The organism is Pseudomonas sp. B6002 (genome assembly GCF_013385985.1).
Lineage (GTDB): Bacteria > Pseudomonadota > Gammaproteobacteria > Pseudomonadales > Pseudomonadaceae > Aquipseudomonas.
Window position 1 is genome coordinate 72,062 of the sequence record NZ_JACAOY010000015.1, and the last position, 51,485, is coordinate 123,546.

Below are 51,485 nucleotides of genomic sequence, written 5' to 3' on the forward strand. Positions count from 1 at the left end.
GATTCAAGCCTTCGTTCGGGCATGCCGAGCCTAAGCGAGGCACCGAGTGTTGGGGCAAGAGCCTTTTGCTTACTTTTGGGCTTTTCAAAAGTGAGTCGCCGTAAGGGCGAAACCATAAGCAGCCATTCCCCAAATAACGGATATGCCCCCCCCAAAAAAGCCCTCACAAATTCTCATACCGATTCATATCCAACACCCCCTCCTCCACCGGCGTAGTCTCACGAATGTACTGCGACAAATCATGAAAATACTGCCAAAACAACGGATGGCTACGACGCACGCCCCAACGATCAACGATCTTTTCAAACCGGTTGGCATCCTTGGCCCGCTCCATCTGCGCCACAAACTCGGGCACTTCCTGCGCCGGAATGTTGAACATGAAATTCGGATAGCTACTCAACACCCCCGGGTAAATGGTCACCGTATCCAGCCCCGGCTGATAGCGATAAGCCTCACCCAACAGGAACGCCACGTTACTGTGGGCACGGTTGCGCAGCATGCTGTAAACCACACGCTTGCCACTGGCGGTCTCGATACGCAACATCGTCGCTTCAGGCAATTGGTCAATGACCTTAAGCCCCGCTGCCGGGCGCGAGGTCAGGCGGCTCAAGGCTTGCTCGGCGTCTTGCAACGCCGGGTCGATACCGTCGCGGGAGCAATAGGCTCCATCACAGCGATTAATCGGGTCCGGGCTGGCGTTCAGGTCGCCGTAACGACTGAGCAACTGGTTGGCAAAATCACGTTTGGGGTCTTTCTCATTCAGGTGCAGACCGGTCGGCTTATCGTCGTCAATGGCCTCATAGTCCAGCCACATCTTGAGTTTGCCGCTGTTCTGGTACCAGTCATCAAGGAACCCGTCACGAGAATCGGCCGGCATCAGGCGCAGGAAGTTCTGCTCGGCACCGTTGCGGATCAGGTCGAAGTACAAACGAGTCTGGGCCTGGTGCGACACGTTGCCAAACACGTCGAAGTTCACCGCCAACTGGTAATAGGTGCGCTCCAGCAACGGGTAGTCGAACAGCCACATCGTCTGTGGCACTTCGCCGATCAGGCCCTTGGTCACCGACGCACTGTCAAAGTGGCGGAAGATGGTCAGCAAGGCATTGTCATTGCCCGCCCACAGGGTCGACCAGCTGGGTGGCGGCACATCGGCGTAACTGTCGCGGCGCAGGGCTTCGTATTGATTGCGCTTGTCGCGATACGACAGCCACAGACTCAGCACGCTGCCCACGTCGTCATTCTGACCGGGCATGGCCAGCAACGGCGTGGCCTGGCCACGATAGCGCGCATCGGTGATGTACAGGTCGTGGTCCGGGTCCTGAAACAGCGTCCAGAAGTTGTCGCGGATCACGTCGGTGGCGATCTGCCCACGGCACACCGGCCCGCGGATAAAGGTGCGTACAAAGTATTCGGCGTTATCCAGCATGAACTGGTAGCGCGCCTTGGCCGGGATGGCCTCGAAGGTTTCGAACGGATTGGCCCGGCGCCCTGGCCCATAGCCCGGCAGCGCATTGACCTGCCAGTTACCGGCGTAGAACAGCTCTTTGATCCGCGCCATTTTCTGCGCACTGAACGGGTACGTGATGTGGGTCTTGTGCACGATCACGCCCTGCACCGGCCACAGGCGGTAATACACCTGGGTGCCCGGGTCATCGTTGGGGCGACGGGTGGCGATCAGGTCAATCGGCTGGCCGCTGGGCGTGCGCGAGCGCACCCACTGGAAGAAGTGCCCCGGCTCGCCATTCTCGAAATAGATATGCGCCAGGAATAAATGCTCGAACAACCAGCGCGCCACCAGGCTTTCCCGGGCGCCGGGCTGGTTGAACAGGTTTTCCCACTGTTGCACTTGCAGCGCTTCCTTGGCGCTGGGGGCCAGGCCTTGCTCATCGATCGGCGCACCGGAAGCGAGCCAGCGTTGCAACGTCTGGTATTGCTGGTCCGTCAGGCCGGTGACCGCCAGCGGCATGCCTTCCTTGGGATGAGCCCCCGCGTAGGCATTGAACTCGCCGGGCATGGCGCACATGTTTTCGCGATTCAGGCCCAATACGATGTCTTCCGGCAGTTTGGCGTTGGGCTGCAGCGGTGCGTTGTGCCCCAACTCCAGCATGCGCGCCATCAGCGCCGTCTGGCTGCCCTGGGCATCCAGCACCGAATAGAAGCCCTTTTGCTGCCAGGCTTGCTTGCCGAAGGCGTCATAGAACAACCGCGTTGTCGGCGTGGCCTGGCTGCGCTCACCGTCGTACACCGGCACTTTGCTCGCGCCTCGGGCCGCGCCCTCGGCACTGCCCAGGTTAAGTTGGCAGGCGGAGTCGTAGCAGGCATGGCAGGCCACGCATTTCTCGGTGAAGATCGGCTGGATATCGCGGGTATAGGAAATCGCCGGAGCGGGACTTTGTGCCTGGGTGCTGCTGGCAATCAGCAACAGCACGGCGCTGACGATAAGACGAAGTGACATGTATCCGGTCCCGATTCAATGCGTGCGCTTAAAATTTGCCGGTGATTCTACCGGGCCACATCCCCCAACAACATGAACGATATTCATGCAAATACTGTGCATGCTCTAAATCGGCACAGGTTTGCTATGATTCACGCCCTCCGAAATGCCTGACCAGAGTAGTCCCATGTCCGATCGTAGCGTTCGTCTGCAAGCCCTTCATCAAGCCCTCAAGGAACGTATCCTGATCCTCGACGGCGGTATGGGCACGATGATCCAGAGCTACAAGCTTGAGGAAAATGACTACCGTGGCAAACGCTTCGCCGACTGGCCGAGTGACGTCAAGGGTAACAACGACCTGCTGGTGATCACCCGGCCGGACGTGATCGGTGGCATCGAGAAAGCCTACCTGGATGCCGGCGCCGACATCCTCGAAACCAACACCTTCAACGCCACGCGCATTTCCATGGCCGACTACGGCATGGAAGAGCTGGCCTATGAGCTAAACGTAGAAGGCGCGCGCCTGGCGCGCAAGATCGCCGACGCGAAGACCGCAGAAAACCCGGCCAAGCCGCGTTTCGTTGCCGGCGTGCTCGGCCCGACCAGCCGCACCTGCTCGCTGTCGCCGGATGTGAACAACCCCGGCTACCGCAACGTGACCTTCGATGAACTGGTGGAGAACTACACCGAGGCCACCAAAGGCCTGATCGAAGGCGGCGCCGACCTGATCCTGATCGAGACCATTTTCGACACCCTCAACGCCAAGGCTGCGATCTTCGCCGTGCAGGGCGTGTTCGAAGAGCTGAATATCGAACTGCCGATCATGATCAGCGGCACCATCACCGACGCCTCCGGCCGCACCCTGTCGGGCCAGACCACCGAAGCGTTCTGGAACTCGGTGGCCCACGCCAAGCCGATTTCCGTGGGCCTGAACTGCGCCTTGGGCGCCAGCGAGCTGCGTCCGTACCTGGAAGAGTTGTCGAACAAGGCCAACACCCACGTCTCCGCGCACCCGAACGCCGGCCTGCCCAACGAATTCGGCGAGTACGACGAACTGCCGTCGCAAACCGCCAAGGTCATCGAAGAATTTGCCCAGAGCGGCTTCCTCAACATCGTCGGCGGCTGCTGCGGCACCACGCCGGGCCATATCGAAGCCATCGCCAAGGCCGTGGCCGGCTACGCGCCGCGTGTGATCCCGGACATTCCAAAGGCCTGCCGCCTGTCGGGCCTGGAGCCGTTCACCATTGATCGCAGCTCGTTGTTCGTCAACGTCGGCGAGCGCACCAACATCACCGGCTCGGCCAAGTTCGCCCGCCTGATCCGTGAAGACAACTACACCGAAGCCCTCGAAGTCGCCCTGCAGCAGGTGGAAGCCGGCGCCCAGGTGATCGACATCAACATGGACGAAGGCATGCTGGATTCGAAGAAGGCCATGGTGACCTTCCTCAATCTGATCGCCGGCGAACCGGACATCTCCCGCGTGCCGATCATGATCGACTCCTCCAAGTGGGACGTGATCGAAGCCGGCCTCAAGTGCATCCAGGGCAAGGGCATCGTCAACTCCATCAGCATGAAGGAAGGCGTGGAGCAGTTCATTCACCACGCCAAGCTGTGCAAGCGCTACGGCGCCGCCGTGGTGGTGATGGCGTTCGACGAAGCCGGCCAGGCCGACACCGAAGCGCGCAAGAAAGAGATCTGCAAACGCTCCTACGACATCCTGGTCAATGAAGTGGGCTTCCCACCGGAAGACATCATCTTCGACCCGAACATCTTCGCGGTCGCCACCGGTATCGAAGAGCACAACAACTACGCCGTCGACTTCATCAACGCGTGCGCCTACATCCGTGACGAACTGCCCTACGCACTGAGTTCCGGTGGCGTGTCCAACGTGTCGTTCTCGTTCCGTGGCAACAACCCGGTGCGTGAGGCGATCCACTCGGTGTTCCTGCTGTATGCGATCCGCAACGGCTTGACCATGGGTATCGTCAACGCCGGCCAACTGGAGATCTACGACCAGATCCCGGCCGAGCTGCGTGACGCCGTGGAAGACGTGGTGCTCAACCGCACGCCGGAAGGCACCGACGCCCTGCTCGCCATCGCCGACAAGTACAAGGGCGACGGCAGCGTCAAGGAAGCCGAGACCGAGGAATGGCGTGGCTGGGACGTGAACAAGCGCCTGGAGCACGCACTGGTCAAGGGCATCACCACCCACATCGTCGAAGACACCGAGGAATCGCGGCTGTCGTTCGTGCGCCCGATCGAAGTGATCGAAGGCCCGCTGATGTCTGGCATGAACATCGTCGGCGACCTGTTTGGCGCCGGCAAAATGTTCCTGCCCCAGGTGGTGAAGTCCGCCCGCGTAATGAAACAGGCCGTGGCCCACTTGATCCCGTTCATCGAGCTGGAAAAAGGCGACAAGCCGGAAGCCAAGGGCAAGATCCTGATGGCTACGGTCAAAGGCGACGTGCACGACATCGGCAAGAATATTGTCGGCGTGGTGCTCGGTTGCAACGGTTATGACATCGTCGACCTGGGCGTGATGGTGCCGGCGGAGAAGATCCTGCAGGTGGCCAAGGAGCAGAAGTGCGACATTATCGGGCTGTCCGGCCTGATCACGCCGTCCCTGGACGAAATGGTGCACGTGGCCCGCGAGATGCAGCGCCAGGACTTCCACCTGCCACTGATGATCGGTGGCGCCACCACCTCCAAGGCGCACACGGCGGTGAAGATCGAACCCAAGTACAGCAATGATGCGGTGGTCTACGTCACCGACGCCTCCCGCGCGGTGGGCGTGGCCACGCAGTTGCTGTCCAAGGAGCTGAAAGCCGGTTTTGTCGAACGCACCCGCGAGGAATACGTGGAAGTGCGCGAGCGCACCGCCAACCGCAGCGCCCGTACCGAGCGCCTGAGCTACGCGGCGGCCATCGCCAAGAAGCCGCAGTTCGACTGGAACACCTACACCCCGGTGGTGCCGACCTTTACCGGTTCCAAGGTGCTGGACAATATCGACCTCAAGGTGCTGGCCGAATACATCGACTGGACGCCGTTCTTCATTTCCTGGGACCTGGCGGGCAAGTTCCCACGCATCCTCGACGACGAAGTGGTCGGTGAGGCGGCCCGTGCGCTGTATACCGACGCCCAGGAAATGCTTGCCAAGCTGATCGATGAAAAGCTCATCAGCGCCCGCGCAGTGTTCGGCTTCTGGCCGGCCAACCAGGTGCAGGACGACGACCTGGAAGTCTACGGCGAAGACGGCAAGCCCCTGGCGACCCTGCATCACCTGCGCCAGCAGATCATCAAGACCGACGGCAAGCCAAACTTCTCCCTGGCCGACTTCGTGGCCCCCAAGGACAGCGGCGTGACCGACTACGTGGGTGGGTTCATCACCACCGCCGGCATCGGCGCCGAAGAAGTGGCCAAGGCCTACCAGGACGCGGGCGACGACTACAACTCGATCATGGTCAAGGCCCTGGCCGACCGCCTGGCCGAGGCCTGCGCCGAGTGGCTGCACCAGCAAGTGCGTAAAGACTACTGGGGTTATGCCAAGGACGAAGCACTGGACAACGAAGCGCTGATCAAGGAGCAGTACAGCGGCATCCGCCCTGCCCCGGGTTACCCGGCGTGCCCGGACCACACTGAGAAAGGCACCTTGTTCCAGTTGCTCGATCCACAAGCACGGGAGATGGAAGCTGGCCGCAGCGGTGTGTTCCTCACCGAGCACTACGCCATGTTCCCGGCCGCCGCCGTCAGCGGTTGGTACTTCGCCCATCCGCAGGCGCAATACTTCGCCGTGGGCAAGATCGACAAGGACCAAGTGGCCAGCTACACCGCGCGCAAAGGCCAGGACCTGGCCGTGACCGAGCGCTGGCTGGCGCCGAACCTGGGCTACGACAACTGATCTGACATACACCAACCCTGTAGGAGCCGGCTTGCCGGCGATAGCGATCCGCCAGTTGAGAATGTATCGACTGACACATCGCCATCGCCGGCAAGCCGGCTCCTACAGGTCATGTGTGGGGTTGAGCTATGCTTTCCTTCAGGCTCCGTCTTGCGAGGGATGTATGGACGATCCAGTCAACAACAAGCCGCCTACCTTCTGGCAGATGCTCCACAGCGTCATGGCCGCCGCCTTTGGCGTGCAGAGCGGCAAGAATCGCGCCCGCGATTTCACCCACGGCAAGCCCAGCCACTTCGTGATCCTGGGCATCCTGTTCACGGTGGTGTTCGCGCTGACACTGTTTGGCATCGTCAAACTGGTGCTGCACCTGGCCGGGGTGTAAACCCAACCTGACTGTAGGAGCTGGCTTGCCAGCGATAGCATCACTGCGGTGTGGCTGACAACCGAGGTGAGGCTATCGCTGGCAAGCCAGCGCCTACAGGGGGCCGTCTCTATGGCTACTGGTGGCTGACCCAGAACACCGCGGTGCCCACCACCAGGATGATCAGGAACAGAATGGCCCAGGCATCAACGGTACTGTCGGGTTTACGGGCTTTTGTAGAATTGCTCATCGCATCGCCTCTTGTCGGTTTTGTAGGTGATTGCACTAAGACTCGACGACAGTAAAGTTGATGATTGCCCGCATGACAAATGTGGGTAATGCGATAACCGTTCTCAATAGGCGATTTGGTTATTTGCATATACTCAAACATCACTTTTGCGCATAAACGCAAACTGGTATCGTGCGCCGGCTCCGTTGGGAGTGCGCGGCCGTGCGCGCAGATTTGCCGAGAACAGGACCTATATGTACGTATACGACGAATACGATCAGCGCATCATCGAGGACCGCGTCAAGCAGTTCCGTGATCAGACCCGACGCTATCTGGCAGGTGAACTGAGCGAAGAAGAGTTCCGCCCTCTGCGCCTGCAAAATGGCCTTTATGTTCAGCGCTTTGCGCCGATGCTGCGAGTGGCCGTGCCCTATGGCCAGCTGACTTCGCGCCAGATGCGCATGATGGCCAAGATTGCCCGCGACTACGACAAAGGCTATGCCCACATCAGTACCCGCCAGAACGTACAGTTCAACTGGCCGGCGCTGGAAGATGTGCCGGACATCCTGGCTGAACTGGCCACCGTGCAGATGCACGCCATTCAGACCAGCGGTAACTGCCTGCGTAACGTGACCACCGACCAATTCGCTGGCGTTGCTGCCGACGAGCTGATCGACCCACGCCCCTGGTGCGAAATCGTCCGTCAATGGACCACCTTCCACCCAGAATTCGCCTACCTGCCGCGCAAGTTCAAGATCGCCATCAATGGTTCGACCTCTGACCGTGCGGCCATCGAAGTCCACGATATCGGCCTGGAGCCGGTGTACAACGCAGCCGGTGAACTGGGCTTCCGCGTACTGGTCGGTGGCGGCCTCGGTCGTACCCCGGTGGTGGGCGCTTTCATCAACGAGTTCCTGCCGTGGCAGGACCTGTTGAGCTACCTCGACGCGATCCTGCGGGTCTACAACCGCTATGGCCGTCGTGACAACAAGTACAAGGCCCGGATCAAGATCCTGGTCAAGGCGCTGACCCCTGAGGTGTTTGCCCAGAAAGTCGACGCTGAAATGGAACACCTGCGCGGCGGCCAGACCACCCTGACCGAAGCCGAAGTCCATCGCGTGGCCAAGCACTTCGTCGACCCTGAGTACAAGGCCCTGGCCAATCAGGACGCCGAGTTTGCAGCCCTCGATAAAGAGCACCCGGGTTTCGCCCGCTGGCGTGGCCGCAACACCCTGGCGCACAAGAAGCCGGGCTACGTGGCTGTGACCCTGTCGTTGAAGCCTACCGGTGTTGCACCGGGCGATATCACCGACAAGCAGCTGGACGCCGTCGCCGACCTGGCCGACCGCTACAGCTACGGCCAACTGCGCACCTCCCACGAGCAGAACATCATCCTCGCGGACGTTGAACAGAGCCAACTGTTCACCCTGTGGGGCGAGCTGCGCGAAGGCGGTTTTGCCACGCCGAACATCGGCCTGCTGACCGACATCATCTGCTGCCCGGGCGGCGACTTCTGCTCCCTGGCCAACGCCAAGTCGATCCCGATTGCCGAATCGATCCAGCGCCGTTTCGACGACCTGGACTACCTGTTCGACATCGGCGAGCTGGACCTGAACATCTCCGGTTGCATGAACGCCTGTGGTCACCACCACGTCGGCCACATCGGCATCCTGGGTGTGGACAAGAAAGGCGAAGAATTCTACCAAGTGTCCCTGGGTGGCAGCGCCAGCCGCGATGCGAGCCTGGGCAAGATCCTCGGCCCATCCTTCGCCCAGGAAGCCATGCCTGAGGTGATCGGCAAGCTGATCGACGTGTACATCGAACAGCGCACCGAAGATGAGCGTTTCATCGACACCTACCAGCGCATCGGCATCGACCTGTTCAAGGAGCGCGTCTATGCAGCGAATCATTAAGAACAACGAAGTCCTCGACGAAACCTGGCACCTGCTGCCCAAGGACGCGAGCTTCGACGGCATCTCCAACTGCGACGACCTGATCGTACCGTTGGCGTTGTGGCGCGAACACGGTCACGCCCTCAAGGCCCGCGACGGCGGCCTGGGTGTGTGGCTGGACGCCGATGAAGAAGCCGAAGAGATCGGCGCCGACGTGGAACACTTCCAGGTCATCGCCTTGAACTTCCCGGCCTTCACCGACGGGCGCAACTACTCCAACGCCCGCCTGCTGCGTGACCGCTACGGTTACAAGGGCGAGCTGCGGGCGATTGGCGACGTGCTGCGCGACCAGCTGTTCTACCTGCGCCGCTGCGGGTTCGATGCCTTCGCCTTGCGCGCCGACAAAGACCCGTACGAAGCGCTGGAAAGCCTCAAGGACTTCTCGGTGACGTACCAGGCCGCAACGGATGAACCGTTGCCGCTGTTCCGCCGCCGCTGAACCCTGGCGCACAAAAAAGCCCTGGCAATGCCGGGGCTTTTTTTATGCGTCGTTTTTGATGGCGGCCAGCACACGCTGCTGGCCCATGGAACAGGGGACGCCTTCGGGGTGCGCCCGTACGGTTTCGATCACGCCCAGCAATTGCGCCTTGCTGTGGGCCAATTGCGCTTGCATCTGTTCGATCTGCTGCACCTTGCGCTCCAGCGCGTCGATCAGTTCGTCGCGCTTGTGCTCGCCCGGGGCCGGCATCAAGGCCTTGAGTTCCTGCAAGGTGAACCCGGCCTTTTGCGCGCTCTGGATCAGTTGCAGGGTCTGTAACGCCTCGACAGCGTAGCGCCTGTAGCCATTGGCTTGGCGCCCCACCTGGCTGATCAGGCCTTCGGCTTCGTAAAAACGGATTCGCGATGCCGCCAAGCCACTCTGTTTTGCCAGCTCACCAATATTCATCGCCACGCCCTGCTTGACATTAAAGTTAACTTTAAGCTTAGCCTGAGGCCTCCCCCGCTCAGGAGTCAACCCATGTCACCCTTTGAAGCCTTGCAACTGCCCAACGGCCAAGTCCTCGCCAACCGCATCGCCAAGGCGGCGATGGAAGAGAACATGGCGGATGCCCGGCAGGCGCCCTCCCGCGAATTGAAGCAGCTGTACAAGGCCTGGGCCGACGGCGAACCGGGCTTGCTGCTGACCGGCAACGTGATGATCGACCGCCGCGCCATGACCGGCCCCGGCGGCGTCGCCCTGGAAGATGAACAGCACCTGGACAGCTTTCGCGAATGGGCCAACATCGCCCGCGCCAAGGGCGTGCACTTCTGGGTACAGCTCAACCACCCCGGCCGCCAGACCATGGCCAACCTGGGCCAGCAAGCCCTGGCGCCGTCGGCGGTGGCACTGGACCTGGGCGGATTCTCCAAGATGTTCGCCAAGCCCAAGGCCATGAGCGAAGACGATATCAACGACGTGATCCAGCGCTTCGCCACCAGTGCCCGCCTGGCTGAGAAAGCCGGCTTCACCGGCGTGCAGATCCATGCAGCCCACGGCTACCTGCTCAGCCAGTTCCTGTCGCCCTTGAGCAACCAGCGCAACGATCGCTGGGGTGGCAGCCTGGAGAATCGCGCACGCTTGCTGGTGGAGGTGATCACGGCCGTGCGTGCCAGCGTCAGCCCCGGGTTTTGCGTAGCCGTGAAGCTCAATTCGGCAGACTTCCAGCGCGGCGGTTTCGACGCAGCGGATGCGCGGGCGGTGGTCGAGCGGCTCAACACCTTGCCGGTCGACCTGCTGGAGTTGTCTGGTGGCAGTTACGAGGCCCCGGCCATGCAAGGCGAAGCGCGGGACGGCCGGACCCTGGCCCGGGAGGCGTACTTTCTGGAAATGGCCAGTGAGCTGGCCGCCATTGCCCATATGCCGGTGATGGTCACCGGCGGCATTCGCCGCTTGCCGGTGGTACAGCAAGTGCTCGACAGCGGCATCGCCATGGCCGGTATTGCCACGGCACTGACCCTGGAACCCCAGTTGATCAAACACTGGCGTGAGGGCCGCGATCTCAACCCGCAATTGCAGCCGATCCGCTGGAAGCGCAAGCCACTGGCCTCCCTCGCCACCATGGCCGTGGTGCGCGAGCAACTGCGCCGCCTGAGCCGCGGGCGCCTGCCCAACCCGACCGTCGCGCCCCTGCTGGCCCTGGTCCGTGACCAGTGGTTTATCGCACGACGCACTCGCCAATACCGTGCGGCCATGACGCAATCTTCACAATAAGGGCGGAGCATTCACCGTGATCGAACTGTCCTCTACTGATCAGCAGTTTTTAACCTCACTGACGATTGGAGTGCTTCATGGCGAAAATCAACTTGGCCCAGCAATTGGCAACCACCCTTGAACAGGCGGGCATCAAGCGCATCTGGGGCCTGACCGGCGACAGCCTGAACGGCCTGACCGACGCCCTGCGCACCATGGACAGCATCGAGTGGATGCACGTGCGCCACGAAGAAGTCGCGGCGTTCGCGGCCGGCGCCGAGGCGGCAGCCACCGGCGAACTGACGGTGTGCGCCGGCAGTTGCGGGCCGGGCAACCTGCACCTGATCAATGGCCTGTTCGACTGCCATCGCAACCACGTGCCGGTGCTGGCCATTGCGGCGCAGATCCCCTCCTCCGAGATCGGCCTGAATTACTTCCAGGAAACCCATCCCCAGGAACTGTTCAAGGAGTGCAGCCACTTCATCGAGTTGGTGACCAACCCCGCGCAGATGCCCCAGGTACTGCACCGCGCCATGCGCTCGGCGATCCTCAACCGGGGCGTGGCCGTGGTGGTGATCCCCGGGGATATTTCGCTGCTGGAGGTCGAGGACACGCTCAAGCCCTGGCCTGCGCTGCACGCACCGCGCACCTTGCCGGCCGAACAGGACCTGCACCGGCTCACCGAGCTGCTCGACGGCAGCCAGAAAGTCACCCTGCTGTGTGGCAGTGGCTGTGCCGGCGCCCATGACCAGGTGGTGGCCTTGGCCGATGCCCTGGGCGCACCGGTGGTGCACGCCTTGCGCGGCAAGGAGCATGTGGAATGGGACAACCCGTTTGACGTGGGCATGACCGGCCTGATCGGCTTCAGCTCGGGTTATCACGCCATGCTCAACTGCGACACCTTGATCATGCTCGGCACCGACTTCCCCTACCGCCAGTTCTACCCAACCGACGCGAAGATCATCCAGGTCGACCGCAACCCGCAGGCACTGGGGCGCCGTGCCACCCTGGACCTGGGCATCGCCGCCGATGTCGGAGAAACCATTGACGCGCTGTTGCCGCGCCTGACCCGCAAGACCGATCGCAGCTTCCTCGACACGTCGTTGAAGCACTACGAGAAAGCCCGCCAAGGCCTGGATGACCTGGCCCAGCCATCGAAAGCCAACCGCCCGATCCACCCGCAATACGTCGCGCGCTTGCTCAGCGAGCTGGCCAGCGATGATGCGATTTTCACCGCTGACGTCGGCTCGCCCACTGTATGGGCCGCGCGCTATTTGAAGATGAACGGCAAGCGTCGCCTGATCGGCTCGTTCAACCATGGTTCCATGGCCAACGCCATGCCCCAGGCGATTGGCGCCCAAGCGGCGTTCCCCGGGCGGCAGGTGATTTCCCTGTCCGGTGACGGCGGGTTCGCTATGTTGATGGGGGATTTCATTTCGCTGGCGCAGTTGAAACTGCCGGTCAAAGTCATCGTGTTCGATAACTCATCCCTGGGGTTTGTCGCCATGGAGATGAAAGCCGCCGGCTACCTGGACACCGGCACCGAGCTGAAAAACCCGGACTTTGCGGCCATGTCCAACGCCATGGGGATCCTGGGCATTCGCGTGGAGCAATCCGAAGACCTGGAACCGGCCCTGCGCCGCGCCCTGGCCCATGATGGCCCGGTGCTGGTGGATGTGGTGACGGCGACTCAGGAACTGGTGATGCCGCCGAGCATCAAGCTGGAGCAGGCCAAGGGTTTCAGCCTGTACATGCTCAAGGCGGTGATGAGTGGCCGGGGCGATGAAGTGATCGAACTGGCGCGTACCAACTGGTTGCGCTGAGCGAGGACACTTTGTAGGAGCCGGCTTGCCGGCGATGGCGGCTTTATTAATACCGCACGGCTTAAGGGCCTCATCGCCGGCAAGCCGGCTCCTACGGGGTGCGGGGTGTCAGGCGGATTGTTTTTCTACCCATTTGCTGTAGGCGTCGATGAACGCCTGCAGGAAGGGTTTGGTTTTTTCCGACAGTTTGCCGGCCTCATCGAACAGGCTGCCTGCGCCGCCGAGGTAGGCTTCCGGCTGCTGCATGCATGGCACGTCGAGGAATACCAGGGACTGGCGCAGATGGTGGTTGGCACCAAACCCGCCGATGGCGCCGGGCGACACACTGATGATCGCCCCCGGTTTGCCGCTCCAGGCACTTTTGCCGTACGGGCGCGAACCGACGTCGATCGCATTCTTCAGTGGAGCAGGCACGGAACGGTTGTATTCCGGGGTCACGAACAACACCGCGTCGGATGAACTCACCTGTTGACGGAAAGTACTGTAGGCTGCCGGCGGCGTATCTTGGTCGATGTCCTCGTTGTAGAGCGGCAGATCGCCAATTTCCACAATGTTCAACTTCAGGTTGGCAGGGGCCAGTTCGGCCAAGGCCAGGGCGACCTTGCGGTTGATCGACTCTCTTCTCAAGCTGCCAACCAGGACGGCAATCGTGTAGACCTTGCTCATTGAGGTTTTCCCGACGTCTGACTAAAGGAGCTTTTAGTTATAGAGTCTTCACGGCGTGTTCACCAGCAGGTTTTGATATTCCTCCTGAACGTTACTGCGCGCTCATATGCGTAGGAAGCGTCTGAAATTTTCAACGAATAGTATTTTTTTACTATAGGTAAACTACCCCGCTCCATGACGGTCTACAGAACCGCAAATCGAGTGTTTATCTCCAGAGGTTCTAAACAGATGGCTGCAGTACTTGTCGGACAGTTCCATGCCAGAGACGCGGAAGGACGCGTGTATTCGGTGCATGAGTTCCAGGAATCCAACCCGGCGCAGGACAGCCAGGCTGGCTCGATGCCTACCACCACCTACAAATTGGCCATTGGCGACCGCGTAGAAAAGCTGGAAGGGGATGAGTTCAAACTGATTCAGTCGGGCACCATTATTGTCCGTGAATCGGAAACCACCCTCGCGTCATAAGATCTCGCCTCACTAGGCCTGCTCAGTCCTGGCCATCCGCGCCATTGACTGGGCCGGCGATCACTGCCGGCTTATCTGCGTCACCTCCACCCCCTGCTCCCCCTCCACTTGCTTGAGTGTCACCAGCACCCGCCCCTTTTCGCCTTCGACGGCAAACATCGAGCGCGTATAGCCCTGCGTATTACCTGTGGCGCCATAGCCCGGGTGCGCAACCACTTCCCTGACCAGAGCAATATCCAGCACCGCGCCCACCTGCTCGGCGACCTGTTCCTGGGAACGGATAAACGCCTCGAGCGCGTGTTTTTGAGGGGTGTTGTCGTCGGGATTACTGAAGAGGTAAGCGGCCACGCAGCCGACGGTCACCAGGACCAGCAGTTGCTTGACGGTTACCCCGAGAACATTCGAGGGTAGAGGCATTTGAGACCAGACCTGTTTTTGTTGTAAGTGCCGGTAACCGGCTTTGGTCGTTGATGATCAGACGCGTCATTCTAATCAGGTCTATGGGTATTGCCAGATGATTCAGTTGTCGCCGTAGGTAATATCCTTGTTGACCCCGACACCGCCCAGCGTCCGGTCTTTGCCGAACGAGAACAGATCAAACGGCGTCTGGCCCTGGGTCGCAGGGTAATGGTACTGGTAGGCAATGCCCCACGGGTCGCTCAGCAGTTCGTCCTTGATATAAGGACCTTTCCACTGCGCCACGTCGACAGGGGCTGCAGTCAAGGCTTCCAGCCCTTCCTCGTCGGTGGGATAGCGACCCGTGTCTTGATGAAAACGCTCGAGTGCCTTGCCCAACTCGGCCACCTGCGTTTTTGCCGTGGCGATCTCGGCCAGGGTCACATCGCCAAACAGCCTTGGCCCCACCGCCAGGGTCAATAACCCAACGATGACCAACACCACCAGCACCGCCCAACGGGTAAACCCTCGTTGGCGGTGCAGGCTGTCAATTGCTGCGGTTTTGCCGGACATCGCGACGCTCCCTCATTGTTCGTCGGTTATTACACGCTTTACATGAACCGCAGGTTGCAACGATAGGCGAAGCCCACGCTGTTTTTTGCCCAGCCATTGAAACCCCATCGCACTGAACATAGACTCCGGCGATGCGTTTACGTCATATCGAAGTGATTCAGGCCATCTTGCAGACCGGACACCTCGGCACGGCCGCCGAATGGTTGCAACTCCCCGTGGGCGACGTGGACGCCACGCTCAAGGATGCCGAGCATCTGTTGGGCTTCATGCTGTTTGCCAGTGTGCGCGGGCGTTTGCAAGCAACGCGTGAGACCCTGGAGCTGCAAACCCAGATCGCCCACCTCTACGAAGCCCTGGAACCGGTACAACGCCTGGCCAGCCGACTGAAACACCATCACGCCCCAACCTTGCGCGCCCTGTGCACGCCGCCCCTGGCCAACCAGTTGCTGCCGCAGAGTATCGCCGTGCTGCGCCGACGCTTCCAGGACACCCCGTGCAACCTGTCCAGCCAACCGACCCGGGAGATCGTGCGCAGCCTGCTGCTGCACGAGGCTGACGTGGGCTTGAGCCTGCATGACCCGGAACACCCGCAGATCCAGAGCACCGTGCTCGCCCAGGGCAAACTGCAACTGCTGGCCCCCCATGGCTGGCTCAAACCCAAGCAGAAGTACATTGCGCTGCAGGACCTGGCCGGCCAGTCGATGATCGGCCTCGAAGGGCATGACCCTCTGAGCCGCCTGCTGGATGCCAAGCTGCAAGCCCTGCGCCCGCTGCCGGTGGTGCAGACGCGGGTGCAGACCTACCAGATGATGCGCAGCATGGTGGAGGCCGGGGAAGGCCTGGCGATTGTCGACCCGTTCACCGCCTACGGCGCCCGCGAAGCCGGGCTGGATGCGTGCCCGGTGTCGCCACCGATCCCGGTCAGCCTGTATGCGCTGACCCTCAAGGACGGCGCGGCATCGCCGGCCTTGAATGCACTGCTGGAGATCGTCACCCAGAAGGCCGAAAGCCTGCTGCCGGGTTAGACCTGTTCGACTTCACTCTTGAACAACCGGTACCAGAAAATCGCCACTTCGCGGGTCTGCGGGTCGATGCCGCGATAGCGCAGGTGGTCGATCCCGCCCATCACGTAGCCGCAACGCTCATACAAACGGCAGGCGCCGAGGTTGTTGTTCTGGGTTTCCAGCATCATCCCCGGCAGGTTCTTCTTGCGGCTCCAGAACTGCGCCACATCCAGCAATGCCTTGGCCACGCCATGACGCCGCGCCGGCAAAGCCACCGCCAACTCGTCGACATGAGCAAAACCGTTCCAGTTGGTGCTGACCACGATATGCCCCACCGCCCGGTCATCCAGGTAGGCCATGAAGATCGCGCTGTCCGGCGCGTCACGGAAACTGGCGAACTCTTCGGGGTCGATGCCGTAGCACTTGCGGTACGGCACGATGCGCTCAACGGGCCACTGATCGACGCGCTTGCCCATCTGCGGCTCGCCGTAAGTGCTCACCTCAAAACTGAAGTCATTGCCCCACACGTAGGCGTCAAAGCCCTCGTCGGCGACCCTTACACTGAGCCCCGGGTACTTCGGGTTCATTACAGCTTGCATAAACATCCTTAACCCTTGATGCAATCGACAGTGTAACAACGACCACTGCCGTCATCTTCGTGTTGCAACCCATGAACATCCGCGACAAAACCGGGGAAACTGCTATCGAACGTCCGGGCAAACGCCAGGTAGTCGATGATCGACCGTGTCGATTCGGTAAAGCGCTCACCGGGCATGATCAACGGAATGCCCGGCGGATAAGGCACCAGCATCACGGCTGCGATGCGCCCTGGCAAGGCATCAATGGAAACCGCCTCCACTTCACCCCGCACCAACTGGTCGTAGGCGTCGGCCGGTTTCATCGCAATTTCCGGCAACACCGTGTACATGCGCTTGAGGTGCTTGGCCGTGGCGTTGCTGCGATAACAGGCGTGCAACTGGTCGCACAGGTCGCGCAGCCCCAGGCCCTGATAGCGAGCTGGCCCTTGGGCGTACACCGAAGGCAAACAGCTGGCCAAGCTGACGTTGGCGTCGTAGTTGCGCTTGAATTCCAGCAACTCGGTGAGCAAGGTACTCCACTTGCCTTTGGTAATGCCCATGGAAAACAGCACGAGGAAGGAATACAGGCCGGTCTTTTCCACCACCAGCCCACGCTCCCAGAGGAATTTACTGACCACGGCAGCGGGAATCCCACAGTCGCTCAACGCGCCCCCCGCATTAAGGCCCGGCATCACCAGCGTGACTTTGATCGGGTCGAGCAACACATAGTCTTCGGCCACATCACCGAACCCGTGCCAGTCATCCTGCGGCTGCAGCAACCAATCTGCCGTGGCGACGCGGTCGATCCCGGCCACCGAGGGCGGCTGCCAGATGGAAAACCACCAGTCTTCGGCGGCGATGTGCTGGCGCAGGTTAGCCAGGGCCCGACGAAAACTCAGGGCTTCGTCGAACATCTCCTGCAGCAACGAGCGCCCGGCCGGGCCTTCCATCATCGCAGAGGCCACGTCCAGAGAGGCAATGATGCTGTACTGGGGCGAGGTGGAAATATGCATCATGAACGCTTCGTTGAAACGGTCGCGGTCCAACTGGCGAGCGCCGCCATCCTGCACGTGGATCATCGACGCCTGGCTGAATGCCGCCAGTAGCTTGTGGGTCGAGTGAGTGGTGAACACCAGTGGACTGTCCGGGGTGCGCGAGGTGCCCATGCCATAGCGTCCAGCAAAGAATTCGTGGAACGCCGCGTAGGCGTACCAGGCTTCATCGAAATGCAGCACCTCGACACTGTTGCCCAATTGCTGCTTGATCAGCTCGGCGTTGTAGCACAGGCCGTCGTAGGTGGAATTGGTCACCACGGCCATCTTCACTTTCGGCGGGCGCCCTCGGGTCAAAGGGCTGGCTTCGATCTTGGCGCGGATGGAATCGGGGCTGAACTCGCTCAGGGGAATCGGGCCGATGATCCCCAGCTCGTTGCGTTCGGGGCACAGGTACAGCGGGATCGCGCCGGTCATGATGATCGAATGCAGCACCGACTTGTGGCAGTTGCGGTCCACCAGCACCAGGTCATCGCGGCCGACCATGGAATGCCAGACGATCTTGTTGGCGGTGGACGTGCCGTTGATCACGAAGAACGTGTGGTCGGCGCCGAAGTTGCGCGCGGCGCGAGCTTCGGCTTCCGCCAGGGGCCCGGTGTGATCGAGCAGTGAGCCCAGCTCGGGCACTGAAACGGACAGATCCGAACGCAGGGTGTTTTCCCCGAAAAACTGATGAAACGCCTGCCCCACCGGGCTCTTGCGATAGGCCACCCCGCCACCGTGGCCGGGGGTGTGCCAGGAATAATTGGAGTCGGCCGTGTGCTGCACCAGGGCCTTGAAAAATGGCGGTAACAGGCCATCCAGGTAGCCACGCGCCGCCCGGGCGACTTGCCGGGCCAGGAACGGCACGGTGTCTTCGAACAGGTAAAGAATGCCGCGCAGTTGGTTGAGTTCGCTCATGGCGTCGGCCGGCGCGTTCTCCAGGGTGACTTGCTCGCCCAGGGCGAAGATCGGCAGGTTGGGCGCCCGCACCCGAGCCAGACGGATCAGCTCGACCATGTTTTGCAGCAGGTGGGTATTTTCGCCAGCGCCTTCGGCAGCAATCAACATGCACGCCAAACCGTGATGGGTAGAGGCCACTAGCCGGCCTTCGGCGTAATCCACCGCGGAGAAGATACTGAAGCCCTCTTGTTCCAGCTCCCGGGCGATGCCCCGGACCCGATCACCGGCCACCGTGTCGGCCTTGATGTCACGGTGCACGATAAGCACAGGGAACTTCAGGTCTTTGTACATGAGTGCGTTCAGTCCTGAGGGCTATGCACTCAAGGGTAGAAGCTTGGGGCGGATGACGCGAATGAAGATTTCGAAAGCAGTCTGTAGGAGCCGGCTTGCCGGCGATGGCGGCTTCAAACCTTGCACTGAAGGCAAGGGCCTCATCGCCGGCAAGCCGGGCTCCTACAGAATGGGGGTTATTGCTGGGTCAGGGTCGACCACAACGCCGGCGCACCCGCCGATTTGGCGATAGCTTCGAGGCGCGCCGCATGCTCAGCCATGTCCTGCTCGCTGGCGCGAATGATCACGCTCGGTTTGCGATCTGCCGGCAGGCGACGGATTTCCGAAGGGCGGTTGCCCGAACCTTCGGCGGAACCGCTGCCGTCAGAGGCATTACCGGCCAGCGACAGGCTGGTCTGCCCGCCCGTCATGGTCAGGTAGACGTCTGCCAGGATCTCGGAGTCGAGCAAGGCGCCGTGGAGTTCACGGCCGGAGTTGTCGACGCCATAACGCTTGCACAAGGCATCGAGGCTGTTGCGCTGGCCCGGGTGACGTTCGCGGGCCATCATCAAGGTGTCGAGGATCGAGCAGTGCTGGGAGATGTCTGCGCGATCGGTCTGCCCCATCAGGGCAAATTCGTTGTTGATGAAGCCGACGTCGAACGCCGCGTTATGGATGATCAGCTGGGCGCCGTTGATGAACTCGAAAAACTCGTCGGCCACTTCCGCGAAACGCGGTTTGCCTTTGAGGAACTCGTCGGTAATACCGTGGACGCCAATTGCGCCTTCATCACTGTCGCGGTCCGGTTGCAGGTAGACGTGAAAGTGACGACCAGTGAGGCGACGGCCCATCAGTTCGACACAACCGATTTCGATGATCCGGTGGCCATCGGTCACCGGCATGCCGGTGGTTTCGGTATCGAGTACAACAGATCGGATGGCCATCAGGGTTCAGCTCTCAACGGGTGGTGTATTTCAAGGAGCGGGATATTAGCACGTCATGCCCTGGGCAGCCCAAGGCTGGCCTCGGGCCTTAGCGGTTCGACAGTTTCTTACACTCTTTAGCAAAGTTGCAGCAGTTCAGCCCAAGCGCCCTTGTTAGCCTGCGTTCCCCAGCCCGATGCGGACCTCGCAGAAACATGAACACCTCGAAAACACTGTGCGCGTTGCTGCTGATGAGCAGCGCCCTCACGGCGCACGCCACCAGCTTTGTGATGACGACCGACTTTTTGGTCAGCCTGTCCATGAGTGCCACCCGTGGCACCAGCTCTTCGTTCAAGGATGACAAGATCGTTCAGGCTGCCCGGGATGACGCCCAAGCCTTTGTAGCCACTGACGGCCAGATCCACGGCGCACGCCTGGAGTCGGCGCTGGTGCATATCCGCGAATGCCTGCCGGGGCAAACCTTCAGTGACATGCAACTGGCCCAGGCCATCGCCGCGCTTTAAACCTCAGCTCTGCTTGTAGCCGCGCACATCGTCCACGCCACGGTTGGCCAGTTGGTCAGCGCGTTCGTTGCCCGGGTGACCGATGTGCCCGCGCACCCATTTCCAGGTGATGTTGTGGCGGTTGCACTGCTCATCGAGCAGTTGCCACAGGTCGGCGTTTTTCACCGGTTCCTTGGCGGCGGTCTTCCAGCCACGCTTCTTCCAGTTGACCATCCACTCGTTGATGCCCTTCATCACGTATTGCGAGTCGGTCACCAGCAGCACGTCGCAGCGGCGCTTGAGTTCTTCGAGGCCACGGATGGCGCCCATCAGTTCCATGCGGTTATTGGTGGTGTTGGGTTCGCCGCCCCACAGTTCCTTCTCCACGCCCTTGCACACCAGCAACGCGCCCCAGCCGCCTGGGCCCGGGTTGCCCTTGCAGGCGCCATCAGTGAAGAGTTCTACGGTATCGGTCATCGGTTACATCCATCAAAACGGGCAAGAGTCTGAAATCAAAAAAGGGGATTACGGTTCGCTTTGCTTGCGGTTGACCTTGGCCATCGGCATCGGCACCAGCTTGCCCATGGGCTGGCGCAGCACCTGACGCACAGGGCGTAGCCCGACCACGATCTTGCGCGCGACCAATAGATAGAAGCCGCCACCCGACAGTTGCCAGGCACCCGCGCGGCGCTCCCAACCGGACAGGCGGCCTTGCCACTTGGCCGAGGCAAGCGGCGGACGATAGCACCCGAAGCGGCGTTTCTCCAGCGCAAAGCCCAGCAGGTTCAGCCAGTCCCCTACGCGCGACGGCGAGATGCAGCGCGCCTGGCGCAAGCCGTCATGGGCGAACACATGACGCAGGCCCCAGCTGCTCCAGGGGTTGATGCCGATGATCAGCAGATGGCCACCCGGGCGCACGCTGCTGGCGGCCTCGCGCAGCAGGCCGTGGGGCGACAGGCAGAAATCCAGGCCATGCTGCAGCACCACCACATCGGCGGCATGCTCACTCAACGGCCAGGCTTGTTCCTCGCAGACGATTTCCACGCCTGGCAGCGGCGCGCCCAGGCGCACATTGCGTTGCACCTGGGGCGCGGTGGGCGGGGTCTCGGCCGACGGGCCGTAATGCACCAGGTAGCCACCAAAGAAGCGGCCCAGCTCGTCTTCGAGCATGCGCCGCTCTTCGTCCAGCAGAAATTGCCCGATGGGCCCGGACAGCCATTCACGGGCCGCGCCGATCAAGGCCAGCCATTCAGGATCGGCCTGGGCGAACGCTTTATCAGTCATTGCATTCTCCAACTCGCCTAGACGTTCTAAGATGCACCAATGTGTTCAGCTTGGCGAATCGAAGAATGATACAGATCAGTGCCCTACCCGCCTTCACCGATAACTACATCTGGTTGTTACAAGACCCCCAAAGCCAACGCTGCGCGGTGGTCGACCCGGGCGACGCTGCGCCCGTGCTGGCCTGGCTCGGGCAAAACCCGCAATGGACCCTCAGCGACATCCTGATCACCCATCATCACCACGACCATGTCGGCGGTGTCGAACAGCTCAAGCAGGTGACCGGCGCCAAGGTCTACGGCCCGGCGAACGAGAAGATCCCGGGGCGAGACGTGGCCTTGCAGGACAACGACCGCGTCAGCGTATTGGGTTGGGACTTCGACGTTTATAGCGTACCCGGCCACACCCTCGGCCATATCGCCTTTTATCACCATGGCGTGCTGTTTTGCGGTGACACCCTGTTTGCCGCCGGTTGCGGCCGCCTGTTCGAAGGCACGCCGGAACAGATGCACACCTCCCTGGAGCGCCTGGCCGCCCTGCCCGCCGACACCCTGGTTTATTGCACCCACGAATACACACAAAGCAACCTGAGGTTCGCCCAGGCGGTGGAACCGGACAACGCCGACATTGCCGAACGGGTAGAGAACGTCAATCAACTCCGGGCCCGCGGCGAGATGACGCTGCCGTCCAACCTGGCCCTGGAAAAACGTACTAACCCTTTCCTGCGTACCACTGAAACATCCGTTAAACAAAAAGCGGACGAACGGAATGGCCGCGACAACCGCTCTGGGGCCGAGGTGTTTGCTAGCTTGAGGGCTTGGAAAGATAAGTTCTAATGGATCGCAATCTGATACGTAATTTCTGAATGGTTGACCGGAACCAAAGCGCTTTCTAGAATCGCCCGACATTTTTGCCCGGAACTTACTTCCAGCCAATGTCGTCATCTATTCGTAAATCCATTTCTTCAGACGCATTGACCCGCCTGGCTCAAGCTGTGGCGGTGGCTGTGTCCGCGACTCTGGCGGGCTGCCAATCGACAAATTTCGCTGCACAATCCATCGTGCAACCCAAACCGAATCTTGCTGCCAAGATCAAGCAAAAACCTATTTGGCTATCAGAGAAGCCCAGCCCCGAAGTGCCCCAGGACGTCTGGGAACGCATGCGACGGGGCTTTCAATTGCAGGACGGCCTGGGCGTCAACCCGCGCATCGAGCAACAGCGCTTGTGGTTCGCCAGCAACCCCTCCTTCTTAGAGAACGCCGGAGAACGCGGCAGCCTCTACATTCATTACATCGTCGAACGCCTTGAAGAACGCAACATGCCGCTGGAACTGGCGCTGCTGCCCGTGATTGAAAGCGCCTACAACCCAATGGCCTATTCGCGCAGCGATGCGGTCGGCTTGTGGCAGTTCATTCCTTCCACCGGGCGTTACTTCAACCTGCGCCAGACCCGCGCCTACGACGGCCGCCGCGACATCACCGCCTCCACCACCGCCGCCCTGGACTACCTGACCCGTCTGCACGACATGTTCAACGGCGACTGGTTGTTGGCCCTGGCCGCCTACAACGCCGGTGAAGGGACGGTGAGCCGGGCCATCGAGCGCAACGAGAAGCTCGGCCTGCCGACCGACTACTGGAACCTGCCCCTGCCCCAGGAAACCAAGGACTACGTGCCCAAGTTCCTGGCGCTGTCCCAGGTGGTGCTGGCCCCCGAGGCCTACGGCGTCAACCTGAGCCCGATCGCCAACCAGCCGTATTTCGAAGTGGTCGAAGTCAAGCAGAGCATGGACCTGTCCCGGGTCGCCGCGCTGGCCGAGATCGACGAAGACGAACTGTTCCAGCTCAACCCCGCATTGAAGCAACGCACTACCCTGGACGGCCCCCAGCATTTGCTGGTGCCAAGCTCCAAGGCGCAGTTGCTGACCAGCACCCTGTCGACGATGAAGCCGGAAGAATTGCTGGCGATGCGTCCGAAGAAGCAGGTGTTCGACGAAGTCGAGACAGCGCGTGTTGCCGGTCGCAGCCGCAGCTACAAGGTGCGCAGTGGCGACAACCTCACGCTGATCGCCAAGGCCAACAAGGTCGACGTGCATGACCTGCAGCGCTGGAACAAGCTCAACGGCCAGGCCCTCAAGGTCGGCCAGACCCTGGTGATGCAGGACACCCGTAAGCTGGTGGCCAAGGCTGACAGCAAAAAGCCGGTGCAATACAAGGTCAAGAAAGGTGACTCGCTGTACATCGTTGCCAAGCGTTTCAACGTCGAGATGCAACATCTCAAGCGCTGGAACCCGCGCACTGGCCAGGCGCTGAAGCCGGGGCAGATGTTAGTGGTGTCCGGCCCAAGATAAACCTGCAGCTAAGCGGGCTTGTGTGGGAGCTGGCTTGCCTGCGATGGCATCACCTCGGTGTATCAGTGATACCGAGCCGATGCTATCGCAGGCAAGCCAGCTCCCACATTTGAACTTCACCCCCTTCAATACCGCGCCAGCCCTCAAGCTGAGGCATTCCAACGGCCTTTTTCCAACCGGAACAAGCTGTTACTGTACCGATCATAAAGCCCAAGCCGCCTGGATCGGATCTCTGACTTGAAGCGTCCCCTCCTTCTACTAATAAGTCTGGCCTTGAGCTTTGCTGCGAACGCGACGATTACCGAGAGCCACGGTTACACGCAGTTCGGCAGGCTCAAGTACCCGGCCACATTCACCCACTTCGATTGGGTAAACCCTGCAGCGCCGAAAGGCGGGACGTTGCGGGTCATGGCATTTGGCACGTTCGACACACTCAACCCCTACACCTTCAAGGGCTCAAGCCCGGTTTCCACCCCCAATTTCCTGCAGTACGGCGTCAATGAGCTCAATGAGCCGTTGATGGTCGGCACTGGTCAGTACGCGCCATCCGGTGATGAGCCCACCTCCAGCTATGGGTTGATTGCACAGTCGGTGGAATACAGTGAGGACCGCAGCTGGGTGGTGTTCAACCTGCGCCCGGAAGCCCGCTTCCATGATGGCAAGCCGATCACCGCCTACGACGTGGCGTTTTCCTATCGCACCCTGCTCACCGAAGGCCACCCGCAGTACCGCACCAACCTGCAGGAAGTGGCCCGGGTCGATATCCTCAACCGCCACCGCATTCGTTTTGTGTTCAAGCGCGCCGGCAACCCGTTGCTGATCCTGCGCTTGGGCGAGCTGCCGGTACTGCCCCAGCACTACTGGAAAAACCGCGACTTCAAGGCCACCACCTTTGAACCACCGCTGGGCAGCGGCCCGTACCGCATCACCAAGGTGACGCCGGGCCGGCAACTGGTGTTCGAACGGGTCAAGGACTACTGGGGCAAGGACCTGCCGGTCAACCGGGGCTTCTACAACTACGACAAGGTCGAGGTGGAGTTCTACCGCGACAGCGACGTGGCCTTCGAAGCCTTCAAGGCCGGCGAGTTCGACATTTATATTGAGCACCAGGCCAAGAACTGGGCCACCGGCTACAACTTTCCGGCGGTCAACCGAGGCGACGTGATCAAGGCGCAGATCGCCCACCAGATCCCAACCCAGAGCCAGGGCCTGTTCATGAACACGCGGCGGCCCACGTTCAGCCAGACCAAGGTGCGCGAAGCGCTGGGGCTGATGTTCGACTTTGAATGGACCAACCGCACCCTGTTCAGCAGCGCCTACAAGCGCACACTGAGTTACTACCCCAACAGCGAATTCTCGGCGACCGGCGTGCCGGTGGGCCATGAGTGGCTGATGCTGTCGCCCTACCGCGACCAGTTGCCGGCCAGCCTGTTTACCCAACCCTTCAGCCTGCCGCAGACCGACGGCCGAGGCATCCCGCGCGAAACCATGCGCCGCGCCCTGGCCCTGCTCGGCGAAGCCGGCTGGAAGCTGTCGGGCCAGCGCCTGCTCAACAGCGACGGCCAGCCGCTGCGTTTCGAGATCCTGCTGGTGAACCCGAACCTGGAGCGTATCCTGCAGCCCTACGTCGAAAACCTGATCAGCATCGGCATCGACGCGCGCCTGCGCACCGTTGACCGCGCGCAATACAAACAGCGCCTGGATCAGTTCGACTTCGACATGATCCTGATCACCCTCAACCAGACCTTGAGCCCCGGCCTTGAACAGTGGCAGTACTTCCACTCCAGCCAGGCGGCCATCAAGGGCAGCAAGAACTACGCAGGCATCGCCAACCCAGTGGTCGATCACCTGCTGGAGCAACTGCTGGCCGCACAGACCCGCGAAGAGCAATTGGCCGCTGGCCGGGCCCTCGACCGGGTGCTGCTGTGGCAGCACTACAGTATTCCCAACTGGTATCTCAACTATCATCGCTTGGCGTACCGCAACCGGTTCGCCTTTGTCACCACGCCGCCCTACAGCCTGGGCCTGAGCGCGTGGTGGCTGAAAGCTTCGGAGAAAGCCCAATGATGTTTTTGCGTACTGCTCTGCTCTCCAGCCTGTTGCTGAGTGCCGTGGCCCATGCCGCACCGCAACATGCGCTGACGCTGTACAACGAACCGCCGAAATACCCCGCCGACTTCAAACACTTCGACTACGTGAACCCCGATGCGCCCAAGGGCGGCACCTTCCGCGAATCGAGCATGGGCGGCTTCGACAGCCTCAACCCCTACATCAGCAAAGGCGTGCCCGCCGACAACGTGCCGCTGATCTACGACACCCTGGCCATGCAGAGCCTGGACGAGCCGATCACCGAGTACGGCCTGGTGGCCGGCAAGATCGAGAAGGCCCCGGACAACAGCTGGGTACGCTTCTACCTGCGCCCCGAAGCACGCTTTCATGATGGCCACCCGATCCGCGCCGAAGACGTGATTTTCACCTTCCAGACGTTGATGAAAGAAGGTTCGCCAATCTACCGCACCTACTACGCCGACATCGACGAAGTGGTGGCCGAAGACCCGTTGCGCGTGCTGTTCAAGTTCAAACGCACCAACAACCGCGAATTGCCGCTGATCCTCGGGCAATTGCCGGTGTTGCCCAAGCATTGGTGGGCCACCCGGGATTTTTCCAAGGGCAACCTGGAAATCCCATTGGGCAGCGGGCCGTACAAGGTGGCCGAGGTCAAGCCCGGGCGCATGGTGCGCTACGAGCGGGTCAAGGATTACTGGGCCAAGGACCTGCCGATCACCCGGGGTTTCTACAACTTCGATAACCGCGTCACCGACTATTACCGCGACAGCACCGTGGCCCTGGAAGCCTTGAAGGCCGGGCAATTCGACTACTGGCTGGAGTTCAGCGCGAAGAACTGGGCCAATGCCTACAACATCCCGGCCGTGGCCCAGGGGCGCCTGATCAAGGAAGAAATCCCCAACGGCAACCCTACCGGCATGCAGGGTTTCGTGTTCAACACGCGCAAGCCGATGTTCCAGGACGTGCGTGTGCGCAAGGCCATCAGCCTGCTATTGGATTTCGAGTGGAGCAACAAGCAGCTGTTCAACGGCGCCTACACGCGCACGCGCAGTTACTTCGAAAACTCGGAAATGGCCGCCACCGGTCTGCCCGGCCCGGACGAGCTGAAGATCCTCGAACCGCTGCGCGGCAAGGTCCCCGACGAAGTCTTCACCCAAGCGTTCGAGCCGTCCAAAACCGACGGCAGCGGCATGATCCGCACCCAGCAACGCGAGGCCTACCAGCTGTTGCAGGAGGCTGGCTGGCGCATCGTCGACGACAAGATGGTCGATACCACCGGCAAGCCGGTGACCATCGAGTTCCTGCTGGCCCAGACCGAGTTCGAGCGCATCCTGCTGCCGTTCAAGCGCAACCTGGCCGACCTGGGCATCGACCTGGTGATCCGTCGGGTGGACGTCTCACAGTTCATCAACCGCATTCGCTCGCGGGATTTCGACATGCTGGTGGGCAGCTTCCCGCAATCCACTTCGCCGGGTAACGAGCAGCGCGAATTCTGGTCGTCTTCCAGTGCCGACAAACCTGGCAGCCGCAACTACATGGGCCTCAAGGACCCGGCCGTCGACCAGTTGGTCGAAGAGCTGATCGACGCCGACTCGCGCAAGAGCCTGGTCGCCCACGCCAAGGCGCTGGATCGCGTGCTGCAGTTCGGCTACTACGTGATCCCCAACTGGCACATCAAGACCTTTCGCGTTGCGTATTGGGACCACCTCGGCCACCCCAAAGTCTCGCCGCGTTATGACGTAGGCACCGCCACTTGGTGGGCCAAACCCGACGCCAAGCCGGCGGTCTCCCTGGACACGACCCAAAGCGCCGATCCGGCGAGTGGAGGCGATTAAATGCTGGCCTATATCATTCGCCGCCTGTTGCTGATCATCCCTACGCTGTTCGGGATCCTGCTGATCAACTTCATCATCATCCAGGCCGCCCCCGGTGGCCCGGTGGAACAGATGATCGCCAAGCTCGAAGGCTTCGAAGGCGCCACCAGCCGCATTGCCGGCGGCGGTGCCGAGGTGTCGGTGGCCGGCTCCAGCTACCGCGGTGCCCAGGGCCTGGACCCGGCCCTGATCAAAGAAATCGAGAAGATGTACGGCTTCGACAAATCGGCGCCGGAACGCCTGTGGATCATGGTCAAGAACTACGCCCGGCTGGATTTTGGCGACAGCTTCTTCCGCGACGCCAAGGTCATCGACCTGATCAAGGAAAAGATGCCGGTGTCCATTTCCCTCGGGCTCTGGAGCACGCTGATCATGTACCTGGTGTCGATCCCCCTGGGGATCGCCAAGGCCACGCGACACGGCAGCCACTTCGACGTGTGGACCAGTTCGGCGATCATCGTCGGCTATGCAATCCCGGCGTTCCTGTTCGCGATCCTGCTGATCGTGGTGTTTGCCGGGGGCAGTTATTTCGACTGGTTCCCGTTACGCGGGCTCACCTCCAACAACTTCGACGAACTGAGCTGGGGCGGCAAGATCCTCGATTACTTCTGGCACCTGGCGCTGCCCATCACAGCCCTGGTGATCGGCAACTTCGCCACCATGACGCTGCTGACCAAGAACAGCTTTCTCGACGAGATCAACAAGCAATACGTGATCACCGCCAAAGCCAAGGGCCTGACCAACCATCGCGTGCTCTACGGCCATGTGTTCCGTAACGCGATGCTGCTGGTGATCGCCGGTTTCCCCTCGGCCTTCATCGGTATCTTCTTCACCGGCTCGTTGCTGGTGGAGGTGATCTTCTCCCTCGACGGCCTCGGCCTGATGAGCTTTGAGGCGGCGATCAACCGCGACTACCCGATCGTGTTCGGCACACTGTTTATCTTCACCCTGCTGGGGCTGATCGTGAAACTGATCGGCGACCTCACCTACACCCTGGTCGATCCGCGTATCGACTTTGCCAGCCGGGAGCATTGAGATGAACCTGTCCCCCCTCAATCGCCGTCGGTTCGAGCGCTTCAAGGCCAACAAGCGTGGCTGGTGGTCGTTGTGGCTGTTCCTGATTCTGTTTGTGCTCAGCCTGGGCGCGGAGTTGATCGCCAACGACAAGCCCCTGGCGGTGCACTTCGATGGCGACTGGTACTTCCCGGCACTCAAGCGCTACCCGGAAACCACCTTTGGCGGCGAGTTCCCGCTGGAGGCCAACTACAAGAGCCCGTACATCCAGGAACTGCTAAAAGCCAAGGATGCCTGGACCCTGTGGGCGCCGATCCCGTTCAGCTACCAGAGCATCAACTACGACCTCAAGGTGCCGGCCCCTGCGCCGCCCTCGTCGGTGAACCTGCTGGGCACCGATGACCAGGGCCGCGATGTACTGGCGCGGGTCATCTATGGCTTCCGGGTGTCGGTGCTGTTTGCCCTGACGCTCACCGTGCTCAGCTCCATCATCGGCGTGATCGCCGGCGCCTTGCAGGGTTTTTATGGCGGCTGGGTCGACCTGGCCGGGCAGCGTTTTCTGGAGATCTGGTCCGGCTTGCCGGTGCTGTACCTGCTGATCATCCTGGCCAGTTTCGTGCAGCCCAACTTCTGGTGGCTGCTGGGGATCATGCTGTTGTTCTCGTGGATGAGCCTGGTGGACGTGGTGCGCGCCGAGTTCCTGCGCGGGCGCAACCTGGAATACGTGCGCGCGGCTAGAGCATTGGGCATGCAGAATGGCGCGATCATGTTCCGCCATATCCTGCCCAACGCGATGGTCTCGACCATGACCTTCATGCCCTTCATTCTGACGGGCGCCATCGGCACCCTCACCGCACTGGACTTCCTCGGCTTCGGCTTGCCGGCCGGTTCGCCGTCCTTGGGCGAGTTGGTGGCCCAGGGCAAATCCAACCTGCAAGCGCCGTGGCTGGGCATGAGTGCCTTTGCCGTGCTGGCGATCATGTTGAGTTTGCTGGTGTTTATCGGCGAGTCCGCTCGCGATGCCTTCGACCCGAGGAAATGAGATGAATCAGGACAATCTGATCGAAGTCCGCGACCTCAGCGTCGAGTTTGTCACCGGCGATCACCACCACCGCGTGGTGAACAACGTCAGCTTCGATATCAAGCGCGGCGAAACCCTGGCGCTGGTGGGCGAAAGCGGCTCGGGCAAATCGGTGACGGCCCACTCGATCCTGCGCCTGCTGCCCTACCCGCTGGCGCGGCATCCGTCGGGCAGCATCGAGTACTCCGGCCAGGACCTGCTGACCCTCAAAGAGAAAACCATCCGCCATATTCGCGGCAACCGCATCGCGATGATCTTCCAGGAGCCGATGACCTCGTTGAACCCGCTGCACTCCATCGAGAAGCAGATCAACGAAGTGCTGGGCCTGCACAAGGGCCTGCAGGGCAAGGTCGCCACCCGGCGCACCCTGGAGCTGTTGGAGCTGGTGGGGATTCCCGAACCGCACAAGCGCCTCAAGGCCCTGCCCCACGAATTGTCCGGCGGCCAGCGCCAGCGGGTGATGATTGCCATGGCATTGGCCAACGAGCCGGAGCTGCTGATTGCGGATGAGCCCACCACCGCCCTCGACGTGACCGTGCAGTTGAAGATCCTCGAACTGCTCAAAGAGTTGCAGGCGCGCCTGGGCATGGCGCTGCTGCTGATCAGCCATGACCTGAACCTGGTGCGGCGTATTGCCCACCGCGTGTGTGTGATGCAGAAGGGTTGCGTCGTCGAGCAGGCCGATTGCGAGACGCTGTTCCAGTCGCCACAACACCCTTACACCCAGGAACTGCTGGCGGCGGAACCGAGCGGTGGCCCGGCGACCAATGAGGTCGGCCCGCCGCTGCTTGAAGTGGATGACTTGAAGGTCTGGTTCCCGATCAAGAAGGGCTTTCTGCGCAACACCGTCGATTACGTCAAAGCCGTGGACGGCATTAACTTCAGCCTGCCCCAGGGCCAGACCCTGGGCATCGTCGGCGAGAGCGGCTCGGGCAAATCCACCCTGGGCCTGGCGATTCTGCGGCTGATCGGCAGCAAGGGCGGCATTCGTTTTGAAGGCCAGCAATTGGACCAGCTCAACCAGCAACAAGTGCGCCCGCTGCGCCGGGAAATGCAGGTGGTGTTCCAGGACCCGTTCGGCAGTTTGAGCCCGCGCATGTGCGTCAGTGAGATCGTTGGCGAAGGCCTGCGCATCCACAAGATGGGCACCCCGGCCGAGCAGGAAGCAGCGATCATCGCCGCGCTCAAGGAAGTGGGCCTGGACCCGGACGCCCGCCACCGCTACCCCCACGAGTTCTCCGGTGGGCAGCGTCAACGCATCGCCATCGCCCGCGCCCTGGTGCTCAAGCCGCGCCTGATCCTGCTGGACGAGCCCACTTCGGCCCTGGACCGCACGGTACAACGCCAGGTGGTGGAATTGCTGCGCAGCCTGCAGGCCAAGTACAACCTGACCTACCTGTTCATCAGCCATGATCTGGCGGTGGTGAAGGCGCTGAGTCATCAGCTGATGGTGGTCAAACATGGGCAGGTGGTGGAACAAGGCGATGCCCACACGATCTTCGCCGCACCGCAGCATGCCTATACCCGGCAATTGCTTGAGGCGGCGTTCCTGGTGCCCAGTCCATGACCGCCGCAACGGCCCCGCTCTTCTGGCGTGACCCTGCACTGCCCTTTATCGAAGCACGGGCCATCGCCGACGGGCGCGACGTGACCTACAGCCGCCACGCCCACGAGCACTTTTCCATCGGCGCGGTCACCCACGGGCGCAGTTATTACCACTACGGCGCACAGACATTCCAGATCAGCGCCGGCACGGTGGTGTTGATGAACCCGGGGGATGTGCACGCCTGCAACCCCATCGAGAACGAGCCCTGGTCCTACCGGATGCTCTACATCGATACGCCCTGGCTCACGGACCTGCAACACCAGCTGGGTTTCAGCACCGAGGAAGGTTACAGGTCGTTCAACACGCCCTATATCCAGGATGAGGCGCTGTACAGTGGCCTGCTGGAACTGTACCGGGTACTGGTGGACGAGCACGCCGAACACCTGCACAAACAGAGTGCGCTGGTCAGTTATTTCAGCGACGTGCAACAGCGCCTGAACCCGTCGGGCAAGCCGCTGCGTGAGGTCAATGGCAAGCTGGAACGCGCGGCCGAATACATCCGTGAACACTGTACCCAGGCGCTGAAGCTGGAAGACATTTGCCTCTCGGCCGAGTTGTCGCCCTCCTACCTGATCCGTGCCTTCAGGCAGTACTACGGGCTGACGCCCCATGCGTTCCTGGTGAACCAGCGCATCCAGTTTGCCCGCGCCCAATTGCGCCAGGGCGAGTTGATCGCCGATGTGGCGCTGGCCGCAGGTTTTGCCGACCAGGCGCATTTCCAACGGGCCTTCAAACAGCACTTTGCGGCCACGCCCGGGCAATACCGTGACGTGCTCAAGCCATCAGTAAATAACCCACACTGGCCACCAGCAACGCGGCCATTGAGCGGTTGAACAGGCGCATGCCCTGGGGGTTGCTCAAGTAGCGACGCAAAAAGGTCCCTGCATAGGCCCAGCACGCCACCGACAGGTAACAGATCACCAGGTAGAGCGCCGCAAACAGCCACACCTGCCGCGCATCGCCATCGGCCACAAACAAGCCCATCCCTGCCACGCAGGCCAGCCACGCCTTGGGGTTGAGCCATTGCATGATCGCGCCATACAGCATTGATGGCGCTGTGGCCGTGCCGTCGGCGTCCAGCCGGCCATCATCCGCCGCCAGCTTCCAGGCCATGTACAGCAAAAACGCCACCCCGCCCCACTGGATCAATTGCGTCAGGATCGGCCAACGCACCAGCACTTCATGTAACCCCAGGCCAATCAGCACCAGCAGCAACGTGAAGCCGCTGGCGGCGCCGAACACGTGCTTCTGGCTGGCGACGAAGCCAAAGCGCGCCCCCGAACTCAGCGCGACCACATTCACCGGGCCCGGCGTGATAGACGTGGCCAGGGCAAAAGCGGCCATGGAAAGAAGAGAGCTCATTGCGGTTCCTTTTAGTCGACGAGTCACGAGGGGGACACGTTAAAGGACAGCTCTCTCGGGGTATTGAACAAAATAACCCTCGGTGCGGTGCAAGCCATCGCGCGCCTGCCGCTGGGCTGGCAAGCGCCCCCGGCGGAGGACACATTGATCGATTGTGCCACTGGCCTGATCGACCACAAGGCGCTTTAGACGCTTTTATTCCATTGATATAGCTGAATTTTTTTCTTTCAGCTGACGATTTTCGATAGGCAAAAATGCGTTTTTGCCGACCAGGGGCGGTGCTAGAGTTCAGCGCCTACTCACTGCAAAAAGGAACCGCCATGTCACGCCGTCTACTGGCAGCTGCCTGCCTGTTGCTGTCTTTTTCCGCGGCCCAGGCCGCTGAACGCTGGGAAACCCTGCCGCCGACACCCGCCCCCGTGGCCGGCGCAAAAACCGGCTATGCCGCGGTCAACGGCATCAAGGTCTACTACACCCGCACCGGCCACGGTTCGCCGGTGGTGCTGCTGCACGGCGGCCTGTCCAACTCAGATTACTGGGGCAACCAGGTCAAGGCCCTGTCGGCCAAGCACGAAGTGATCAGCATCGACAGCCGTGGCCACGGGCGCAGCTCACGCAATGAACAACCGTACGGCTACGACCTGATGGCCGACGATGTGGTGGCCGTGCTGGACAACCTGAAGATCCCGCGGGCTGATATCGTCGGCTGGAGCGACGGCGCAATCATCGGCATCGACCTGGCCCTGCGTCATCCAGACCGCATCGGCAAGGTCTTTGCCTTTGCCGCCAACACCCAGACCGCTGGTGTAAAAGACGCCGTCGAGAAAAACCCGACCTTTGCCGCCTTTATCGAACGCGCCGGCAAGGAGTACGCCAAGCTGTCGCCAACGCCGAAAGAGTACGATGCGTTCGTCGAGCAGATCAGCCACATGTGGGCCAGCCAACCGAACTGGACCGACGCACAACTGGCGAGCATCAAGACGCCGATCCTGATTGCCGATGGCGACCATGACGAAGCGATCAAGCGCGAACACACCGAGTACATGGCCGCGGCCATCCCCGGCGCCGGCCTGCTGATTCTGCCCAACACCAGCCACTTTGCCTTCCTGCAGGACCCGGCGTTGTTCAATGCCGCGGTGCTGGGCTTCCTCGACAGCAAATAGAGCATTCGGCGTCGAGCAAACGCGCCGCCATGAACGGGTGGACGGCTGAGCGCGCTTATTTCACAAACAGCTCGCGGTCCCGCGCCTTGACGTGGCCGGGGCTGTAATACGCGTCGAACCAGGTCTTTTGCCCAGCCGCGGGCGGCTTGGCCAGGCGCAACGTTTGCAGCGCACCAGGCTTGCTCGCATTGACCCGGAAGTGGAAGTGATCGAACAGGCGCAGTGCCTCGATGGCATACACCACGGCGATCTTGCGGTCTTCGATGCGGATCAGGTGGTCGCCGTTGTTCTTCTCACCGCCGCCCGCCAGGTTGGACGAACCGGTGTACACCGTGGGGTTCGCCCCATTGAAGTCGGTGACCACAAACTTGTTGTGCACCATGTTCCCCGCATTGCCCGACCATTCAGCCTTGAACGGCGCCGGCACGTTGCTGGCCAGGTAACCGAACGGCAGCAAGCCCACCGAGCCATCCGGCTTGCGCACCGCCAGCTTGCCGGTGCGCTGGGCCACGCCGTAGGAGAACAATGAGCGCTGCATCAGCGTGTCCAGGGCGTCACGTACCTTGCCGTTGATCAGGCTCAGAAACACGATGGAGTACAACACCGAACTGGTGGCCTGCTCGATGCTGGTGGCGATGGGGTCCAGGGACAGCGCGCTGTCGGTGTGGGGCGCGAAGCACAACGAGACTTTGGAACCCGGCTGATCGCGCACCACCCACCATTGTTGCGAGAGCGGGTGCTTGCGAAAGGTGGTGGGCGCCGACCAATAGGCATCGAACACTTCGGCAAACTTGCCGGCCACCGTGGCGTCGTCAAACAGCAGCACGTTATTGGCCTGGATATACAAGCCGCGCAGGGCGAAATTGGTCGAGCCGCCCAACACCCGGATTGCCTTGCCAGCGCGCCGCACGATCAGCACTTTGTTGTGTTGCTGGCTGGAGAAATGCAGGCGCTGGATCCGCGCCCCCACCGCCGTCAGGCGTGCAGCGCTGAGGCTTTCGCAACTGTCGGCGGCGCCCTGGTCACCATGGTCATCGATGATCGCCCGCAGCCGTGGGCCGAGGCCTTCGAGGCGGCGCAGGATGTCGGGTTCCTTGCTCTCGTAGATCAGCGCGTCGAGGGTCAGCTCGGGGTCATTGTCCACTTGATCCAGCACGTTGAGGATCAGCTGCCGCGCTTCGAAACCCAGCCAGGCGTAGTTGCGCTCGAAGGGCGCCATGTCCAGGTCCAGGTAGGCGCGGGGCGCGGAACCTGGGGGCGGCAGGATGCGGGTTTCATTGTTGAAACGATCGCCGTAGGCCTGGGACGAGGCAAACCCTCGGGTAAAGCCGATGTTCACGAAGTCGCTGATGGTTTGCGCTTCCAGGGACACCTGGTTTTCCAGGCTGACGCCCTTGGACAACGTGCCGTCTGCGCCCATGTAGCACGCGGTGACGCGGTAGCGGAACAGGCCGGGCAGGATCTCACTGGGCACGTGGATCCAGCGGAATTTCTGGAACGGCGCCTCGGTTGAAGGAAAACTGCGCGGCTGTTCCGGGGTAGGCGGGTAGTCGAAGTGCAGGCGGTTGTGCAGCACGCCCCAGTGATCGGCGCCGGGGTAGCGCACTTCGATGCTGAACCCGACAAAATCCGGCGTCGCCAGGTCCGGCGCCAAATCGAAAGCCAACAGCGCCGCCCCCTCACCACGGTACAGCTTGAAGGTCAGCCCCTGGAACGTGGTCTTGCTCTCGAAGTCGGCGCTCAAGCGATGTCCTTTGTACGAAGAGGCGGTGTGTAGAGTCTAGCGCGTGCGCCTGATCAAGCCACTGGGGCCTGGGTGACAATGTCTTCGAGGCCCAGCACACGACCGTCCTCGGACAGCACCTCCACCTTGCGCAACGGCTTGAGTGAACGCGCGTCCAGTACTCGCCGCCCTACCGTCTCCGGCTGGGTGTGGGTTTCGCCCCATTGCGCCAGCGTGACCAGCACCGGCATCAGTGCGCGGCCTTTGTCGGTCAACTGGTATTCACTGCGTGCGCCCACTTCGCTGGTTTGCAGCAGGCCTTGTTCGACCATGTCCTTGAGGCGCGTGGCGAGGATGTTTTTCGCCACGCCCAGGCGTTTCTGAAAATCACCGAAACGCGTCACGCCGGCAAACGCATCGCGGATGATCAGCAGCGTCCACCAATCCCCCACCACATCCAATGCGCGGGCGACCGGGCAACCGTCACCTTCCAGGCATTTGCGTTTCATCGTGAGGCCTCCAGGCTGTCAGAAATATTAGGTTGCATTATAGGACCGATGCGCTCAGGATAAAAACAGTTTCATCATTAAACCTAAATCAGCGTACGGAGCTCATCATGGATATTCGTGGAAAAGTGGTATTGGTCACCGGTGCCAATCGCGGCCTGGGCAAAGCGTTCGTGACGGCCCTGCTGCAAGCGGGTGCCGCCAAGGTGTATGCCGGTGCACGGGATGTGGCCAGCGTGAATATTCCCGGCAGCACGCCCATCGCCCTCGACATCACCGACGAAGCCAGCGTGCAGCGCGCCGCCGAGCAATGCAGCGATGTCAGTGTGCTGATCAACAATGCCGGTGCCCTCAAACGCGGCGCTCTGCTGGATGCCGACAGTGTCGAAAACCTGCAGCATCACTTTGATGTGAACACCCTCGGCACCCTGCGCGTGACTCGTGCCTTTGCGCCGGTCCTGGCCAAACACGGCGGCGGTGCGCTGATCAACATCATCTCGGTATTGAGCTGGCTGAGCAGCCCGGGCGCCGGTGGCTACAGCGCTTCAAAATCGGCCCAATGGGGTCTCACCAACGGCCTGCGTGGTGAATTGCGCGAGCAACAAACCCTGGTGATCGGCGTGCACCCCGCCTACATCGACACCGACATGACCGCCGGCATCGAAGCGCCGAAGAGCACGCCGCAGGAAGTGGTTGCACTGACCCTGCAAGGGCTCAGCGAGGGCCGCGAAGAAGTGGTGATCAGTGACATGGGCCACGCAGTGAAGGCGTCGCTGTCCACCGAACGCCCAATCTACCTCAGCCGCTGATCAGCGAAAAATGCGCGCCCACCCCGGCGCGCACGCCCTCACCCACTGCCAAGGCCACAGAGCCTCCGGCGAGCGCCACATCGCCACAGGCAAACACGCCGTCCACCGAGGTCTGGCGTGTTTCGTTGGTGAACAGATACGGGCCCGTGGGGCCATCAACCAACTCGCACCCCAATTGCTCCGCCAGCGGACTGATGCGGGTACGCGACATCGTAAAAATGCCATCGAGCTTGAACACCCGCCCATCGACCAGTTCCAGATCAGCACGCTCGCCGCTGATGCGTTTCACCCCCGCACTTTCCACGCTGACGCCACGCCGGGCCAATTGCGCCTGCTGCTCGGCATCCGGCGTGAACACGCCGTTGGTGAACAAGGTGGTGCTGCCCCAATCCGGCAACATCAACGCGTGGTGCATCGCCAGGGGTGAAGTGGCCAAGACGCCGATTTGGCCCTGGTCCAGCTCATAACCGTGACAGTACGGGCAATGAAACACTCGCGTGCCCCAGCGTTCCTGCAAGCCTTCGATCGACGGCAAGTCATCGACCACACCGCTGGCCAGGATCATGCGCTTGGCGCTGAACGTGCCGTTGCATTGAGTACGCAGGCTGAAACCCTCAGGCTGACGCAGCGCTTCAAGCGCCGTGTCCTGTACCCAGGTTACCGTCGGGTATTCCATCAATTGGCTGCGCCCTTCGGCCGCGATGACCGCAGGTGGCTGGCCATCCTGGCCCAGAAAACCGTGGGAGGTGGCTGCAAACCGGTTGCGCCGAAGCCCGGCATCAATCACCAGCACCTGGCGCCGCGCCCGTGCCAGTTGCAACCCTGCGGACAAGCCGGCATAGCTGCCGCCTACGATAATGACGTCGAACATCATGGCTGTGCTCTCGCTGTGCATGCGCCCTGGTTGTCCGGGCACTTTCACGACACACCATAAGTTACGTAAAAATACGCCGTCAAGAGTCTCGCAACTTTTTAGGTTACGAACGATACTTTGCGTCGAATCGATTTGAGGTTTTTTGATGAGAAACGACACCCGGCTGTCCCGCATGCTCCACGTGCTGATCCACATGGGCCGCCACGAAGAGCGCGCTACGTCGGACACCATTGCACAAATGCTGGGCACCAACCCGGTGGTGGTGCGGCGCACGCTGGGGTTGCTCAAGGAAAAAGGCTATGTACGCTCGGAAAAAGGCCACCAGGGCGGCTGGACCCTGGGCAAACCCTTGAGTGAAATCACCCTGCTGGACATCCACAACGCGCTGGGCACGCCGTCGATCTTTGCCATCGGCCTGTCCACTGACCACCCGCAATGTCTGGTGGAGCAAGCGGTGAACGCGGCACTGACGGACGCGTTCGAACAGGCCCAGGCCTTGCTGCTCAAGCGCCTGGGCGATGTCACCCTGGCGCAGTTGGCCGAAGATTTTGACGAGCGCTACCGCGTGGCCATGCTGCCCTAGCGCTGCGAAGGGATGCGGATATCGCCGTCACGGCATTGGCTTTTCACGCTACGCGGGCAGCCGGCGAAGGCCAGGTCTTTGGTCAGGCACACACGCACTTCCGACAGCACCTTGCCTTTGCAGATCACTGCCAGCCCACGGTTGCCCATGCGCGGGTTGCTTTGCCGAAACAACGCTTCGATCTCGCTGGCCTGCAATGAAGGCGGCGTGTTGAACGGCTGCAGCTGCTGCGGAATGACAACCGCGCCCAGCGCTGCATCGGTTTTTTCCAGGTACGCCAGCGGCTCCAGTCCGCTGCAGGTGCCATGCTTGGCCCATTCGTGCCTGAGCAGCGAACGGGTCGGGAACAGCGTTGCACCCTTGTCGATCTCTTCGCGGTTCAATTGCGATTGCGGCGCACACGAAGCCGGCCACCCTCCCCGTGCGTATTGCGGCCACAAGCCGTGCAACACAAAACCGTAGCCTTTGCCGGAACACTGTTCATTGTCCGGGTGCGTCAGGCAAAACGTCGGCGACCATGACAACGACAACACATAAAAATCAAACGCCCCAGGCGTCCCCTGCTCCCGTGGCGCTGCCATCACACTCGTGGCAATCGCCAGCCACATCAACATCCAGTACTTCATCGGTCTATTCCTTGAGAAAGTCATTCACCCTTCCACCCTAGCCCGACTATTCGGGTTGATGGGGGTTACGGAGTAGCACCCGGTCCAGAATCTTGTCGGTTTTCAACGCTTCGATCGCCAGCGACGGGTGTTCAGCCTCACCCCGGATATGCGCATTCATGCCCAGCACGTGATGCCATTGGATATGCGTGTGGCACGGCACCTCCAGCACTTCGTTGGACTCGCCCTCAAGCCGCAACGGCTGGTCGTCGAACACCGAAAACTGAATGCGCCCGCGGCTGCCGATCAGCTCCACAAGGTCTTCGCGCCGGTCCGCCACAAAGTTCCAGCAGCCCATGCCGAGTGCGCCGCTGGCAAAGCGCCAACTGGCGGTGACGGCGTCCTCGGCGGCATAACGACCCTCCTGGCGCGACGTAAAACCGGACACTTCGACGATATCCCCGGCCAGGTACTGGAACAGGTCAAAGCCATGGCTGGCGAGGTCGGCAAAGTATCCGCCACCGGCGATGGCCGGGTCGGTGCGCCAGTTGGCGGCGTTGGCATCGTCGGCGGCAGCGGGCTTGCACAGGGTCCAGGTGACGTGGCGCAACTCACCGATGCGCCCGTCACGCAGCCAGTCTCGCACGTGCTGGAAGCGTGCCAGCGAGCGGCGGTAATACGAAACAAACAGGTGCAGCCCGGCTTTTTCGAAGGTGCGCTGCATCAGCGCGCTCTGCTCGGCATTCAATGACATGGGCTTTTCGACACAGCAATGCTTGCCGGCTGCCGCCACCATCAGGCTGTATTCCAGGTGACTGTCAGGGGGCGTGGCGATGTACACCGCGTCGACTTCGGGGTCATCGATCAAGGCCTGGGCGTCGGTATAGAAGCGGGCAATGCCATGGCGCGTCGCATAATCGCGCACGGCCTCTTCGCGGCGCCCCATCACGGCCACCAGCGCGGAACCTGGCGCTTTGTAGAAAGCCGGCCCGCTCTTCAATTCAGTGACACTGCCACAGCCGATCATGCCCCAACGTACGGTGTTCATCGGTTTTCCTCGTGCGTTTTCATCGATCGGGCAGTATCCCTGTCTCAGTCGGCACACGCCACCGGCACGGGCTTTTATGAGGCGGGACCATAGCCTTTCTCAAGCCGCTCTCGCGCCTGATCCTTCTCCCGCTCCTGCGCACGCCGTGGTTCATCCTTCTTGTCGCATTCCTTTTTTCTTTCCTCGGCCGTGCTCGCGGAGCTGCAACTGGAATTCCCGTTGCCCTTGGTCAGCACCACCGCAGCCACAACGACAACCACCACGACCGCGGCCAACGCACCGGTCGCGACCGCCTCGGCATAGGTTGTCCTCACCTCAAGCTTGTGCGGGTCCACCGGCGCCAGGTTCCTGGCCTGCATCGTGGCCCACACGGTGTAGCGGTAACCTTGTTCGGGGACGAGCTTGCAGTCGTCGACCGCACGGATCGCGACGAAATCACCGGAAGCGTGCGCGTTGTACCCCTCCACCAACGCCTTGAGCTGCCCGTCTTCCACCTGTTGGGCGGCCTGGCATTCAGGCTCGGTGGCCAAAGGCTTACTTGTCTTGCTCACGGTATCCAGCCAGTGGCTAGCGTCCGCATACAACCCCAGCACGCCACCGCCCTCCGACGCCTTCAGATACAAGCTGAGGCCGCCGGGAAAGCTTTTGGTGGTGCGGGAAAAGTCATCGAGTTGTTCACCGGTGAGCGGTTGATAGAGGGTATAGCCGTAGACTTCAGGCCCTACCACCGCTGGTTTGACGGGCTTTGCGGCACAACCACCCAGCGATGACATGATCATCGCCAGGCTCAATACACTGCACACCATCCTTTGCATGAAACGCCCCAGGGCCGATGGGCGGCTGAACAGCCAGGCGCAAGATTGCACCGAATCCCAGCCGTTGTTTCGGCCCGGTAGCCCTAAACCTTAATGAAGTTTCACGTCGTCACTTCTTTCTCCAGCACCAACGTGATCCCGGTCTTGCCGTAGGCCTTGGACAGCATGTTCATCGCCTTGAAATCGGCAAAGTCCTCACCGTCGTTCGGGTCCATGTAACCGCCCCCCGGCCGCTCCATCACGTAGTGCAGGCCAATCAGAAAGGTGGTGACCACGATCAGCGCGCGACGGTTGGCCGCCAGTGCCGGCGGTGCGCCGTGGATCACCGGGAAACCGGCGCGGATACATTGCTCTTCGCATTGCGGGTAAGCCACCGACAGAGCGCTGGCGATAAAGCCGTCCATATAGATGGTCACGTTCAACCCCAGAGAGCGGGCCGCCAGGGCAACGTTGTGCGGGTAGGAATACCCGGCCTTGGTCGGGTCGAACGGCTTGACCACGCCGCCGGTAATCGCGCCGGACGTGATCTTGTACAGCTCGACCTCACACATGTTGGTTCGTAACGCGTCGGTGGCCGAAAGGCCACCGGGCAAGGTGGTGGCGTCCAGTTCAACGGCGGCGCACAGCAGAGACGCCGCGCCACAGGAGAACCCGAAGGCTTGTTTCTTTTTCGCAGCCGGCATAAGCAACTCTCGATGGGTGTCGTGAGTGCATAACGGCTCAGGAACGGGGTTTATTCCCCGCCACCTGGGGAAGTTTTTCCTTCATCCTGGCTTGCCCGCGCTGGTACAACGCCTCGACCAGTTTCTGTCGCTCGTCCTGGGGCAAGTTGCTCGCAAATTGCGCCAGGGTGCCGTCCACCAATGCCCTGAGCGACGTATCGGCCTCGCGCGCTTTGGCCAGCTCGGTCACCAGCGCGTCGCGGTCCAGGCTCGGCGATTCCAGCTGTTTGATCACGCCAAGGCGTGCCTCGCGGCCGGCCATGATCAGCGGCTGGCTGTCGGCACGGTTCTGGCGCAGCAGTTGGCGCAGTTCCTTGCGCCGCTCGGGCGGCAACTTGATCATCGCCTGGCGCAGGCCATGCTGGTTGACCACCGCTTCGGCGGGCTTGGCCGCTGTCGTCCAGTGGTACAAGCCACCGCCGACGCCGCCGATCAAAAACACATTGAGCAAGACCGAGACGACCAACCACGGCTTGAGGGATTTGGGGGTCATTGCTCGGTTTCCTCGGCGTTGACGGTGAAGACGACGTCGGCGTCGCCCTGATCGAAGACGCTGGGCAGCACTTCGGATGACGACATCGGCAGCGGCACGCTCAGCGACGCCACCAACACCCCGGCCGCGATGCCGGCGATGCCCACCCCCACCAGGCCGGCAGGTGACAACCAACTGGCGTAGCGCGACCAGAATGACGCCCGGCGCGGCGCCGACTGGCGAATCTGTCGGGCCAGCGCCGGGTCGGCGAACACCAGTTGATGGCTGTCCAGCTGGGTATCCAGCCAACTGGCTTCGCGCAACGCCTCGCGGGCGCTGGCGTTGCCGTTATCGAGCAGCGCCTGGGCGGCGGCTTGTTCGGCGATGGGCCAGCGGTGCAGGCTGGCCCCGTAGGCATCAGCCAGATGAGCAAATCGTTCGGGCGTCATGGTTTTTCCCTTCCTGGGCGGGCAAGCCCTGGTGTGTCGGCAAGTTGATTGCGCAACTGGCGTCGGGCCCGCGACAGCAGGCTCTCCAGTGCCTCGACGCTAATATTCATCAGGGCCGCGGCGTCGATGTTCGACAGCTCCTGGTAATACTGCAGCACAATGGCTTCGCGCTGGCGCTCGGGCAAGGTCGCCAACGCGGCGGCCATCCTCGCACTGCGGTCGGCGGTTTCCAACTGCTCATCAAGGGACGGTGCGCTGTCCGCCAGCTCCAGCACTTTGTCCTCGTCCAACGGGCGCTCTTTGCGACGACGCAAGCGGTCGTGGCACAGGTTCAGCGCCACCCGGTGCAGCCAGGTGTCAAACCGCGCTTCGCCAGGACGCCAGTTCGCCGCGTGGCGCCAGATCCGCAAGAAGCTTTCCTGGGCCACGTCCTTGGCCTCGTCGGCATCGCCCAGGATCCGACCGGCGAGCGCCAGCAGACGCGGCAGCTTGCGCGTCACCATCTCGTTGACGGCCGCAGGTTCGTTGTTGCCGATACGTGCCAGTAGCTCAACGTCCGGATCAGTGTCTTTCAATCGGGTAATACTCGGTCCGGAGGCTAAGTTTCAGGGTTCAGCGGATCCAATGCCCTTCGCGCCAGTACCAGTTCGGCCCATGGGATTCCCAATGGCCGGGCTCCCAGCGCGCGTTGCGCATCACCGGCTGCCAGTGTCCTGGCACCCAGGCATAGGCACCGCCTTCCCAGCGCCAGTGCCCACGGTCCCAGGCGTAGCCCGGGCGTTCGGCGGGTATCACTTCAACGCGCTCGGCCGGTGGGGCCTGGCGAATGATGACTTCGGTCTGGGCAAACGTCGGGGTGCTGACAAACGCGGCGAGCGCCAGCGGGGCAAGCAAGACAAGGCGCAATTTGGCCAGTGGTTTCATGGCAACTCCTCATACGGCGAGCGAAAGTGCACGCTGCTGATGGGTTGAACGCCAGGTACGGGAAGAATCCGTCGCGAACTCCGCAGATTTTTTCACGCCGTGCGTAAGAGGAGTATTGCTCAGGGGATGAAGGGGCTTGATGAAATGTTTGAAAGCATTGCGACGGATATTCCAGGGTGGCGGCGTTCAACCTGTAACGCCGAACACACCAAGAGGAAACATCATGTCCCGTCGCCTATCCATGCTGGTTGCCGCCCTGCTGATCGTAAGCCTGAGCGGCTGTGTGATCCTGCCGGAACATCGGCATTGCTGCTGGCGCTACTACGGCGCGGTCTCGACCCAGGCCGACACCGCCGTGTCATGACGCTTAGCCGACGGCTGCAAACCCGCGGCGCCCGGCCTTGATCTCGGTGCGCAGCTCGCCAATCAGGTTTGAGATGGAACGGATGCTGTCCAGGCCTTCGGGCGAGACGCGGGTCAGCAGCAGCTCGACGCGCCCGGTCTGCGGCTCGAACACGCTGATGCGCAGCGAACCGTCGCTGTTGAGGCTGCAATCACAGGACAGCGGCAGGAAGCCTGACGCCATGATGCGACTGAATTCAGTGATCGAAATCATCATAAGCCCCCGTCCCTGGGCCCTGCCCTGTCGGTGTGATGGAACCAGAGTAGATGAGCTTGCGACCCTGGCGTAACAATTAATGCAAAAGTGTTAGCTACCACGCATTTTGCCCCGTAAACGCTGGTGCGTTGGCGCCAGGAACCCGGCACTCGACCTCTCGTCCGGTGCGCTGGCGAAGGCTTGACTCACGGGCCGGTTCAAAAGACGCTCATGGCATTTCGCCCCTACTTCGAGCAGCCCACCCATGAGCATCGCCCCACCGAGCCAGCCCGACAGCGACGTCTACAAAACCCTGCTGGAGTCGACCAAAGCCATCCCCTGGCGCATCGACTGGCAGACCATGACCTTCAGCTACATCGGCCCGCAGATCGAAACACTGCTGGGCTGGACCCCGCAAAGCTGGGTCAGCGTGGATGACTGGGTCGAACGCATGCACCCCGATGACCGCGAATACGTGGTGAATTTCTGCGTGTCGCAGTCCCGCGCCGGCGTGGACCACGAGGCCGACTACCGGGCGCTCACAGTGAACGGCGACTACGTGTGGATACGCGACGTGGTGCACGTGGTGCGCAAGGACGGCGAAGTCGAAGCGCTGATCGGCTTCATGTTCGATATCAGCGAGCGCAAGAAGACCGAAGAGCACCTGATCCGCCTGCAAAAGCAGCTTGAGGAATATTCCTACCAGGACGGCCTGACCGGCATCGCCAACCGACGCATGTTCGACATGGTCTTGGAACGCGAATGGGCCAGCGCCCAGCGCAGCCAGTTGCCGCTGTCGTTGATCATCCTGGATATCGATTTTTTCAAGCAGTACAACGACCACTACGGGCATATCAAAGGCGATGAGTGCCTGCGCCAGGTGGCGCGCACCTTATCGCTGGCGGCCAACCGGCCACGGGACTTCATTGCGCGCATCGGCGGCGAGGAGTTTGTGTGGTTGCTGCCGGAGACCGATGCCGCCTCGGCCAGACAGGTCGCGCAACGCTGCCTGCACTTGATTTGCCAGCAGCAGATCGAGCACGGTTTTTCACCGGTGTCGAAACTGCTGACCCTGAGCCTGGGCGTGGGCACCCATCTCGTCACGCCCGACAGCGCGATGCTGGGGTTTGTCGAGGAGGTGGACAAGTTGCTGTACCAGGCCAAGCGCAACGGCCGCATGCGTGCAGAGTTCGCCGACGTGGAAGTTTGACGTTTGAGTCAAATTGCAGGCAAAAAAAATCCCAAGTAGCTGATGGAAACTTGGGATTTAAAAATGCATAAACCGTGGGAGGTGAACGCCCGGCTATAGTACCGATTGTAAAAACCTGTAACAAGATTATTTTAATCCTTTCGTCGGATTAAAAGTCGCGTAAGTCATTCAATAACCACACATTTTTTGAGGTAGCCCGAAGCACTTGTGCCACTTTTTGGTGCAAGTACCGCGACTATCACCTGACACTTCGTCGGTATATATCCGCTGTATAAATAAGGTTATTGATTATAACGGCGCGACACTTTCGGACTAACGCGCCTTAAGTTGCTTGCACGCCTCGGGCGGCTGGAGGTTGGCCGGCAAGGCCGCACGGGCCACGCTTTCGATATGTTGGCAAAGGGCCAGGCGTTCGGCGGCCTCCTCCCGCTCCTGATCAACCCGCGCATTGAGCCGTACAAAGTAGAAGCCCAGCAAAACCGCGACGCACAGCACCCCGATCACAAAGTAGCGAAAGCTGTTGGAGGACGGGGCTTCGGGTGGGTTCATGGCACTACAGCGCCCTGCTCTTCTGGTAACGAACGTCGTCGCCGTCGACCTGATCCACCACCGACCAACCGAGGCGTTGGTAAAACCCGTTGGCGCGGATTTCATCGCGCCCGTCGGTGACCAGGAACAACGTGTCATGGCGTTCAAACAAGGCTGCCTCGGCAACCGTCATCAATTGGCGGCCGAGCCCTTGGTTCTCATAGGCCGGCCGCACGAACATCGCAAACACTTCGCCACCGTCCAGGTCGACCATGGAAAACCCGGCAGGCTCGCCATTGACCTCGGCGATCCACACACAGGGCGCTTCACGGATGCTGTCCGCCAGCCCATCCGGGGTAATGCCCAATTCGGCCATTTGTTCCCGGCTCAGGTGGTTCTGCACCACCGAGGTACGAATCGCAAACAACGTGTCGATGTCCTGCGGTGTCGCCTGCCGTATCCGCGTATTCATGGGCGCTTCCTCCGTTGAAGCACGCGATTGTATGCAAATAGAAACATATGCATTGTCGTGGTTTTGTAAAAAGCGCGCGATTACAGGGATTCAGTGTGCTGCTGGCGGCGGAATTGCCCCGGCGCCAAGCCGTGTGCCTTGCGGAAACAGCGGGAAAAGTACGCCTCATCGGTGAAGCCACAGCGCTGGGCGATAACGCCGATCAACTGCGCACTGTTGAGCAACAAGGTACGCGCCAGTTGCATGCGACGGTCGAGCACCAGTTGGGAGAACGGTTTGCCGGTCTCCTTGCGCAACAAGTGAGTGAGGTAATTGGGCGACAGGAAAGCCGCGGCGGCGGTGTCTGTCAGGTTGAGGGTGGGTTCGTGCAGGTGCTCGCGGATATGCCCCTGCACCCGTGCCAGCGCGTCCTTGCGCCCGCGCCGGGTGGCGTTGCTGGCGGCAAATGCCTGCAGCGGCTCGGCGTAGGCCTGGCACACCAGGCCGATCAGCTGGAACAGGTAGCCCTTGAGGCGCTCGCGCGCGCCGAAGGTGCGGTGGGCGTCGAGGGCACGCATCTGGGTGAGCCAGGTTCGCACTTCTTCGAAGGCCGCGTCGTCGAGGATGAAGTCCAGCTGTTCCTGGAAGCGAAACGGTGCCAGTTCTGGCGCCTGGCCGATGGGGATGTCTTCCAGGTCCAGTGGGTCGCACGTCAGCTGGGGCAGGAAAAACGCCTGGCTGAAGTTGATCAGCATGAACTCGCCATCCTCGGGATGAGGGATCACGTGCAGGCGATGGGGCAAGATGAACGCCAGGGCCTTGTGCGGAAACGGCCGCACCGCGCCGCCGATATGCTGCACGGTGTCGCCGCCGAGGTTGATCTGGATCTGGAAATACTCATGGCGATGGGGGCTGGTCAGCGCCGCCCGCCCGCGTTTGTCGCGGATATAGAAGTCGGGGCGGTCGCTGCGTTGTTCCATGCCATAGGTGGTGACGCGGGTGCCTGGCATAACAGTCTCTCGGGTGGCCTGGGCACCACTTTAGCCTCAACCCTGGCTGAGGGTGAAACGCAACTCGCCAATGCCGTCGATGCCGGCCGTGAGCACATCCCCCGGCTGCACGGCACCCACACCTGCGGGCGTACCGGTGAAAATCAGGTCGCCCGCCTTGAGCGCCACGGATTTGGACGCGTGGCTGATCACTTCGCTGACGGACCAGATCAGGTCGGCCAAGTCACCCACTTGGCGTTGTTCGCCGTTGACCTTGAGCCAGATTTTCCCCGTGGAGGGATGGCCGATGGCACTCACGGGCCGCAAGGCGGTGGTCGGCGCCGACTCATCAAACGCCTTGGCCCAATCCCACGGACGGGAGAGTTTTTTCGCCTGGGCTTGCAGGTCGCGGCGGGTCAGGTCGATGCCAACGCCATACCCCCAGATATGCGACAACGCCTCTTCAGGGCTGATATCCACCCCACCCTTGCCGATGGCCACCACCAGTTCCACTTCATGGTGCAGGTCGGCGGTCAGCGGCGGGTAAGCGATCACCCTTTCGGCGGGCACGACGGCATCCGCCGGTTTCATAAAGAAAAACGGCGGCTCGCGGTCTGGGTCATGGCCCATTTCCCGGGCGTGCTCGCTGTAGTTGCGTCCCACACAAAATACCCGGCGCAGCGGGAAACGTGCGTCGCTGCCCTGGATGGCAAGGGAGGGAATGTGCGCGGGGGTGAATACGTAATCAGTCATGGCCTGTGCCTCTTCGTTTACCTGGCGCCAGTATGGCGAGGGGCACGAGGGCAAAGTTGGACAGGCTTACGCAGATTTTGCACTGGCCGGTGCTTTGCGAGAGGCCATCATTTACGCGCTACTTTGTACCGCAGGCAATCCTGGTAAAAGCTCTGGCGAATCGCCTCGGGTTTCAGCCGGGAACGGCTGTCATAGGTCTGCTCGGTGATGCCCATGGCCATCATGCGCATCCACGATTTGCTGAACTTGATGGTCTGGATCTTCTGCCGCGCGGCATACAGCGACACGCCCGACAGCTTGAGTTCCTGAGCCCTGGCGGCCGTGCCAGCGCCCCAACTGCACATGTACTTGTCACCCTCGCGCAGCTCCCGTGCCTGCACGGCAGCCGCGCCGCCTGCCAGGGAGCAGGCGATCAGCATGATTCCAACAGTGCGCATTTGCATCCCCACCTAACCACCTGAAAATAAAAGCGATTCTGGCGAGGATTTTGTTACAAAGGGGCCATTAAATTGCCTTATCGGCGCATTTTTACCACTGATAGGTCGCACTCGCCTGCACGGTGCGCTGCGAGCCGTACCAGCACCACGAGTACGAGTAGCACGAGGCCACGTACTCTTTATTGGCCAGGTTGGTGGCGTTCAATGCCAGGCGCAGGTTGTCTTTGAGGCTGGTGATGTTCGGGATGTCGTAATGCACCGCCGCGTCGAACAAGGTGTAGCCCGGCACTTTCAGGGTGTTGGCAGTATCGCCCCAGGACGACCCGACATACCGCGCACCAGCGCCCGCACCAAAGCCTTTCAGGCTGCCGTCATGGAAGGTGTAGTCCGCCCACGCCGACGCGGTATGGCGCGGCACGCCGTAGGTGGTGGTGCCCTCGGCGGCGATGGCCGGGCCTACGCCCACATCGCTGATCGGCGCATAACGCACGGTGCTGTTGGACTTGCTGATGCGGTTGTCCAGGTAGGCATAGGCGGCGGTGATGTCCAGGTTGTCATTGAGGCTGGCCTTGCCTTCGAGCTCAAAGCCACGGGACTGCACTTCGCCATCCTGGCTTTGGCAGCGGCCGGTGCCGCACAGGTGCGTCGGGTCCGGGTCGGTGGTGAGCACGTTGGTCTGGCGCAGGTCGAAGATCGCGGCGGTGATAAAGCTGTTGCTGCCAGGTGGCTGGTACTTGATGCCCACTTCATACTGCTTGCCTTCGGTAGGCTTGAACACCGAACCTCCATACCCCGTGCCCGATTGCGGCTGGAACGACTCCGAATAGCTGGCGTACGGCGCCAGGCCGTTATCGAACAGGTAGACCAGCCCCACGCGGCCGGTAAAGGCCTTGCTGTCCAGGGACGATTTGGCCTTGGCACCGGTGCTGAGGGTCTGCGTGCTGTTGTCGGTGCTGGCCCAGTCATAGCGGCCACCCAGCAGCAGCACCCACTTGTCCCACTTCATCTGCTCTTGCAGGTAAACGCCGGTCTGCTCGCTGCGCGACGTGCCGTCGGTGGTATACGCGGGCACCGGAACCGCCGCGCCGTACACCGGATTGAATATATCCAGGGTTGGGCCCGCGGTGTACACGCCGGAGCCCTGCTTGGTGTCGGTGCTGGTGTTTTGATAGTCGAGCCCCATCAGCAGCGTGTGCTGCAGCGGGCCGGTGTCGAATTTGGCTTGCAGCTGATTGTCGAGGGTGTAGGCATCCATGTCGACGTCAGCGGCAATGGTAGAGCGTCGGATGGTGCGGTAATCCGCCATCAGGTAGTTGTTGTAGAGACTGCGGTACTGGCCTTCGCTGCGCAGGTAGCGCGCGTTCTGGCGTACGGTCCACACATCATCGAAGTGATGCTCAAAGGCGTAACCGATGGAGTAATACTCACGGTTGCTCTGCTCGAAGTTCTTCTCGCCGTCATAGAAATCCACGTCGATGCTGCGCCCGGTCGGGCTGTGCAACACCGATCCCCAGGCCGGCACCGAACCGTAGGACGCGCCCTTGGGGTCCTTCTGAAAGTGCCCGAGCAGCGTGAGCGACGTCGCCTCGTCCGGGCGCCAGGTGAATGCGGTGGACAGCGACTGACGGCGGGTCTCGGTGTGATCCACTTGCCCATCTGCATCGTCGAAAAGCCCGGCGACGCGGTAGGAATAAACGCCCTGATCATCGATCGGCCCGCTCAGGTCGAAGGTGGTGCGCTTCTTGTTGAAGGTGCCGTACTCCACGCCGACTTCATGAAACGGCGTATCCAGCGGGCGCTTGGTGACCATGTTGATCACGCCGCTGGGCGTGCCCTGCCCGTACAGTACCGACGCCGGCCCGCGCAGCACTTCGACGCGCTCCAGGTCGAAGGCGTCCTTTTGCGGCAACGCATCGCGACTGGACGGCATGCGCAGGCCATCCAGATAGGTGGCCGGGGCAAAGCCACGGATAGTCAGTTGGTCCAGGCGCGATGCCGTGGCACCACGGGTTTCCGGGATCACGGCGGCGCTGTAACGCAGGATCTGGTTGAGGCTCTCGGCGTTCTGCGCGCGCATCTGGTCCTTGGTGACAATCGAGATCGACTGCGGGGTTTCGATCAACGCGGTGTCGGTCTTGGTGCCCGACAGGCTGCGCGTCGCCACGTAGCCGGACACCGGCCCGGTGGGGCTTTCGGCCTGGTAGGCGCCGCTGATGGTGGTGGCCTGCAACTCCATGGCCCCGCCGTTATCCGGGATCGGCTCCAGGCGGTAACGGTCGGCGGAAATCTTCAGGGCCTGCAGGCCACTGCCGGCGAGCAACTGGTTCAGCGCCGCGTCGGTGTCGTACTGCCCGCTCAAGCCATTGCTGTGCTTGCCCCGCGCCAGGCTCGCATCAAACGCCAGCACGAGGTTGGCCTGCTCGGCCAGGCTGTTGAGCGCCTGGCTCAGATCACCCGCAGGAATCGAGAAGCGGCGCAGCGCGCTGCTGCTTTCTTCGGCAAAGGCAGGTTGAACAGACAGCAACGGCACGGCGGCAAAGGCGAACGCCACTGACAGGGCCAGTGGGTGCAAGGGACGAGCAAGGCGCGACATGGGAAATCCTGCGTAATAGAGGTTCTATTAACCATGACGGCCAGGTCGGAAAATCGGGCAAGGATGAGAGCCATTTTTATTTGCGCGGCTTTTCGCTATGAGCCGGATCGCTTTTTTTCGTAATCTCCTGGGCTAGTTTTTCGCGGTTTTTTCCCGCTCTACGTCATCCCATTCTGATTTTTTCAACCGTTCATCCCGCCGCTTTTTGCTGCGGCAGACTCCGACGCCTTGCCCTTCGACGAGACGTCACGGATGACACACACCGCCCACATTGCCTTTATCGAACACGAGCTGGATGGCTTCCATCAGAGCCTGGCGGAGTATCGCCAGCAGATGGGCGCCTGGTACGCGCAGGCGTTGGA

At 61.4% G+C, this 51,485-nt stretch carries 51 protein-coding genes; 22 read left to right on the forward strand and 29 right to left on the reverse strand.

Annotation, left to right across the window (positions count from 1 at the left end; genetic code table 11):
* Positions 1-163: 163 nt before the first annotated feature.
* Positions 164-2,455 (reverse strand): fatty acid cis/trans isomerase, encoded by a 2,292-nt coding sequence (locus tag HX792_RS20410; RefSeq protein WP_176997791.1) that lies wholly within the window; start codon positions 2,453-2,455, stop codon positions 164-166.
* A gap of 166 nt (positions 2,456-2,621) precedes the next feature.
* Here HX792_RS20410 and metH point away from each other — a divergent pair, with 166 nt between their 5' ends.
* From metH to HX792_RS20430, 4 genes are all read left to right on the forward strand, one after another.
* Positions 2,622-6,332 carry a methionine synthase gene (gene metH / locus HX792_RS20415; RefSeq protein ID WP_176997792.1) on the forward strand — a complete coding sequence of 1,237 codons (3,711 nt, stop codon included), beginning with the start codon at positions 2,622-2,624 and terminating at the stop codon, positions 6,330-6,332.
* Between the two features lie 163 nt (positions 6,333-6,495).
* Positions 6,496-6,714 (forward strand): DUF2970 domain-containing protein, encoded by a 219-nt coding sequence (locus tag HX792_RS20420; protein ID WP_176997793.1) that lies wholly within the window; start codon positions 6,496-6,498, stop codon positions 6,712-6,714.
* A gap of 462 nt (positions 6,715-7,176) precedes the next feature.
* A complete protein-coding gene (locus tag HX792_RS20425) occupies positions 7,177-8,835 on the forward strand; it encodes a nitrite/sulfite reductase (RefSeq protein WP_176997794.1) in 1,659 nt (552 codons plus the stop codon).
* Entirely contained in the window at positions 8,819-9,313 is a 495-nt protein-coding gene (locus HX792_RS20430; RefSeq protein ID WP_003235539.1) for a DUF934 domain-containing protein, read from the forward strand. The genes HX792_RS20425 and HX792_RS20430 overlap by 17 nt, the downstream gene beginning before the upstream one ends.
* 42 nt (positions 9,314-9,355) lie before the next feature.
* Here the strand turns inward: HX792_RS20430 and HX792_RS20435 are convergent, their stop codons facing one another.
* Positions 9,356-9,760, reverse strand: a complete 405-nt coding sequence (locus HX792_RS20435) for a MerR family transcriptional regulator (protein WP_176997795.1) — start codon at positions 9,758-9,760, stop codon at positions 9,356-9,358.
* Between the two features lie 72 nt (positions 9,761-9,832).
* Here HX792_RS20435 and HX792_RS20440 point away from each other — a divergent pair, with 72 nt between their 5' ends.
* Together HX792_RS20440 and poxB are read left to right on the forward strand one after the other, a co-directional pair.
* Positions 9,833-11,065 (forward strand): NADH:flavin oxidoreductase/NADH oxidase family protein, encoded by a 1,233-nt coding sequence (locus tag HX792_RS20440; protein ID WP_176997796.1) that lies wholly within the window; start codon positions 9,833-9,835, stop codon positions 11,063-11,065.
* A gap of 77 nt (positions 11,066-11,142) precedes the next feature.
* A complete protein-coding gene (gene poxB, locus HX792_RS20445; RefSeq protein ID WP_176997797.1) occupies positions 11,143-12,867 on the forward strand; it encodes a ubiquinone-dependent pyruvate dehydrogenase in 1,725 nt (574 codons plus the stop codon).
* A gap of 108 nt (positions 12,868-12,975) precedes the next feature.
* Here poxB and HX792_RS20450 read toward each other — a convergent pair whose 3' ends face one another.
* Complete coding sequence (locus HX792_RS20450; protein ID WP_176997798.1) at positions 12,976-13,533, reverse strand: NADPH-dependent FMN reductase; 558 nt, start codon at positions 13,531-13,533, stop codon at positions 12,976-12,978.
* Positions 13,534-13,761: 228 nt separating this feature from the next.
* Between HX792_RS20450 and HX792_RS20455 the strand changes: the two genes are divergently transcribed.
* The gene (locus HX792_RS20455) at positions 13,762-13,998 is read left to right on the forward strand and encodes a hypothetical protein (RefSeq protein WP_176997799.1); all 237 of its coding nucleotides are present in this window, start codon (positions 13,762-13,764) and stop codon (positions 13,996-13,998) included.
* Positions 13,999-14,058: 60 nt separating this feature from the next.
* On the opposite strand, the gene HX792_RS20460 is transcribed toward HX792_RS20455, so the two are convergent.
* Both HX792_RS20460 and gspG read right to left on the reverse strand, forming a co-directional pair.
* Entirely contained in the window at positions 14,059-14,415 is a 357-nt protein-coding gene (locus HX792_RS20460; protein WP_176997800.1) for a hypothetical protein, read from the reverse strand.
* A 102-nt stretch (positions 14,416-14,517) separates the two neighbouring features.
* Positions 14,518-14,967, reverse strand: a complete 450-nt coding sequence (gene gspG, locus HX792_RS20465) for a type II secretion system major pseudopilin GspG (protein WP_176997801.1) — start codon at positions 14,965-14,967, stop codon at positions 14,518-14,520.
* A gap of 131 nt (positions 14,968-15,098) precedes the next feature.
* Between gspG and HX792_RS20470 the strand changes: the two genes are divergently transcribed.
* Positions 15,099-15,992 (forward strand): LysR substrate-binding domain-containing protein, encoded by an 894-nt coding sequence (locus tag HX792_RS20470; RefSeq protein ID WP_176997802.1) that lies wholly within the window; start codon positions 15,099-15,101, stop codon positions 15,990-15,992.
* On the opposite strand, the gene HX792_RS20475 is transcribed toward HX792_RS20470, so the two are convergent.
* From HX792_RS20475 to dnaQ, 3 genes are all read right to left on the reverse strand, one after another.
* On the reverse strand, positions 15,989-16,570 hold the full coding sequence (locus HX792_RS20475; RefSeq protein ID WP_176997803.1) for a GNAT family N-acetyltransferase: 582 nt from the start codon (positions 16,568-16,570) through the stop codon (positions 15,989-15,991). The two genes, HX792_RS20470 and HX792_RS20475, sit on opposite strands and share 4 nt — an antisense overlap.
* 8 nt (positions 16,571-16,578) lie before the next feature.
* On the reverse strand, positions 16,579-18,834 hold the full coding sequence (locus tag HX792_RS20480; RefSeq protein ID WP_176997804.1) for an Orn/Lys/Arg decarboxylase N-terminal domain-containing protein: 2,256 nt from the start codon (positions 18,832-18,834) through the stop codon (positions 16,579-16,581).
* A 176-nt stretch (positions 18,835-19,010) separates the two neighbouring features.
* Positions 19,011-19,751 (reverse strand): DNA polymerase III subunit epsilon, encoded by a 741-nt coding sequence (gene dnaQ, locus HX792_RS20485; RefSeq protein ID WP_176997838.1) that lies wholly within the window; start codon positions 19,749-19,751, stop codon positions 19,011-19,013.
* Positions 19,752-19,951: 200 nt separating this feature from the next.
* On the opposite strand from dnaQ, the gene HX792_RS20490 reads away from it, so the two are divergent.
* Positions 19,952-20,260, forward strand: coding sequence for a DUF2388 domain-containing protein (locus tag HX792_RS20490; RefSeq protein WP_176997805.1), 309 nt, complete (start codon positions 19,952-19,954; stop codon positions 20,258-20,260).
* A gap of 3 nt (positions 20,261-20,263) precedes the next feature.
* On the opposite strand, the gene rnhA is transcribed toward HX792_RS20490, so the two are convergent.
* Both rnhA and HX792_RS20500 read right to left on the reverse strand, forming a co-directional pair.
* Positions 20,264-20,716 carry a ribonuclease HI gene (gene rnhA, locus HX792_RS20495; RefSeq protein ID WP_016972779.1) on the reverse strand — a complete coding sequence of 151 codons (453 nt, stop codon included), beginning with the start codon at positions 20,714-20,716 and terminating at the stop codon, positions 20,264-20,266.
* A gap of 48 nt (positions 20,717-20,764) precedes the next feature.
* Complete coding sequence (locus HX792_RS20500) at positions 20,765-21,523, reverse strand: class I SAM-dependent methyltransferase (RefSeq protein WP_176997806.1); 759 nt, start codon at positions 21,521-21,523, stop codon at positions 20,765-20,767.
* 65 nt (positions 21,524-21,588) lie between these two features.
* Between HX792_RS20500 and gloB the strand changes: the two genes are divergently transcribed.
* The 8 genes from gloB to HX792_RS20540 all read left to right on the forward strand — a co-directional run bounded on the left by gloB (position 21,589) and on the right by HX792_RS20540 (position 32,342).
* Positions 21,589-22,356, forward strand: a complete 768-nt coding sequence (gene gloB / locus HX792_RS20505; protein ID WP_176997807.1) for a hydroxyacylglutathione hydrolase — start codon at positions 21,589-21,591, stop codon at positions 22,354-22,356.
* Positions 22,357-22,454: 98 nt separating this feature from the next.
* Complete coding sequence (locus HX792_RS20510; protein WP_176997808.1) at positions 22,455-23,867, forward strand: transglycosylase SLT domain-containing protein; 1,413 nt, start codon at positions 22,455-22,457, stop codon at positions 23,865-23,867.
* A 237-nt stretch (positions 23,868-24,104) separates the two neighbouring features.
* Entirely contained in the window at positions 24,105-25,934 is a 1,830-nt protein-coding gene (locus tag HX792_RS20515) for an extracellular solute-binding protein (protein ID WP_176997809.1), read from the forward strand.
* Positions 25,931-27,769 carry an extracellular solute-binding protein gene (locus HX792_RS20520; protein ID WP_176997810.1) on the forward strand — a complete coding sequence of 613 codons (1,839 nt, stop codon included), beginning with the start codon at positions 25,931-25,933 and terminating at the stop codon, positions 27,767-27,769. Before HX792_RS20515 ends, HX792_RS20520 begins: the two co-directional genes overlap by 4 nt.
* Positions 27,770-28,843 carry a microcin C ABC transporter permease YejB gene (locus HX792_RS20525; protein ID WP_176997811.1) on the forward strand — a complete coding sequence of 358 codons (1,074 nt, stop codon included), beginning with the start codon at positions 27,770-27,772 and terminating at the stop codon, positions 28,841-28,843.
* A 1-nt stretch (position 28,844) separates the two neighbouring features.
* Positions 28,845-29,864 carry an ABC transporter permease gene (locus tag HX792_RS20530; protein ID WP_017738565.1) on the forward strand — a complete coding sequence of 340 codons (1,020 nt, stop codon included), beginning with the start codon at positions 28,845-28,847 and terminating at the stop codon, positions 29,862-29,864.
* 1 nt (position 29,865) lies between these two features.
* Positions 29,866-31,470: an ABC transporter ATP-binding protein gene (locus HX792_RS20535; protein ID WP_176997812.1), complete on the forward strand. Its 1,605-nt coding sequence runs from the start codon at positions 29,866-29,868 to the stop codon at positions 31,468-31,470.
* Entirely contained in the window at positions 31,467-32,342 is an 876-nt protein-coding gene (locus HX792_RS20540; protein WP_176997813.1) for an AraC family transcriptional regulator, read from the forward strand. Before HX792_RS20535 ends, HX792_RS20540 begins: the two co-directional genes overlap by 4 nt.
* On the opposite strand, the gene HX792_RS20545 is transcribed toward HX792_RS20540, so the two are convergent.
* The gene (locus HX792_RS20545; protein ID WP_176997814.1) at positions 32,284-32,871 is read right to left on the reverse strand and encodes a LysE family translocator; all 588 of its coding nucleotides are present in this window, start codon (positions 32,869-32,871) and stop codon (positions 32,284-32,286) included. The two genes, HX792_RS20540 and HX792_RS20545, sit on opposite strands and share 59 nt — an antisense overlap.
* Before the next feature lie 320 nt (positions 32,872-33,191).
* On the opposite strand from HX792_RS20545, the gene HX792_RS20550 reads away from it, so the two are divergent.
* On the forward strand, positions 33,192-34,034 hold the full coding sequence (locus HX792_RS20550; protein WP_176997815.1) for an alpha/beta fold hydrolase: 843 nt from the start codon (positions 33,192-33,194) through the stop codon (positions 34,032-34,034).
* Between the two features lie 55 nt (positions 34,035-34,089).
* Here HX792_RS20550 and HX792_RS20555 read toward each other — a convergent pair whose 3' ends face one another.
* Together HX792_RS20555 and HX792_RS20560 are read right to left on the reverse strand one after the other, a co-directional pair.
* Positions 34,090-35,778, reverse strand: a complete 1,689-nt coding sequence (locus tag HX792_RS20555; RefSeq protein WP_176997816.1) for a phospholipase D-like domain-containing protein — start codon at positions 35,776-35,778, stop codon at positions 34,090-34,092.
* A gap of 53 nt (positions 35,779-35,831) precedes the next feature.
* The gene (locus HX792_RS20560; protein WP_176997817.1) at positions 35,832-36,266 is read right to left on the reverse strand and encodes a helix-turn-helix domain-containing protein; all 435 of its coding nucleotides are present in this window, start codon (positions 36,264-36,266) and stop codon (positions 35,832-35,834) included.
* Positions 36,267-36,373: 107 nt separating this feature from the next.
* On the opposite strand from HX792_RS20560, the gene HX792_RS20565 reads away from it, so the two are divergent.
* On the forward strand, positions 36,374-37,072 hold the full coding sequence (locus HX792_RS20565) for an SDR family oxidoreductase (protein WP_176997818.1): 699 nt from the start codon (positions 36,374-36,376) through the stop codon (positions 37,070-37,072).
* Here HX792_RS20565 and HX792_RS20570 read toward each other — a convergent pair.
* Complete coding sequence (locus tag HX792_RS20570; protein ID WP_176997819.1) at positions 37,062-37,946, reverse strand: NAD(P)/FAD-dependent oxidoreductase; 885 nt, start codon at positions 37,944-37,946, stop codon at positions 37,062-37,064. The genes HX792_RS20565 and HX792_RS20570 overlap by 11 nt on opposite strands.
* Positions 37,947-38,091: 145 nt before the next feature.
* Between HX792_RS20570 and HX792_RS20575 the strand changes: the two genes are divergently transcribed.
* On the forward strand, positions 38,092-38,529 hold the full coding sequence (locus tag HX792_RS20575) for an Rrf2 family transcriptional regulator (RefSeq protein ID WP_176997820.1): 438 nt from the start codon (positions 38,092-38,094) through the stop codon (positions 38,527-38,529).
* Here HX792_RS20575 and HX792_RS20580 read toward each other — a convergent pair.
* The 8 genes from HX792_RS20580 to HX792_RS20615 all read right to left on the reverse strand — a co-directional run bounded on the left by HX792_RS20580 (position 38,526) and on the right by HX792_RS20615 (position 43,564).
* A complete protein-coding gene (locus HX792_RS20580) occupies positions 38,526-39,155 on the reverse strand; it encodes a ribonuclease T2 (RefSeq protein WP_176997821.1) in 630 nt (209 codons plus the stop codon). The two genes, HX792_RS20575 and HX792_RS20580, sit on opposite strands and share 4 nt — an antisense overlap.
* Positions 39,156-39,201: 46 nt before the next feature.
* Positions 39,202-40,182, reverse strand: coding sequence for a Gfo/Idh/MocA family protein (locus tag HX792_RS20585; protein WP_176997822.1), 981 nt, complete (start codon positions 40,180-40,182; stop codon positions 39,202-39,204).
* 74 nt (positions 40,183-40,256) lie between these two features.
* Positions 40,257-40,997, reverse strand: a complete 741-nt coding sequence (locus HX792_RS20590) for a hypothetical protein (RefSeq protein ID WP_176997823.1) — start codon at positions 40,995-40,997, stop codon at positions 40,257-40,259.
* A 101-nt stretch (positions 40,998-41,098) separates the two neighbouring features.
* On the reverse strand, positions 41,099-41,680 hold the full coding sequence (locus HX792_RS20595) for a hypothetical protein (RefSeq protein ID WP_176997824.1): 582 nt from the start codon (positions 41,678-41,680) through the stop codon (positions 41,099-41,101).
* 37 nt (positions 41,681-41,717) lie between these two features.
* Entirely contained in the window at positions 41,718-42,212 is a 495-nt protein-coding gene (locus tag HX792_RS20600; RefSeq protein ID WP_176997825.1) for a periplasmic heavy metal sensor, read from the reverse strand.
* Positions 42,209-42,640 (reverse strand): hypothetical protein, encoded by a 432-nt coding sequence (locus HX792_RS20605; protein ID WP_176997826.1) that lies wholly within the window; start codon positions 42,638-42,640, stop codon positions 42,209-42,211. Before HX792_RS20605 ends, HX792_RS20600 begins: the two co-directional genes overlap by 4 nt.
* Positions 42,637-43,215, reverse strand: a complete 579-nt coding sequence (locus HX792_RS20610; protein WP_176997827.1) for an RNA polymerase sigma factor — start codon at positions 43,213-43,215, stop codon at positions 42,637-42,639. Before HX792_RS20610 ends, HX792_RS20605 begins: the two co-directional genes overlap by 4 nt.
* Before the next feature lie 37 nt (positions 43,216-43,252).
* Positions 43,253-43,564, reverse strand: coding sequence for a YXWGXW repeat-containing protein (locus HX792_RS20615; protein WP_176997828.1), 312 nt, complete (start codon positions 43,562-43,564; stop codon positions 43,253-43,255).
* 223 nt (positions 43,565-43,787) lie between these two features.
* Between HX792_RS20615 and HX792_RS20620 the strand changes: the two genes are divergently transcribed.
* Complete coding sequence (locus HX792_RS20620; RefSeq protein WP_176997829.1) at positions 43,788-43,928, forward strand: hypothetical protein; 141 nt, start codon at positions 43,788-43,790, stop codon at positions 43,926-43,928.
* 3 nt (positions 43,929-43,931) lie between these two features.
* Here HX792_RS20620 and HX792_RS20625 read toward each other — a convergent pair whose 3' ends face one another.
* The gene (locus tag HX792_RS20625) at positions 43,932-44,180 is read right to left on the reverse strand and encodes a DUF1652 domain-containing protein (RefSeq protein ID WP_176997839.1); all 249 of its coding nucleotides are present in this window, start codon (positions 44,178-44,180) and stop codon (positions 43,932-43,934) included.
* A gap of 247 nt (positions 44,181-44,427) precedes the next feature.
* Here HX792_RS20625 and HX792_RS20630 point away from each other — a divergent pair, with 247 nt between their 5' ends.
* Entirely contained in the window at positions 44,428-45,372 is a 945-nt protein-coding gene (locus HX792_RS20630) for a diguanylate cyclase (RefSeq protein WP_176997830.1), read from the forward strand.
* Positions 45,373-45,684: 312 nt separating this feature from the next.
* On the opposite strand, the gene HX792_RS20635 is transcribed toward HX792_RS20630, so the two are convergent.
* The 6 genes from HX792_RS20635 to HX792_RS20660 form a co-directional block, all read right to left on the reverse strand.
* Positions 45,685-45,921: a hypothetical protein gene (locus HX792_RS20635; protein ID WP_176997831.1), complete on the reverse strand. Its 237-nt coding sequence runs from the start codon at positions 45,919-45,921 to the stop codon at positions 45,685-45,687.
* Positions 45,922-45,925: 4 nt separating this feature from the next.
* On the reverse strand, positions 45,926-46,372 hold the full coding sequence (locus HX792_RS20640) for a GNAT family N-acetyltransferase (RefSeq protein ID WP_176997832.1): 447 nt from the start codon (positions 46,370-46,372) through the stop codon (positions 45,926-45,928).
* Between the two features lie 80 nt (positions 46,373-46,452).
* Positions 46,453-47,361, reverse strand: coding sequence for an AraC family transcriptional regulator (locus HX792_RS20645; RefSeq protein ID WP_176997833.1), 909 nt, complete (start codon positions 47,359-47,361; stop codon positions 46,453-46,455).
* 36 nt (positions 47,362-47,397) lie between these two features.
* Positions 47,398-48,093 (reverse strand): fumarylacetoacetate hydrolase family protein, encoded by a 696-nt coding sequence (locus tag HX792_RS20650; RefSeq protein ID WP_176997834.1) that lies wholly within the window; start codon positions 48,091-48,093, stop codon positions 47,398-47,400.
* Between the two features lie 107 nt (positions 48,094-48,200).
* Positions 48,201-48,530 carry a hypothetical protein gene (locus HX792_RS20655; RefSeq protein ID WP_065906328.1) on the reverse strand — a complete coding sequence of 110 codons (330 nt, stop codon included), beginning with the start codon at positions 48,528-48,530 and terminating at the stop codon, positions 48,201-48,203.
* 91 nt (positions 48,531-48,621) lie between these two features.
* Positions 48,622-51,123: a TonB-dependent siderophore receptor gene (locus HX792_RS20660; RefSeq protein ID WP_176997835.1), complete on the reverse strand. Its 2,502-nt coding sequence runs from the start codon at positions 51,121-51,123 to the stop codon at positions 48,622-48,624.
* Between the last annotated feature and the right edge of the window lie 362 nt (positions 51,124-51,485).

What these genes read in the sequence shown, in the direction of transcription:
- HX792_RS20620 (WP_176997829.1), top strand. Translation starts at nt 43,788, where the DNA reads ATGTCCCGTCGCCTATCCATGCTGGTTGCCGCCCTGCTGATCGTAAGC.
- HX792_RS20550 (WP_176997815.1), top strand. Translation starts at nt 33,192, where the DNA reads ATGTCACGCCGTCTACTGGCAGCTGCCTGCCTGTTGCTGTCTTTTTCC.
- HX792_RS20650 (WP_176997834.1), bottom strand. Translation starts at nt 48,093, where the DNA reads ATGACTGATTACGTATTCACCCCCGCGCACATTCCCTCCCTTGCCATC.
- HX792_RS20655 (WP_065906328.1), bottom strand. Translation starts at nt 48,530, where the DNA reads ATGCGCACTGTTGGAATCATGCTGATCGCCTGCTCCCTGGCAGGCGGC.
- HX792_RS20530 (WP_017738565.1), top strand. Translation starts at nt 28,845, where the DNA reads ATGAACCTGTCCCCCCTCAATCGCCGTCGGTTCGAGCGCTTCAAGGCC.
- HX792_RS20595 (WP_176997824.1), bottom strand. Translation starts at nt 41,680, where the DNA reads ATGCCGGCTGCGAAAAAGAAACAAGCCTTCGGGTTCTCCTGTGGCGCG.
- HX792_RS20480 (WP_176997804.1), bottom strand. Translation starts at nt 18,834, where the DNA reads ATGTACAAAGACCTGAAGTTCCCTGTGCTTATCGTGCACCGTGACATC.
- HX792_RS20640 (WP_176997832.1), bottom strand. Translation starts at nt 46,372, where the DNA reads ATGAATACGCGGATACGGCAGGCGACACCGCAGGACATCGACACGTTG.
- gspG (WP_176997801.1), bottom strand. Translation starts at nt 14,967, where the DNA reads ATGTCCGGCAAAACCGCAGCAATTGACAGCCTGCACCGCCAACGAGGG.
- HX792_RS20410 (WP_176997791.1), bottom strand. Translation starts at nt 2,455, where the DNA reads ATGTCACTTCGTCTTATCGTCAGCGCCGTGCTGTTGCTGATTGCCAGC.
- HX792_RS20605 (WP_176997826.1), bottom strand. Translation starts at nt 42,640, where the DNA reads ATGACGCCCGAACGATTTGCTCATCTGGCTGATGCCTACGGGGCCAGC.
- gloB (WP_176997807.1), top strand. Translation starts at nt 21,589, where the DNA reads ATGATACAGATCAGTGCCCTACCCGCCTTCACCGATAACTACATCTGG.
- HX792_RS20585 (WP_176997822.1), bottom strand. Translation starts at nt 40,182, where the DNA reads ATGAACACCGTACGTTGGGGCATGATCGGCTGTGGCAGTGTCACTGAA.
- HX792_RS20645 (WP_176997833.1), bottom strand. Translation starts at nt 47,361, where the DNA reads ATGCCAGGCACCCGCGTCACCACCTATGGCATGGAACAACGCAGCGAC.
- HX792_RS20430 (WP_003235539.1), top strand. Translation starts at nt 8,819, where the DNA reads ATGCAGCGAATCATTAAGAACAACGAAGTCCTCGACGAAACCTGGCAC.
- HX792_RS20440 (WP_176997796.1), top strand. Translation starts at nt 9,833, where the DNA reads ATGTCACCCTTTGAAGCCTTGCAACTGCCCAACGGCCAAGTCCTCGCC.
- poxB (WP_176997797.1), top strand. Translation starts at nt 11,143, where the DNA reads ATGGCGAAAATCAACTTGGCCCAGCAATTGGCAACCACCCTTGAACAG.
- HX792_RS20460 (WP_176997800.1), bottom strand. Translation starts at nt 14,415, where the DNA reads ATGCCTCTACCCTCGAATGTTCTCGGGGTAACCGTCAAGCAACTGCTG.
- rnhA (WP_016972779.1), bottom strand. Translation starts at nt 20,716, where the DNA reads ATGACCGATACCGTAGAACTCTTCACTGATGGCGCCTGCAAGGGCAAC.
- HX792_RS20540 (WP_176997813.1), top strand. Translation starts at nt 31,467, where the DNA reads ATGACCGCCGCAACGGCCCCGCTCTTCTGGCGTGACCCTGCACTGCCC.
- HX792_RS20630 (WP_176997830.1), top strand. Translation starts at nt 44,428, where the DNA reads ATGAGCATCGCCCCACCGAGCCAGCCCGACAGCGACGTCTACAAAACC.
- HX792_RS20520 (WP_176997810.1), top strand. Translation starts at nt 25,931, where the DNA reads ATGATGTTTTTGCGTACTGCTCTGCTCTCCAGCCTGTTGCTGAGTGCC.
- HX792_RS20590 (WP_176997823.1), bottom strand. Translation starts at nt 40,997, where the DNA reads ATGCAAAGGATGGTGTGCAGTGTATTGAGCCTGGCGATGATCATGTCA.
- HX792_RS20470 (WP_176997802.1), top strand. Translation starts at nt 15,099, where the DNA reads ATGCGTTTACGTCATATCGAAGTGATTCAGGCCATCTTGCAGACCGGA.
- HX792_RS20500 (WP_176997806.1), bottom strand. Translation starts at nt 21,523, where the DNA reads ATGACTGATAAAGCGTTCGCCCAGGCCGATCCTGAATGGCTGGCCTTG.
- HX792_RS20475 (WP_176997803.1), bottom strand. Translation starts at nt 16,570, where the DNA reads ATGCAAGCTGTAATGAACCCGAAGTACCCGGGGCTCAGTGTAAGGGTC.
- HX792_RS20450 (WP_176997798.1), bottom strand. Translation starts at nt 13,533, where the DNA reads ATGAGCAAGGTCTACACGATTGCCGTCCTGGTTGGCAGCTTGAGAAGA.
- HX792_RS20600 (WP_176997825.1), bottom strand. Translation starts at nt 42,212, where the DNA reads ATGACCCCCAAATCCCTCAAGCCGTGGTTGGTCGTCTCGGTCTTGCTC.
- HX792_RS20625 (WP_176997839.1), bottom strand. Translation starts at nt 44,180, where the DNA reads ATGATTTCGATCACTGAATTCAGTCGCATCATGGCGTCAGGCTTCCTG.
- HX792_RS20435 (WP_176997795.1), bottom strand. Translation starts at nt 9,760, where the DNA reads ATGAATATTGGTGAGCTGGCAAAACAGAGTGGCTTGGCGGCATCGCGA.
- HX792_RS20490 (WP_176997805.1), top strand. Translation starts at nt 19,952, where the DNA reads ATGAACACCTCGAAAACACTGTGCGCGTTGCTGCTGATGAGCAGCGCC.
- HX792_RS20455 (WP_176997799.1), top strand. Translation starts at nt 13,762, where the DNA reads ATGGCTGCAGTACTTGTCGGACAGTTCCATGCCAGAGACGCGGAAGGA.
- HX792_RS20420 (WP_176997793.1), top strand. Translation starts at nt 6,496, where the DNA reads ATGGACGATCCAGTCAACAACAAGCCGCCTACCTTCTGGCAGATGCTC.
- HX792_RS20545 (WP_176997814.1), bottom strand. Translation starts at nt 32,871, where the DNA reads ATGAGCTCTCTTCTTTCCATGGCCGCTTTTGCCCTGGCCACGTCTATC.
- HX792_RS20425 (WP_176997794.1), top strand. Translation starts at nt 7,177, where the DNA reads ATGTACGTATACGACGAATACGATCAGCGCATCATCGAGGACCGCGTC.
- HX792_RS20565 (WP_176997818.1), top strand. Translation starts at nt 36,374, where the DNA reads ATGGATATTCGTGGAAAAGTGGTATTGGTCACCGGTGCCAATCGCGGC.
- HX792_RS20525 (WP_176997811.1), top strand. Translation starts at nt 27,770, where the DNA reads ATGCTGGCCTATATCATTCGCCGCCTGTTGCTGATCATCCCTACGCTG.
- metH (WP_176997792.1), top strand. Translation starts at nt 2,622, where the DNA reads ATGTCCGATCGTAGCGTTCGTCTGCAAGCCCTTCATCAAGCCCTCAAG.
- HX792_RS20560 (WP_176997817.1), bottom strand. Translation starts at nt 36,266, where the DNA reads ATGAAACGCAAATGCCTGGAAGGTGACGGTTGCCCGGTCGCCCGCGCA.
- HX792_RS20510 (WP_176997808.1), top strand. Translation starts at nt 22,455, where the DNA reads ATGTCGTCATCTATTCGTAAATCCATTTCTTCAGACGCATTGACCCGC.
- HX792_RS20615 (WP_176997828.1), bottom strand. Translation starts at nt 43,564, where the DNA reads ATGAAACCACTGGCCAAATTGCGCCTTGTCTTGCTTGCCCCGCTGGCG.
- HX792_RS20660 (WP_176997835.1), bottom strand. Translation starts at nt 51,123, where the DNA reads ATGTCGCGCCTTGCTCGTCCCTTGCACCCACTGGCCCTGTCAGTGGCG.
- HX792_RS20570 (WP_176997819.1), bottom strand. Translation starts at nt 37,946, where the DNA reads ATGATGTTCGACGTCATTATCGTAGGCGGCAGCTATGCCGGCTTGTCC.
- HX792_RS20635 (WP_176997831.1), bottom strand. Translation starts at nt 45,921, where the DNA reads ATGAACCCACCCGAAGCCCCGTCCTCCAACAGCTTTCGCTACTTTGTG.
- HX792_RS20580 (WP_176997821.1), bottom strand. Translation starts at nt 39,155, where the DNA reads ATGAAGTACTGGATGTTGATGTGGCTGGCGATTGCCACGAGTGTGATG.
- HX792_RS20535 (WP_176997812.1), top strand. Translation starts at nt 29,866, where the DNA reads ATGAATCAGGACAATCTGATCGAAGTCCGCGACCTCAGCGTCGAGTTT.
- HX792_RS20575 (WP_176997820.1), top strand. Translation starts at nt 38,092, where the DNA reads ATGAGAAACGACACCCGGCTGTCCCGCATGCTCCACGTGCTGATCCAC.